The organism is Bacillus sp. FSL R5-0439, assembly GCF_038008805.1.
Lineage (GTDB): Bacteria > Bacillota > Bacilli > Bacillales > Bacillaceae > Bacillus > Bacillus safensis.
On sequence record NZ_JBBOZW010000001.1, the window covers coordinates 460,764 to 518,434 of the forward strand.

Annotated in this window: 54 protein-coding genes and 2 riboswitches (2 of these 56 cut by a window edge); of the genes, 40 read left to right on the forward strand and 14 right to left on the reverse strand. The window is 42.2% G+C overall.

Annotated elements, in window-relative coordinates; translation table 11 throughout:
- A protein-coding gene (locus NST59_RS02210; protein ID WP_126682212.1) for a copper resistance CopC/CopD family protein crosses the window boundary here: on the reverse strand, positions 1-1,478 show its 5' portion. Its footprint begins 157 nt before the window's first position; only the first 1,478 of its 1,635 coding nucleotides appear in the window; its start codon is at positions 1,476-1,478; its stop codon lies off the left edge, out of view.
- A gap of 507 nt (positions 1,479-1,985) precedes the next feature.
- Between NST59_RS02210 and NST59_RS02215 the strand changes: the two genes are divergently transcribed.
- The 5 genes from NST59_RS02215 (at position 1,986) to NST59_RS02235 (ending at position 7,537) form a co-directional block, all read left to right on the forward strand.
- The gene (locus NST59_RS02215) at positions 1,986-3,428 is read left to right on the forward strand and encodes a PTS mannitol transporter subunit IICB (RefSeq protein ID WP_039176553.1); all 1,443 of its coding nucleotides are present in this window, start codon (positions 1,986-1,988) and stop codon (positions 3,426-3,428) included.
- Positions 3,429-3,522: 94 nt separating this feature from the next.
- On the forward strand, positions 3,523-3,957 hold the full coding sequence (locus tag NST59_RS02220; protein WP_039176556.1) for a PTS sugar transporter subunit IIA: 435 nt from the start codon (positions 3,523-3,525) through the stop codon (positions 3,955-3,957).
- 1 nt (position 3,958) lies between these two features.
- Complete coding sequence (locus NST59_RS02225; RefSeq protein WP_144490733.1) at positions 3,959-5,080, forward strand: mannitol-1-phosphate 5-dehydrogenase; 1,122 nt, start codon at positions 3,959-3,961, stop codon at positions 5,078-5,080.
- Positions 5,081-5,180: 100 nt separating this feature from the next.
- Positions 5,181-6,929, forward strand: a complete 1,749-nt coding sequence (locus NST59_RS02230; protein WP_144490734.1) for a methyl-accepting chemotaxis protein — start codon at positions 5,181-5,183, stop codon at positions 6,927-6,929.
- 215 nt (positions 6,930-7,144) lie between these two features.
- Positions 7,145-7,537 carry a RidA family protein gene (locus tag NST59_RS02235; protein ID WP_039176565.1) on the forward strand — a complete coding sequence of 131 codons (393 nt, stop codon included), beginning with the start codon at positions 7,145-7,147 and terminating at the stop codon, positions 7,535-7,537.
- Between the two features lie 31 nt (positions 7,538-7,568).
- Here NST59_RS02235 and NST59_RS02240 read toward each other — a convergent pair whose 3' ends face one another.
- From NST59_RS02240 to NST59_RS02250, 3 genes are read right to left on the reverse strand one after another with little or no spacing between them, the layout of a single operon-like run.
- Complete coding sequence (locus NST59_RS02240) at positions 7,569-7,802, reverse strand: DUF2651 family protein (RefSeq protein WP_039176568.1); 234 nt, start codon at positions 7,800-7,802, stop codon at positions 7,569-7,571.
- A 25-nt stretch (positions 7,803-7,827) separates the two neighbouring features.
- Complete coding sequence (locus NST59_RS02245) at positions 7,828-8,121, reverse strand: DUF5316 family protein (RefSeq protein WP_058837338.1); 294 nt, start codon at positions 8,119-8,121, stop codon at positions 7,828-7,830.
- 25 nt (positions 8,122-8,146) lie between these two features.
- Positions 8,147-8,524 (reverse strand): VOC family protein, encoded by a 378-nt coding sequence (locus NST59_RS02250; RefSeq protein ID WP_041089114.1) that lies wholly within the window; start codon positions 8,522-8,524, stop codon positions 8,147-8,149.
- Between the two features lie 184 nt (positions 8,525-8,708).
- Here NST59_RS02250 and NST59_RS02255 point away from each other — a divergent pair, with 184 nt between their 5' ends.
- The 8 genes from NST59_RS02255 (at position 8,709) to NST59_RS02290 (ending at position 15,404) form a co-directional block, all read left to right on the forward strand.
- Positions 8,709-8,975, forward strand: a complete 267-nt coding sequence (locus tag NST59_RS02255) for an excalibur calcium-binding domain-containing protein (protein ID WP_081258476.1) — start codon at positions 8,709-8,711, stop codon at positions 8,973-8,975.
- Between the two features lie 127 nt (positions 8,976-9,102).
- The gene (locus NST59_RS02260; RefSeq protein WP_024425552.1) at positions 9,103-9,858 is read left to right on the forward strand and encodes a Cof-type HAD-IIB family hydrolase; all 756 of its coding nucleotides are present in this window, start codon (positions 9,103-9,105) and stop codon (positions 9,856-9,858) included.
- A gap of 181 nt (positions 9,859-10,039) precedes the next feature.
- On the forward strand, positions 10,040-10,798 hold the full coding sequence (locus NST59_RS02265; protein ID WP_341039920.1) for a LamB/YcsF family protein: 759 nt from the start codon (positions 10,040-10,042) through the stop codon (positions 10,796-10,798).
- A gap of 26 nt (positions 10,799-10,824) precedes the next feature.
- Entirely contained in the window at positions 10,825-12,042 is a 1,218-nt protein-coding gene (locus NST59_RS02270; RefSeq protein WP_341039922.1) for an NRAMP family divalent metal transporter, read from the forward strand.
- A gap of 5 nt (positions 12,043-12,047) precedes the next feature.
- Positions 12,048-12,839 carry a putative hydro-lyase gene (locus NST59_RS02275; RefSeq protein ID WP_216431094.1) on the forward strand — a complete coding sequence of 264 codons (792 nt, stop codon included), beginning with the start codon at positions 12,048-12,050 and terminating at the stop codon, positions 12,837-12,839.
- 18 nt (positions 12,840-12,857) lie between these two features.
- Entirely contained in the window at positions 12,858-13,604 is a 747-nt protein-coding gene (gene pxpB / locus NST59_RS02280) for a 5-oxoprolinase subunit PxpB (RefSeq protein WP_341039929.1), read from the forward strand.
- Entirely contained in the window at positions 13,601-14,647 is a 1,047-nt protein-coding gene (locus tag NST59_RS02285; RefSeq protein ID WP_341039931.1) for a 5-oxoprolinase subunit C family protein, read from the forward strand. Before pxpB ends, NST59_RS02285 begins: the two co-directional genes overlap by 4 nt.
- Entirely contained in the window at positions 14,631-15,404 is a 774-nt protein-coding gene (locus NST59_RS02290; RefSeq protein WP_216431091.1) for an IclR family transcriptional regulator, read from the forward strand. Before NST59_RS02285 ends, NST59_RS02290 begins: the two co-directional genes overlap by 17 nt.
- Before the next feature lie 34 nt (positions 15,405-15,438).
- On the opposite strand, the gene NST59_RS02295 is transcribed toward NST59_RS02290, so the two are convergent.
- The gene (locus NST59_RS02295; RefSeq protein ID WP_024720223.1) at positions 15,439-16,074 is read right to left on the reverse strand and encodes an FMN-dependent NADH-azoreductase; all 636 of its coding nucleotides are present in this window, start codon (positions 16,072-16,074) and stop codon (positions 15,439-15,441) included.
- 406 nt (positions 16,075-16,480) lie between these two features.
- On the opposite strand from NST59_RS02295, the gene NST59_RS02300 reads away from it, so the two are divergent.
- From NST59_RS02300 to NST59_RS02310, 3 genes are all read left to right on the forward strand, one after another.
- A complete protein-coding gene (locus tag NST59_RS02300) occupies positions 16,481-17,113 on the forward strand; it encodes a GDSL-type esterase/lipase family protein (protein WP_341039934.1) in 633 nt (210 codons plus the stop codon).
- Between the two features lie 89 nt (positions 17,114-17,202).
- Entirely contained in the window at positions 17,203-18,285 is a 1,083-nt protein-coding gene (locus tag NST59_RS02305; protein ID WP_144490741.1) for a C45 family autoproteolytic acyltransferase/hydolase, read from the forward strand.
- 129 nt (positions 18,286-18,414) lie between these two features.
- Positions 18,415-20,502 carry a BglG family transcription antiterminator gene (locus NST59_RS02310; RefSeq protein ID WP_144490742.1) on the forward strand — a complete coding sequence of 696 codons (2,088 nt, stop codon included), beginning with the start codon at positions 18,415-18,417 and terminating at the stop codon, positions 20,500-20,502.
- A gap of 20 nt (positions 20,503-20,522) precedes the next feature.
- On the opposite strand, the gene NST59_RS02315 is transcribed toward NST59_RS02310, so the two are convergent.
- The gene (locus tag NST59_RS02315) at positions 20,523-21,161 is read right to left on the reverse strand and encodes a class I SAM-dependent methyltransferase (protein ID WP_228280297.1); all 639 of its coding nucleotides are present in this window, start codon (positions 21,159-21,161) and stop codon (positions 20,523-20,525) included.
- 129 nt (positions 21,162-21,290) lie between these two features.
- Here NST59_RS02315 and NST59_RS02320 point away from each other — a divergent pair, with 129 nt between their 5' ends.
- The gene (locus NST59_RS02320; protein ID WP_024425561.1) at positions 21,291-22,160 is read left to right on the forward strand and encodes an SDR family oxidoreductase; all 870 of its coding nucleotides are present in this window, start codon (positions 21,291-21,293) and stop codon (positions 22,158-22,160) included.
- 293 nt (positions 22,161-22,453) lie between these two features.
- Positions 22,454-22,876 carry a pyridoxamine 5'-phosphate oxidase family protein gene (locus NST59_RS02325; RefSeq protein WP_039176603.1) on the forward strand — a complete coding sequence of 141 codons (423 nt, stop codon included), beginning with the start codon at positions 22,454-22,456 and terminating at the stop codon, positions 22,874-22,876.
- A 620-nt stretch (positions 22,877-23,496) separates the two neighbouring features.
- On the opposite strand, the gene NST59_RS02330 is transcribed toward NST59_RS02325, so the two are convergent.
- Entirely contained in the window at positions 23,497-23,679 is a 183-nt protein-coding gene (locus NST59_RS02330; protein WP_041089145.1) for a hypothetical protein, read from the reverse strand.
- A gap of 390 nt (positions 23,680-24,069) precedes the next feature.
- On the opposite strand from NST59_RS02330, the gene NST59_RS02335 reads away from it, so the two are divergent.
- Complete coding sequence (locus NST59_RS02335; RefSeq protein WP_341039939.1) at positions 24,070-26,319, forward strand: hypothetical protein; 2,250 nt, start codon at positions 24,070-24,072, stop codon at positions 26,317-26,319.
- 229 nt (positions 26,320-26,548) lie between these two features.
- Here NST59_RS02335 and NST59_RS02340 read toward each other — a convergent pair whose 3' ends face one another.
- A complete protein-coding gene (locus NST59_RS02340; protein ID WP_008347156.1) occupies positions 26,549-26,845 on the reverse strand; it encodes a DUF3817 domain-containing protein in 297 nt (98 codons plus the stop codon).
- Between the two features lie 129 nt (positions 26,846-26,974).
- Positions 26,975-27,649, reverse strand: coding sequence for a GntR family transcriptional regulator (locus NST59_RS02345; RefSeq protein WP_039182989.1), 675 nt, complete (start codon positions 27,647-27,649; stop codon positions 26,975-26,977).
- A gap of 154 nt (positions 27,650-27,803) precedes the next feature.
- Here NST59_RS02345 and NST59_RS02350 point away from each other — a divergent pair, with 154 nt between their 5' ends.
- From NST59_RS02350 to NST59_RS02420, 15 genes are all read left to right on the forward strand, one after another.
- A complete protein-coding gene (locus tag NST59_RS02350) occupies positions 27,804-28,631 on the forward strand; it encodes an AraC family ligand binding domain-containing protein (RefSeq protein WP_058837355.1) in 828 nt (275 codons plus the stop codon).
- Entirely contained in the window at positions 28,628-29,560 is a 933-nt protein-coding gene (locus NST59_RS02355; RefSeq protein WP_058837356.1) for a DMT family transporter, read from the forward strand. Before NST59_RS02350 ends, NST59_RS02355 begins: the two co-directional genes overlap by 4 nt.
- Positions 29,561-29,657: 97 nt before the next feature.
- The gene (locus NST59_RS02360) at positions 29,658-30,713 is read left to right on the forward strand and encodes a tartrate dehydrogenase (RefSeq protein ID WP_341039941.1); all 1,056 of its coding nucleotides are present in this window, start codon (positions 29,658-29,660) and stop codon (positions 30,711-30,713) included.
- 72 nt (positions 30,714-30,785) lie between these two features.
- Entirely contained in the window at positions 30,786-32,972 is a 2,187-nt protein-coding gene (locus NST59_RS02365) for a DNA topoisomerase III (RefSeq protein ID WP_144490744.1), read from the forward strand.
- A gap of 196 nt (positions 32,973-33,168) precedes the next feature.
- On the forward strand, positions 33,169-34,251 hold the full coding sequence (locus NST59_RS02370) for a glycosyl hydrolase family 8 (RefSeq protein WP_058837358.1): 1,083 nt from the start codon (positions 33,169-33,171) through the stop codon (positions 34,249-34,251).
- Complete coding sequence (locus NST59_RS02375; protein ID WP_126682227.1) at positions 34,232-35,083, forward strand: GGDEF domain-containing protein; 852 nt, start codon at positions 34,232-34,234, stop codon at positions 35,081-35,083. Before NST59_RS02370 ends, NST59_RS02375 begins: the two co-directional genes overlap by 20 nt.
- Positions 35,073-36,785 (forward strand): DUF2334 domain-containing protein, encoded by a 1,713-nt coding sequence (locus NST59_RS02380; protein ID WP_126682228.1) that lies wholly within the window; start codon positions 35,073-35,075, stop codon positions 36,783-36,785. The genes NST59_RS02375 and NST59_RS02380 overlap by 11 nt, the downstream gene beginning before the upstream one ends.
- 37 nt (positions 36,786-36,822) lie before the next feature.
- A complete protein-coding gene (locus NST59_RS02385) occupies positions 36,823-38,046 on the forward strand; it encodes a glycosyltransferase family 2 protein (RefSeq protein WP_376765047.1) in 1,224 nt (407 codons plus the stop codon).
- 4 nt (positions 38,047-38,050) lie between these two features.
- Positions 38,051-40,138, forward strand: coding sequence for a cellulose biosynthesis cyclic di-GMP-binding regulatory protein BcsB (locus NST59_RS02390; RefSeq protein WP_144490746.1), 2,088 nt, complete (start codon positions 38,051-38,053; stop codon positions 40,136-40,138).
- 69 nt (positions 40,139-40,207) lie between these two features.
- A riboswitch (cyclic di-AMP (ydaO/yuaA leader) is annotated at positions 40,208-40,352 on the forward strand.
- Between the two features lie 112 nt (positions 40,353-40,464).
- Entirely contained in the window at positions 40,465-42,291 is a 1,827-nt protein-coding gene (locus tag NST59_RS02395; RefSeq protein ID WP_039176669.1) for an APC family permease, read from the forward strand.
- A 67-nt stretch (positions 42,292-42,358) separates the two neighbouring features.
- Positions 42,359-44,080 (forward strand): pyruvate oxidase, encoded by a 1,722-nt coding sequence (locus tag NST59_RS02400; protein WP_059376054.1) that lies wholly within the window; start codon positions 42,359-42,361, stop codon positions 44,078-44,080.
- A gap of 216 nt (positions 44,081-44,296) precedes the next feature.
- Positions 44,297-46,003: a T7SS effector LXG polymorphic toxin gene (locus NST59_RS02405; protein WP_247544591.1), complete on the forward strand. Its 1,707-nt coding sequence runs from the start codon at positions 44,297-44,299 to the stop codon at positions 46,001-46,003.
- Positions 45,993-46,439 (forward strand): toxin-antitoxin system YwqK family antitoxin, encoded by a 447-nt coding sequence (locus NST59_RS02410; protein ID WP_144490930.1) that lies wholly within the window; start codon positions 45,993-45,995, stop codon positions 46,437-46,439. The genes NST59_RS02405 and NST59_RS02410 overlap by 11 nt, the downstream gene beginning before the upstream one ends.
- Before the next feature lie 13 nt (positions 46,440-46,452).
- Positions 46,453-47,154 (forward strand): endonuclease V, encoded by a 702-nt coding sequence (locus NST59_RS02415; RefSeq protein WP_144490931.1) that lies wholly within the window; start codon positions 46,453-46,455, stop codon positions 47,152-47,154.
- An 82-nt stretch (positions 47,155-47,236) separates the two neighbouring features.
- Positions 47,237-47,461 (forward strand): hypothetical protein, encoded by a 225-nt coding sequence (locus NST59_RS02420; protein ID WP_059376056.1) that lies wholly within the window; start codon positions 47,237-47,239, stop codon positions 47,459-47,461.
- Positions 47,462-47,501: 40 nt separating this feature from the next.
- Here the strand turns inward: NST59_RS02420 and NST59_RS02425 are convergent, their stop codons facing one another.
- From NST59_RS02425 to NST59_RS02440, 4 genes are all read right to left on the reverse strand, one after another.
- On the reverse strand, positions 47,502-47,765 hold the full coding sequence (locus NST59_RS02425) for a hypothetical protein (RefSeq protein ID WP_058837367.1): 264 nt from the start codon (positions 47,763-47,765) through the stop codon (positions 47,502-47,504).
- 98 nt (positions 47,766-47,863) lie between these two features.
- The gene (locus tag NST59_RS02430) at positions 47,864-48,433 is read right to left on the reverse strand and encodes a GNAT family N-acetyltransferase (RefSeq protein WP_039176679.1); all 570 of its coding nucleotides are present in this window, start codon (positions 48,431-48,433) and stop codon (positions 47,864-47,866) included.
- A gap of 71 nt (positions 48,434-48,504) precedes the next feature.
- On the reverse strand, positions 48,505-49,782 hold the full coding sequence (locus NST59_RS02435) for an Nramp family divalent metal transporter (RefSeq protein ID WP_144490932.1): 1,278 nt from the start codon (positions 49,780-49,782) through the stop codon (positions 48,505-48,507).
- A 223-nt stretch (positions 49,783-50,005) separates the two neighbouring features.
- Entirely contained in the window at positions 50,006-50,266 is a 261-nt protein-coding gene (locus NST59_RS02440) for a GlsB/YeaQ/YmgE family stress response membrane protein (RefSeq protein WP_039176683.1), read from the reverse strand.
- Positions 50,267-50,422: 156 nt separating this feature from the next.
- Between NST59_RS02440 and NST59_RS02445 the strand changes: the two genes are divergently transcribed.
- Positions 50,423-51,253, forward strand: coding sequence for an EcsC family protein (locus tag NST59_RS02445; protein ID WP_041089179.1), 831 nt, complete (start codon positions 50,423-50,425; stop codon positions 51,251-51,253).
- Positions 51,254-51,279: 26 nt separating this feature from the next.
- Here the strand turns inward: NST59_RS02445 and NST59_RS02450 are convergent, their stop codons facing one another.
- On the reverse strand, positions 51,280-52,377 hold the full coding sequence (locus tag NST59_RS02450; RefSeq protein WP_041116739.1) for a DctP family TRAP transporter solute-binding subunit: 1,098 nt from the start codon (positions 52,375-52,377) through the stop codon (positions 51,280-51,282).
- 67 nt (positions 52,378-52,444) lie between these two features.
- On the opposite strand from NST59_RS02450, the gene NST59_RS02455 reads away from it, so the two are divergent.
- The 5 genes from NST59_RS02455 to NST59_RS02475 all read left to right on the forward strand — a co-directional run.
- A complete protein-coding gene (locus NST59_RS02455; protein ID WP_395942430.1) occupies positions 52,445-54,064 on the forward strand; it encodes an ATP-binding protein in 1,620 nt (539 codons plus the stop codon).
- Positions 54,061-54,744: a response regulator gene (locus NST59_RS02460; RefSeq protein WP_008361849.1), complete on the forward strand. Its 684-nt coding sequence runs from the start codon at positions 54,061-54,063 to the stop codon at positions 54,742-54,744. Before NST59_RS02455 ends, NST59_RS02460 begins: the two co-directional genes overlap by 4 nt.
- Positions 54,745-54,868: 124 nt before the next feature.
- Positions 54,869-56,137, forward strand: coding sequence for a C4-dicarboxylate transporter DctP (gene dctP / locus NST59_RS02465; protein ID WP_039176689.1), 1,269 nt, complete (start codon positions 54,869-54,871; stop codon positions 56,135-56,137).
- A 198-nt stretch (positions 56,138-56,335) separates the two neighbouring features.
- On the forward strand, positions 56,336-57,358 hold the full coding sequence (locus tag NST59_RS02470) for an AI-2E family transporter (protein ID WP_039176691.1): 1,023 nt from the start codon (positions 56,336-56,338) through the stop codon (positions 57,356-57,358).
- Between the two features lie 63 nt (positions 57,359-57,421).
- Positions 57,422-57,555, forward strand: a riboswitch (cyclic di-AMP (ydaO/yuaA leader).
- Positions 57,556-57,631: 76 nt separating this feature from the next.
- Positions 57,632-57,671, forward strand: the 5' end (the start) of a protein-coding gene (locus NST59_RS02475; RefSeq protein ID WP_058837370.1) for a dicarboxylate/amino acid:cation symporter. Its footprint extends 1,202 nt past the window's final position; only the first 40 of its 1,242 coding nucleotides appear in the window; the start codon lies at positions 57,632-57,634; its stop codon lies beyond the right edge, outside the window.

The window sequence follows — 57,671 nt, forward strand, 5'->3', positions numbered from 1 at the left end:
TCACCGAATAAAGCCACCTTATGAATCTTGGCTGTCACAGATTGAATATCAGTCATCGTTTCACCATTCTTCTTTGTAAATGCCACTTCGAATGAGTTTTTCCCCGGGGCATTCGGGGTAATGCTCAAGGACACAATGTCACGATGCTCGACCTGATTTGCGCCAAAGAAAGGCTCAGGTGCAGGCGGAGGAGGGCTCGGAATATTAGTAAAGACAGCCGTTAATAACAAAATGGCGATCCCGATCATCCATTCAGCTCGTAACGAAACGCTGCGTTTCTGCTTTTTTTCCCATCTCAGCATCAAGTAATGCATAAGTCCAAGCAGGCCCATGATGATAAATAAACCAAGCTTGATTAAAAAGGTGCGTCCGTATGCTGATTGGAAAAGAGCATCAAACGATTGCAAAATAAAGATGGCATTCACAAATCCTGAAAACACAATAAGTCCAACAGAGAGCAGTGCCCAAGGATGAAATGCTGCTAGCGTATTCCGTATGAGCGGCTCATCTTCATTTGGCAGTTTCTTCATCAAAAGAAGGACAATGGCTGTTAAACCACCGACCCAAATCGAAGCAGAGACGAGATGGATGAAATCAAGTGATGTTGTGAGTATTTTATTGTCTGTTGCGGCTGGATGTCCGATTTGTGCTTTCAGCCAAAGCAGCACTGTGAAGAGAAGCAGTGGAAACAGCCAAACACGAAAAGAAGAGAAGTCCCCTTTTCTCATCGCCACAATTGTCCAGATGGTGAGAAGTACAAATGACGCCATAAGCATCATCCACAGACTACCGCCAGAAGTGGACGCAATCGTTTCTTGTAAAAGCGAAGGCTGAAATGCCCCAAAAAAGGACACGTCTGCCGCTGATTTTGTCTGAATCGGCAGCTGGAACACAAGTGCTCCGCCCATCATGATCAATGACAATGTCAAAAGCCGCTTCATTCGTTTCGCCAATACAGGTGAAATCGCTGCCCTGAACCAAAGCAGTCCAAACAAAATGGTGCCAAGGAATAAGCTGAATGACGTATAAAGAAAGGCTTTATCAATAGTTGAAGCCACATCAATGGATTCATCCGTCTGACCTTGCTCTAATTGGTCAAAACCGCCAGCCGCTTTTCCAATACTAAACGGAATCATGCCAGAGACAGAGTGTCCATCCGCTGATACCGCATTCCACTGAATGGTGTAAATCCCTTTAGGTAAATTCTTTTTTAAAGCCGCTTCCATGATCTTTTGATCTTTAATGACCGTATCTCCTTTATCCACACGATCACCTTTTGCATTTAGCACCTTAATGGCATGAAACCCGCTTTCAATACCTTCACTAAATGTGATCGAGACTGAAGGAGGCTGCTGATCCAGCTCTTCATTTGCCGCTGGGTTCGAGCTCACGACGTATGCGTGAGCAAATGCTTCCTTTGGAATGAAAAAAGCGAACATGACCATAAGAAGCAGAAGCCACTGACTATTTTTAAACAAGGTGAATAACCGCCTTTCTACCTATGAAAATGTCTCATGTATCAGAAAGAAAGCGGCAGTAAACTGTGAGTCACAGAAAAAACCGCTCCTTCTATTGTACCGCCCTCTCTAAAAGGTAAACGAAACAAATAGCAAGATGGTTCACTTTTTCTGTGTCATGTCTGCGCAGACATTTCTTAATTGAATAGGTTTGATCAATTATAAGCCTATTCGATTTAAGAAGAGGAAACAAGAAGTGACCATTTGAAAGTTGTGAAATTCCCATGAATTTTGCGTGAAAACAACGGCATATCAAGCTTTCCACCCATTATATGTTGAGATCTGACAGAGAATTCACATCATTTTTCAATTTTGTCACACACGATGTGACAAAGTGACATTTAGTTTCAATTGATGAGAAAGTGAAAGCGTTTTACGATAGGCATAAGGGCTTCACTGAATCTTGTTCTTATATCTTTTGACCTATAAAGCCCTAAATAAAGGGAGAGAAGAAAGGAGTTTTCATAGATGCAGGAAAAAAGCGGATTTCGCGTAAAAGTACAGCGCTTTGGAAGCTATTTAAGCGGTATGATCATGCCGAATATTGGAGCGTTTATCGCTTGGGGACTCATCACTGCATTGTTCATTCCAAGTGGTTATTTTCCAAATGAACAATTAAATACACTTGTTGGTCCAATGATCAACTACTTGCTGCCGCTCTTAATCGGTTACACAGGCGGGAAGCTCGTATATGACCATCGAGGCGGGGTACTCGGTGCAACCGCTACGATCGGGGTTATTGTCGGTTCGGACATCCCAATGTTTTTAGGTGCGATGATCATGGGACCGCTTGGCGGGTATCTCATTAAGAAAATCGACCAGCTGTTTAAAGACCGAATCAGATCAGGTTTTGAAATGCTGATTAATAATTTTAGTGCAGGTATTCTAGGTGCCATTTTAGTCGCCATTGCTTTCTACGCCATCGGCCCAGTGGTACTAGGTCTGAATAAAGCCCTTGCGGCAGGTGTAGATATCATTGTCAATGCACATTTACTTCCGCTGGCAAGTATCTTCATTGAACCAGCAAAAGTATTGTTCTTAAACAATGCAATTAACCAAGGAATTTTAGGTCCATTAGGGGTGGAGCAAGCGGCGAAGACAGGCCAGTCCGTTCTGTTCTTGCTTGAAACTAACCCAGGACCAGGTCTCGGTGTCCTTCTGGCCTACATGTTCTTTGGAAGAGGGACAGCAAAGCAGTCTGCACCGGGTGCGATTGTCATTCAATTCTTAGGGGGAATCCATGAGATTTACTTCCCATACATCTTAATGAAGCCAAAGCTCATTTTAGCGGTAATTGCTGGGGGAGCAAGCGGCGTTCTAACTTTTACACTGTTAAATGCAGGCTTAAAGGCTGTGCCGTCACCAGGAAGCATCATCGCTCTTATGCTCATGTCACCAAAAGGCGGCCACCTTGCCGTTCTAGCAGGTGTTGTCGTGGCAGCGGTCGTATCATTCCTTGTCGCTTCTGTCATTTTGAAAGCGTCTAAAGCAGTGGATGAAGACTTAACAGCAGCAACAGAAAAAATGCAAGACATGAAAGGCAAGAAAAGTGCAGCAGCAGCTGCTCTTACAGCACAAAAAGAAGGTGCTGAAGCAAGCGAGCAAGCAGCATCTCCAGATGAGATCAATCCAGATGACGTGAACAAAATCATCTTTGCCTGTGATGCAGGAATGGGATCAAGTGCGATGGGCGCATCCGTTTTAAAGAATAAAGTCAAAAAGGCAGAGCTTGATATTGATGTGACAAATACATCCATCAGCAACATTCCAGATGATGCCGATGTGGTCTTTACTCATAAAGATTTAACAGATAGAGCGAAGGCAAAACTGCCAGGAGCTGTGCATATTTCAGTTGATAATTTCTTAAACAGTCCGAAATACGATGAGCTGATTGAGAAATTGAAAAAATAACATGACGAAACGGGTTGAGTCCAATTTTTCTAATTGAACTCCCCGTTTTGGTTGTTTTCTGATTTTCTATTCTAAAAAAGGTGTGTGATCTTTCATGAAACAAGTACTTTCAAAAGACAATATTTTTCTAAACGAACAAGCGGGCTCTAAAGAAGAAGCCATTAAAAAAGCAGGCGAAGTCTTAGTGGCGAACGGTTATGTCACAAGTGATTATGTTGACAAAATGTTTGAAAGAGAAAATATTTCTTCTACATTTATGGGCAACGGAATTGCCATTCCTCATGGAACAGAGGATGCGAAAGCGGCTGTCCTTCATTCAGGGATTTCCATTATCCAAATTCCAGACGGCGTTGAATACGGCGAGGGGAATATTGCTAAAGTTGTATTTGGCATCGCTGGTAAAAACAATGAGCATCTCGATATTCTTTCTCAAATTGCGATTGTCTGTTCAGAAGAAGAAAACGTAGAGCGTATCCTTCATGCAAAGGATCAGGATGAACTGATCGCCATCTTTAACGAGGTGAACTAACATGAAGGCACTTCATTTTGGAGCAGGAAATATTGGCAGAGGGTTTATCGGATCTTTGTTAAAAGCATCAGGATTTGAGCTCGTTTTTACCGATGTAAATGAAGCGGTCATCAACGAGCTGAATGAAAAAGGAGAATACACGGTTGAACTCGCAGCACCAGGGCAGCAGCAAGAAGTAGTCGGTCCTGTGTCAGCCATCAATTCCGCAAAAGATCCAGCCGCTTTAATAGAGGCGATTGCAACAGCTGATCTCATTACAACAGCTGTTGGACCAGCCGTTTTGAACATCATTGCTTCGTCGATTGCTGAAGGTTTAAAACAGAAAAAGCCTGATCATATCATCAACATTGTGGCATGTGAAAATATGATTGGCGGCAGCTCTCATTTAAAGAAAGCCGTTTTCTCTCATTTAACAGCTGATGAACAAGAAGCGCTGTCACACACAGTTGGTTTTCCAAACGCTGCGGTTGATCGCATTGTCCCAATGCAGCACCATGAGGACATATTGAAAGTATCAGTCGAGCCATTTTTCGAGTGGGTGATTGATGAGACAGGTTTTATTGGAGACGTTCCTCAGATTGACGGAGCGACCTTTGTACAAGATTTGACGCCATTTATTGAGCGTAAGCTCTTTACTGTCAACACAGGACATGCACTAGCTGCTTATGTCGGGTACGAGAAAGGCGTGCAAACGATTAAAGAAGCTGTCGATACACAAGAGATTCGTCAAGTGGTCGAAGGTGCACTTCACGAAACAGGCAGTTATTTGATCGACACATATGGCTTTCAAAAAGAAGAACATGATGCGTATATTCAAAAAATCATCAAACGATTTGAAAATGCCTTTATCTCGGATGAAGTCACCCGTGTCGCACGCTCTCCACTTAGAAAGCTCGGAGCAGATGACCGTTTAATCGGTCCAGCGAAAAAGATCAAACAGCCACAGTATTTAGTTAAAGGCATCGTGGCAGCTTTGGCTTACGACTTTACTGAAGACGAAGAAGCTGTTCGTCTACAGGCATTACGAAAAGAAAAATGCATTGAAGGTGTGCTGGAAGAGGTATGTGGACTCTCGCCAACAGACGATCTTTATCAAGCCATTATTAAAGAAGCAACTCGATAATTTGAACATCCCTTTCCAATGTGCGAAAGGGATTTTTTTCTATGCCTTTTTTAATACTTTTCCCTGCTTGACGATATATAAAGTAAGGGGGAATTTGTTTATGAAAAAGAGAGCGTTTGCGTCAAGAAGTGTCTTTTTTCAATTAATGTCTGCCATTATCGTGATCACGATTTTAACGGGCGGACTTGTTGGAACAACGGGATATTTGTTAGCGAAACATGTATTAATTGATGCGGGGAAAGCAGATTTAAAGCACATCGTCAGCGGAGCGATGGCCACACTTGAACAGTTGAATGACCGTGTGGAGAAAAAAGAACTGACGCTTGAGCAGGCGCAAGAACAGGCCCGCCTTTACTTGAGCGGACCAAAAAATGACAACGGGAAGGGATACCAATCTCAAAAATCAGATTTTATCTATAAAAATAAAGGCTATCTGATCGCATATGGCACTGACTACTCAACCCAGGTCCATCCGGTCAACGACATCGGCGTCATTCCAGATAACACGACCAATCGTCAAAAAATGGTCGCCGGCGCCAATGCAAAAGATGAGGATGCACACTATGTGACCTATATGGATAAGGACGATGCAACCGGCGAAGAAAAGGAAAAGCTTGCCTATATGAGCCAGTTTACACAGTGGAATTGGAGTGTAGGCATCGCTGTCTTCCAGGACGAATTTTATAAAGAATTAGAGCAGATGAAGCTCTATATTATTCTCATTACAGCGGGTGTCGCCCTTCTGAGTTTAGGCGTCTTTTATTTAGCTGCCCGAGGAAAAGTCAGACTGCTCAAGCAAGTCACTGCTGCTTCAAAGGAAATTGCGGCGGGGAATATTGAACGCACGAGCTTAAAGGAAACAACGGATGAAATCGGACAGCTGGCAAAAGGCTTTAACCATATGTCAGGAGAGCTCAGAACACTGGTGAGCGGTTTACAGGAAACGAGCAGTCAGCTTGTTGAATCAGCGACAGATTTATCGGCGATATCTGAAGAAACCTCAGCCAGCAGTGAAGAAATTGGACGAGCCATCGGAGACATTTCGACTGGAACACTTCATCAAGCATCCGATCTTGAAGTAGCCAATCAACAAATGACCCAGTTTAATCAATCTATTGAGAATGTGAAAGAACAGAGTGATCAAATTAAACGGATTTCTGACCAATCAAGTCAATCATCACAGCAGGGTCAGCAAATCGTACAGCAATTAAAACAATCGAATGAACAATCGATTCAGGCGTCTCAAGGCATTAGAGCAGGAATCGAGCAGTTAAGTACAAAAGTACAGGATATTTCTCAAATCACAGATACGATTGAAAGCATTTCAAATGAGACCAATTTACTGGCACTGAATGCCAGCATTGAAGCAGCACGTGCAGGAGAGCACGGCAAAGGCTTCTCAGTTGTGGCGAGTGAAGTGCGGAATTTAGCTGAGCAGACAAAACAATCAGCTGTTCAAATTCAGCAAATGATCCAAGGCATTAAAGAAGAAACGACAACAACAGCTGGTATCATGTCTAACACAATGGATCGTTTTGCCGAGCTGGATGAAGCGGTGCATGCAACAGAACACGAATTCAATGCCATCTCTACATTGATTTCACAAACCATCGTTGAAACAAACGCGATGGCAAAAGAGCTGAATACACTGCTGGAGCAAAACGACCTTATCACAAAAGCCATGCACGGCGCAGCACATGTTTCTCAAGAAAATGCAGCGGCGATCGAAGAAATCACTGCATCCACAGACGAACAAGTGACAGCCATCTCTAATGTGGCAAAAGCAGCAGAAAGACTCAATGAACTTAGCATGCGATTGAATCAGGACATTGCGCGTTATCGTCTATAATTCATTTTGACTATGTGGTACTATGAAGTTAATCAAAACCTTGCTCACGCAAACAAAAGGAGTGTTTCAGTCATGAAAAAGAAGATATTGATGTTCTTACCTTGTGGCTATGGATACTCCACTGCTGTTTTCTTTGAAGGTAGATAGAAATTGGTGAAGTCTGTCTACAAAACGAAGAAACTAGCAGAAAAATAAACGTGAGTGAGGGACATAACATGGAAAAAATAACGAGAAAAAACCCAGAAAGTATGCCGAAACCTGTTGGTAACTACAGTCATATTACAAGGGTGCCAAAGGGTGCGGGATTATTTGTTACATCGGGTCAGGTAGGGACAGATATAGATGGGCAGATCCCATCAAGCTTAAACGACCAAGTAACGAATACGTTTGAAAATATCAAAAAAATCCTTGAATCAGAGGGATTGAATGAAGAACATGTGATCAAGGTCAATATATGGGCAACAGAAGAAATAGACTGGGATCATCTATATCCTCAGTGGGATACGATTTTCAAAACAGCTTACCCATCAATGACGGTTGCGTATGTATCAGCTTTAGGATGGCCTGAGCTAAAAATTGAAATTGAACTATGGTGTGCGGATATATGATTTAAAAAAAGAACAGCGATGCTGTTCTTTTTTACTTGAGCCGCTTTGTAATCCATCCAGCAAAGAATGTAAAGACGGTATAGACAATAACCCAAATGAGAAAAGATTCATTCCCGCCAATATAGGTGAACATGAAGATCATGCTCGCTAACAGCACAATCAAAGTAGGCATCCAAACATTCTTCAAAAGGAGCGTACCGAAAATACCAATCAGCACAGAGATAATGGGGAAGCCAAATACAATGAATAAAATAAAAACAGCCATACGACTAACTCCTTTTAACAAGTGTTTACATCAAAACATAAAAGACCGACGCAGCCATGTGCGGAAGTGCAAAAATGATCAAAAGAAAAGCCGTATCAAGGCGCCACAAGCGGTGTTCTTTTGTTTCAGAATGATAGGCTGCTCGTGTCTCTTCTCCACTTGTCCAAGCACCCATTAGCACCCCAGACATCACGACCCCAATAATAGAGATTCCGCCACTGATAAACCCAATCCATTCAAGGTGCTGCAACAGGATAGCGGCGCTGCAAATCACAATCATTGAGCAAACACCGACGAAAAAAACATGTTTTTTTCTCATTTTGGTTCACTCCCTTCAAAAACAATTAGGAGATCGCATCACATATTTCAATGAAATGACCATCAGGATCAGACACATAAGCGACTGTTTGACCCCATGGTTTTTTTGCAGGTTCCTTGATGATCGGAACCCCTTTATCTTTCATTGAAGCAATTGTTTGATCCACATCATCCACAACAAAGCCAATCTCAAACGTTTGAGACGCTTGATTTGCTTCTGGGACAGGCAATCCGAGTGCCTCTTTGACATCCTGGCGTGAATTAATCGATAACGTCACGTCTCCAGTGTCAAACTCAACATAAGATTCAACCCTCAATTTTATTGGGAAACCAAGAACATGTTGATAGAAATGAATACTTGCCTCAACATCGTTTACATATAGAATGGTATATTTCATTTTCATGTGAAAAACTCCTCTCTTCATATACGTGTCAAAAACGGAAAGGTTTCCCACTCATTGTACCATATAGGATATAAGGTGTATTTCATACCAAAAAAATCAAAATAATTAGCTCAATAGTCTTGAAAAACAAAAAGTGGTGACATATGATAAAAATGTAAAATTAGAAAAAATAGGGGGATTTTACATGTTGAAAAAAATCATGGTAGCTGTCTTGTCTTTAGGTCTTTTAATAAGCTTTACACAAGTCGACTCCTACACAGCAGATGCAAAGACAGTAAAGTACAAAAACTGCAAAGCGCTGAACAAAGTATATAAAGGCGGCGTAGCAAAAAGCAAAAACACGAAAAACAAAGGCGGAAAAACAAAGTACAAGCCTTATGTATCAAAAGCACTTTATCAAAAAAATATGCGGCTTGACCGCGATAAAGACGGCATTGCGTGTGAACGCTAAGCACCTGTGAAAAGACCTGTCACAAGGTCTTTTTTCTATGGGATCAAACTCGTCCCTTTGTGCCAGCTTCATCTTTATATTAAAATAAAGATAGTTTCAAAAATCGATACAAAGTGGGGTACTCAATTTGTCAACACAAGCTCATAAGAAAGACATCCGATTGATTGCCATTGATATGGATGGCACGCTGTTAAACAGTGAGCACATCATTCCAGAGGAAAATAAACAAGCGATTAAAGAAGCTGAAGCAAAAGGGGTCCATGTGGTCATTAGCACAGGGCGGACACTGATGACATGCCGAGAGCTGGTTGAGCCGCTCAAGTTATCTTCTTACCTTGTGACAGCAAACGGAAGTGAGATCTGGGATTCAAACTTCCAGCTGATCGAACGAGATCTGCTGCATCCTGATCACGTCCAAATGATGTGGGATTTAAAAAATAGGTACGAAACCGATTACTGGGCTTCGACTGTGGATAAGGTGTGGAGAGGTGAATTTCCAGAACGAATTCATGACCATGAATGGCTGAAATTTGGCTTTGATATTCATGATGATGACGTTCGTGAGGAAGTCCTCAATACATTGAAAACAAATAAGCATCTAGAAATCACAAACTCAAGTCCAACGAATATCGAAGTCAATGCAGCCGGCATTAACAAAGCGGCAGCTCTTGCAAAAGTAGCAGAACGCATTGGCTGTACGATGGATAACGTCATGTCACTTGGCGACAGTCTCAATGATATGGCGATGATTCAAGAGGCCGGATTAGGCATTGCCATGGGAAATGCGCAGGAAGTGGTGAAAGAGGCCGCTGATTGGATTACAGCTCCTAATACAGAACATGGCGTTGCAAAAGCTATCCAACATTGGGTGCTGTCTAAATAGAATGCATTTCATACAAGAAAAAGTGAGAGGACTTTGCCTCTCGCTTTTTTTGTTTTCTCTAGTTCTATTGTTATGTTTTCTGCCAATTTCATGTGCAGTCTATGCAAAGTTGGTATAATCAGTATAAATTCGAATATTCGGACTTTATATTCCGTATTTCGGAACAACAAGGAGGGTTTCTATGTATCAAGTGGATATCAACTGTGATTTGGGAGAAAGCTTTGGTCAATACACAATCGGTGCAGACGAACAAATCTTAGAATATGTCACCTCAGCCAACATTGCTTGCGGTTTTCATGCAGGAGATCCAACGGTTATGAGAAAGACAGTCAGAATGGCACTGGGTAAAGGGGTCAAAATTGGTGCACATCCTGGTTTGCAAGATTTGGCCGGCTTTGGCAGACGTCCAATGGCTATCTCCGCAGAGGAAGCCTATGATCTTGTCATCTATCAAATTGGTGCTCTATCAGCCTTTCTCAAGGCCGAGGGCGGCACAATGCAGCATGTCAAACCACACGGAGCCCTCTACAACATGGCGGCTAAAAATACTGAATTATCTGAATCAATTGCGAAGGCTGTGTATGATGTGGATCCAAACCTTGTGTTATTTGGTCTGTCAGGGAGTGAACTAGCATTAGCAGGTGAACGGATAGGTCTGCAAGTGGCACATGAAGTTTTTTCTGATCGGACGTATCAAACAGACGGGACGCTGACATCGCGCCGCGAACCACATGCACTCATTGAAGAGGATGAACGGGCCGTCCAGCAGGTTGTTCGTATGGCGCGAGAAGGCAAGGTTCGTACAGTTCAAGGGGAAGATATCGAGCTCAAAGCAGATACGATCTGCATTCACGGAGACGGCAGCCATGCGCTTCAATTTGCAAAAACCATTACAGCAAAGCTAAAAGAAGCCGGCATCCATCTCAAGGCCTTTCAATAAAAATCGTCATCAAAGGGGGAAACAGCATGAAAACAGAGAAAGTCAAACACATGAAGGCACCAAAGGGGAATCGGTCTATGCTGATGGGCGCTGCCTTTTTAATGGCGACGTCCGCAATTGGACCGGGATTTTTAACACAAACGACCGTCTTCACACAGCAGCTTGCGGCTAGCTTTGGATTTGTCATTTTGATCTCAATTTTATTAGATATTTTTGCACAAACAAATGTATGGCGCATCATTGCCGTGTCAGAAAAACGAGGTCAGGATATTGCAAATATGGTGCTCCCGGGTCTCGGGTATGTGCTCGCCTTTTTGATTGTTATTGGAGGACTTGCCTTTAACATCGGAAATATCGCTGGGGCTGGTCTTGGTTTTCAGGTGATCTTCGGTGTCGATCCGCGAATTGGCGCAGGGATCAGTGCTGTGATTGCCATTCTCATCTTTGTAATTAAAGAGGCTGGGAAAGCGATGGATCGTTTCACACAGGCAGCAGGCTTTGTCATGATTGGCCTGATGCTGTATGTGGCGATTTCAACAGCGCCGCCAGTTGGAGAAGCGGCGGTGAGAACATTTGTCCCAGAGAAGATTGATATTTTATCCATTGTGACACTTGTGGGCGGAACAGTAGGTGGCTATATCGTCTTTGCTGGCGGGCATCGCTTGCTGGATGCAGGTATTAAGGGGAAGGAAGCACTGCCGCAAGTGACGAAAAGCTCTATTTTCGGTGTCTTAATTACTTCTGTCATGCGTGTAGCACTCTTTCTTGCCACATTAGGAGTTGTTTCAAAAGGCTTGCAGATAGATCCATCCAACCCGCCTGCATCTGTTTTTCAATTAGCTTCAGGAAATATCGGATATAAAATGTTCGGGATTATTATGTGGGCTGCGGCGATTACATCCGTCATTGGAGCAGCATACACATCTGTTTCTTTCTTCAAAACCTTCTCACCAAAAATTGAGCAAAACCAGCGTGGCATTATCATTGGTTTTATTGCTCTTTCAACCCTTTGTTTTATCACGATCGGAAGACCTGTGAACATCTTGATATTAGTTGGAGCGATCAATGCATTGATTTTGCCGCTCGCCCTTGGCACATTGCTTGTTGCGGCTTATAAGAAAGACATTGTCGGAGATTATCGCCATCCTTTCTTTTTGACAGTGTCTGGTGCATTTGTTGTGGTCATCATGGCGATAATGGGCGGTTATACCATCATCAATGAAATCCCGAAACTATGGAGCTGATTCAGATGAATACTTACCAAACATATGAACCTTCACAAATTCGAGAATTGATTCGCGAAAAAAAGATCACAGGACCAACGGCTGGCTTTGCTGAGGGGTTTGCTCAAGCCAATTTAATGATTGTCAAAAAGGAACTTGCCTTTGATTTTCTTTTATTTTGTCAGCGGAATCCGGCTGCATGTCCCTTGCTTGATGTACTGGACCCAGGTGATCCAGTGCCAAGACGGTCGGCGCCTCAAGCGGATATTCGTAGGGACTTTCCTAAGTACCGTATTTACCGAAAAGGGATTCTTGAAGAAGAGGTTACAGATATCACTGCTTATTGGGAGGATGATATGGTTGCCTTTCTCATTGGATGCAGTTTTACGTTTGAGCACGCGCTTATGCTGAATGACATTCCTGTCCGCCATATTGAAGACGGTCATAACGTACCCATGTATCAAACGAATATAGCTTGTGAAAAAGCAGGAGTCTTTCATGGCCCAATGGTGGTCAGCATGAGACCCATTCCGGCGCATCAGGTCACAAGAAGTGTTCAAGTGACGTCTCGATTTCCATCAGTCCATGGCGGTCCAATTCATATAGGGGACCCAGCGGTGATTGGTATTTCCGATGTGAACCAGCCTGACTTTGGAGAACCATCTGTGATCAAAGAAGGAGAAGTCCCGGTGTTTTGGGCATGTGGTGTGACGCCGCAAGCCATTGTCATGCATACAAAACCCGACATTGCGATCACTCATGCACCCGGGCATATGTTCATCACAGATCGAAGAGATCAAAAGCTCGGTGTACTGTAGAAAGAGAGGTGTCCTCAAGTGGCTTTTTCAACGATAAAAGATTTCATCACCTACCACCCGCTGGGAGATGCAGCGATCGTCATCCAAGCTGGAGCTGACATACATGAGGAGATTCATGCACGTGTTGAGCAGCTGTTTGCATGTATTGAACAGCACCCATTTGAAGGTTATGTAGAAGCGGTTCAAGCCTTTACAAACGTGACTGTTTTTTACGAGCCTTATACCGTTCATCTATCGGCCCAGCTTCAAAAACATGATCTGTCTCCGTACGAATGGGTCAAAGGCTATATTGAACAACTTCTTGAAGACAAATGGCAGGAGGGAGTTCAGGTAAAGCGCCGCATTGTGGACATTCCAGTCTGTTACGGGGGAGCGCTGGGCCCTGATTTAGAAGAGGTTGCCCGTATCAATGGTTTAACGCCAGAGGAAGTCGTGCGTATTCACACTGCCGGTAAGTATCTTGTCTATATGATTGGGTTTGCCCCCGGGTTTCCGTTTTTAGGCGGACTTTCTGAAAAAATTGCAGCTCCGCGCAGACAAACACCAAGAATGTCGATTCCAAAAGGGTCTGTGGGTATTGCGGGAAAGCAGACAGGCGTTTATCCAATTTCCACACCAGGGGGTTGGCAGCTCATTGGACAAACCCCGCTGCCACTTTTTCGCCCAGACGAGGAAATTCCGAGTCTATTGAAAGCAGGGGATGAGGTCAGATTTGTCCAAATGTCTGACAAGGAATTTTTCAGCATGAAGGAGGCAGAGCGTTGAGTATTCATGTCATCAAACCAGGGATGTACACAACCATTCAAGATAAAGGGCGGCAAGGCTATCAAAAGTATGGCGTCTTAACGAGCGGCGGCATGGACCCGCTCTCACTTAGAATCGCCAACATTCTCACTGGCAACCAAGAAAACGAAGCCGTACTGGAAGTCACGTTGATGGGGCCGGGGCCTGTGCTCACATGTGAGAAGGATCAGCTCATTGCAGTCACTGGTGCTGATGTAGAGATTGATATTGACGGAGAGCGGGCACCTTTATGGAAGCCGCTCTTTGTCCGATCAGGAAGCACGATCACCTTTGGTCTTTGTAAGAGAGGCTGCCGCGTTTATCTTGCTGTGGCAGGTGGATTTGATGTGGAGCCACTCATGCAGAGCAAAAGCACTTATGTAAGAGCAGGGATCGGTGGACTGAAAGGACGACCGCTTGAAAAAGGCGACGTTCTGCCCATTGGAGAGCCGTCTATCGTAGCGGATCATTTGTTTGATAGGCTAAAAAATAAAGTGAATCAGTCGGGATACGGCGCTCCAGATTGGACAGTGAGTCACGCTTATTTTTTGCCGCTGCGGAAATCGCCAGTGATTCGTGTGCTGGCAGGCAGGCATTTTTCTCATTTTCAAGAAACATCTCAAACCGCATTTTTTGAGCAGCCTTATCAGGTCACACCCCAATCAGATCGTATGGGCTGCCGGCTGAAGGGGGAGCCGGTTCATTTAAAAGAAAAGCTGGAATTGATCTCAGAAGCTGTCGCCTTTGGATCTATTCAAATCCCACCCGATGGCCAGCCGATTATTCTGCTGGCAGATCGGCAAACGACAGGCGGATACCCGCGTATTGGAGAAGTAGCGACTGTAGATTTGCCGCTTATTGCACAGGCGATGCCTGGAGCAAAGCTGTATTTTGAACAAATAGATCATCGGGATGCAGAGCAGGCGTTATTTAAGCAAGAAGCAGAACTGAGGGAGCTTACCGCAAGAATCAAGCTGGAAGCATTCTCGTTTAGAAAAGGTGAAGAAGATGCAAAACACAAATAAAACGGTTGTGAAATCAATGGAGATTTTGCGGCTGTTTATTGCTCACGATCAATTAACATTAAATGAAATGATCGAGCTATCTGGTATGCCGAAAACATCTGTCCATCGCATGGCGACCTCTTTAGCCGATATGGGGCTGTTAGAAAAGCAAGAAACAGGTGCTTATCGATTAGGCTTAATGTTCCTTGAATACGGTCAGCTTGTGGCGGACCGCCTTGATATTCGGAGGATTGCGAGACCATTTATGGAAAGCTTACGGGATGAAGTGGGAGAAGCTGTACAGCTCATTGTTCGCGAGGGTGACGAAGCCATTTACGTGGAAAAGATAGAAGGTACGCAGCCTGTTCGTCTCTACACCGCCGTCGGTAGACGTTCCCCCCTATATGCGGGTGCCTGTGCGAGAAGTATTCTTTCCTTTTTGCCAGAGAGTGAAAGACTTGCCTATATTGACTCAATTGAGCTGGGGAAGATCGGAATTGGGACTATTACAGATAAAGAGGTTCTAAGAAACATGCTCGAAGAATCAAATGTGCGGGGATATACGCTAAGCTATTCTGAGCTTGAAAACTATACAGCAGCGATTGGAGCTCCTATTTTCAATCATCTGGGGGAAGTGGCAGCAGGTATTAGCATTGCAGGATTTGAAGCGGGCTATCAAAAAGAACGCCTGCCTTACTTAATTCAACAGGTGAAAAAAGCCGCCAGTGATATTTCGAGAGAATTAGGCTTTTCGTCCGAACAAATAAAAAGCCAATGACCGTCAAGATCATTGGCTTTTTTGCGTGCAGTTATTAGAAAGTTTTTCCTAAAGCTTTTGCACGTTCGATTGCATCTGCTTTAATTTGCTCTGCTTTCGCAGGCTCAGCATTGTGACCTTCAACGATAAGACCTTCGAAAGAAGGAATTCCGAAGAAGTTCGCAATTGTACCAAGGTAACGGTGACCTGCTTCAAGTTCAGCAGCAGGACCTTCAGTGTAGTATCCACCACGTGCTTGGATGTGAAGAGCTTTTTTGTCTGTTAATAAACCAACAGGACCTTGCTCAGTGTATTTGAATGTTTTACCAGCTACAGCAACAGAGTCGATGTATGCTTTAAGAACTGGTGGGAATGAGAAGTTCCAAAGTGGTGAAACAAATACATATTTGTCAGCAGAAACGAATTGATCACTTAATTCGTTTAGGCGAGCAACTTTTGCTTGCTCTTCAGCTGAAAGTGTATCGAAGCCAGCACCAGATTGAAGTTTGCCCCAGCCAGCAAATACATCTGCATCAATGTGAGGAATGTTTTCTTTGTACAAATCGATATGTACAACCTCGTCACTTGGGTTTGCTTCCTTATAAGATTCGATAAATGCCTTAGCAGTAGCCATACTGTAAGAAACTGTTTCATCATGCGGATGTGCAGTGATGTATAAAACTTTTGCCATGTTCATTCAATCCTTTCTGTTTCGGTTATTTTTTTAGCGTATCCCAAAGGTACGCTGAATATGTGGCATCTTTAATCATATTGGAATGCTATGAAAAAGATGTAACAAGCACAGTTACATAAAAACTGATATTTTCATTGTAATCACATTGTAGTTTGAAGTCAAGATATAAAGTCTCGAAATCAAGATAAAAAGTTTGTAAATTTTTCTGGAACGCATAAACACGCAGATTTCAGCGCAAAAAACCTACTCTTATTGAACAAAAAATCGTTCAATACCGCAAGTAAAGAGTTTGTAAAGGCGCTCCAGCTCAAAAAAAGATGGATGCCCCTAAGTCATCTGCTACAAGCATCTGTTCTCCAAATTCGTATATATAAGAGAAGGCAGGAGAGAGTGAGGGATAAGAGTGGGACGATCCTATGTTGCGATTGGAGATTCCTTAACAGTTGGGGTGGGGGCACGTTTATTTGGCGGAGGATTTACTCAGCGGTTTCGATGGCTGCTTGAAAAAAAGACGCATGCACCGGTCGAGCTGTCTGTATTTGCAAAGTCAGGGTTAACGACCGATCAGATTTTACAGCTCTTCAAACGGTCTGAGGTGAGACGTGCCATTGCAGCTGCTGACATCATCACCATCACAGGCTGTGGGAATGACCTTGTTCAAGCTGTTCAGCAGTATGAAGAAGGTGAAGATGAAAAGAAACTGCTGCAAGCGGTCATGCATTGCCAGGCGAATTTTAGCAAGATGATTCACGAAATTGCTCAGATCAAAAGAGGGCAGCATGAGCCCTATTGCGTATATCTCATGAATTTATATAATCCTTTTCCACAAATACCAATAGCCGGGCGTTGGCTTCAGCAATATAATCAACAACTTCGTTTGCTTGCTGCGAATCCGCATGTAGAAGTTGTGGATGTGTATCGCGCGTTTGAAGGACATGAAAGAGCTTACTTATCGATTGATCAATTTCACCCGAATCCTAAGGGGTATGATGCAATGGCAGAAGCATTGTATCAACAATATTGTAAACAGCTGTAATCCGGTGGGATTGCAGTTTTTTTCATCCTTTTCAATAAATGACGGTTTCGATATGATAAAAGAAACGAAGGCGAAAGAGGTGTGCAGGCATGGAGGAGATCAATGCGTTTTTTCAAAAAACGACAGGAACGGCTTATGAAGTAGGAAAACAGCAGGCTCTCTGGCTGAAGGAGAACCCGCTGCTGCAGACACAATATATTCGAACAGAACCGGTAACACAACAGGCTGTGAAGGAAACGAAGCAGCTGATCCGTCCTTTTCTTCCTCAATTAGATGAAGAGATTGCTGGGTTTTGTGATGAAATGCAATTAGATGAGCGTTATTTGCCCTTTTTCTATTCATCGCATCTTCAGCCAGGCTGTTCCCATTGTGTGAGGCAGGGGAATATGGCAGCCGGTCAACAAACGGTCATGCTTCGTAACTATGATTTCTCCCCGATTTTTGATGATATGCGTCTTGTGACGACACATGTAAAAGAATCGGCATGTCATACAGGTTCGTCGCTGCTGTTGTTTGGCAGATCTGATGGAATGAATGAGCATGGTCTTGCTGTGACTTTCTCCGCTTGCGGTCCGCCGGTTGGCAATGAACCCGGTTTAAAGCCTCCAGCAGTCGCCGGTTTGCAGGTGTATCATGTGATTCGCTCTGTTCTGGAATCCTGCCAAACGGTCGAGGAAGCCATTCGCTCAATCCAGGAAATGCCCGTTGCCTCAAATGTTCATATCATGCTTGCGGATCGAAAAGGAGAGGCGGCTGTGATTGAAATCATCGATGGTCAAAAAAGGGTGAGAAGACCGGAGACAGGTTATATTGCCGCAACGAATCATCCGGTAGCTGATCAAACAGTAAAAGGGATGACCAAACATCATTCTATTGTCAGATACGATATGTTAATGGAGGCTTTAAAAGAACAACGATCAAATGATTCTCTTGTGAAGCTGTTTCAGACAGAATATCCTGATGGTCTAACTGTGCACAATTATGAAGAGCTGTTTGGAACGATGCGAACCGTCATGTTCCGTCCGGAAGAAGGCACAATCGATTATTGCTTTGGCTCTCCAGTGTACAATCCGACTTATTCTTTAAAAGCTGGGGGTTCACTGCCTTTCCATGAACAAAAGGTTCAATTTCATCAAAAGGATTATGGACCGTCATTTTGGAGGAGTGTCTAATGATCCCTTGTTTATATTTTGTCACAGTCGCTGTGCCAAATTCAGATCAACTTAAGATTGCATCGCTCGTTGAAAGCGTTTTATATTAAGGTGTGACAATAGACCTATTTATACAGAAGGAGGCATTTCATGTACATAACGGCACGAGAACAGAAAGTCATTAAATACATCATTCAGCAAAATCGTTATGTCACCATTCGTGAGATAGCCGATTCTGTTCAGGTGAGTACAAGAACGATCCATAGAGAACTAAAATCTATTAAACCAATTTTGAAAGATTATCATCTTTCATTAGATAAACAGCCGGGAAAAGGCTTAAAGGCAGTTGGCGAACAGGAGGATAAACAGCGGCTTCTTGCTCATATGTCAAGTGAGGATCAAATTGAATACAGCTCGGACGAACGAAAGCTCTTAATCCTATGTGCGCTGCTTGAAGCGAAGGAACCGGTGAAATTGTACACCCTCGCAGCTGACTTGCAGGTAACAAATGCGACGATTAGCTATGATTTAGATGAACTGACGGAGTGGATTGCTCCATACGGTTTGCAGCTTATCCGCAAGCGCGGGTACGGCATTGAATTAAAAGGGCCGGAGGAAGCAAAACGGAAAATTGTCGGCAATCTCATTGTCGACCGGCTCGACATTCAATTGTTTTTAGAAACGATTGAAATGAATATCAAACATCGAACGAAAGCGACGGAAAAGGTGTTTGGCGTTGTCAGCAGAGGACAGCTGCTTAAGGTAGAAAGACTGCTCTTTCATTTGAAGGATCGGCTGTCACTCTCCTTATCTGATAGTGCCTATATTGCACTTGTTGTTCACTTGACCTATGCCATCGAACGTATTCAGCTTGGGGAAACCATTCGAATGGAAGAGGAAGAGCTGCTGGAATTAAAGCGGACGAAGGAGTTTGAATCATCACTCCGAATGGCAAGAGCGCTTGAACGCATGTTTAATGTGGAGATCCCTGAAGCGGAGGTCGGATATATGACCATCCACCTTCGCAGTGCAAATCGCAGCTTTGGGGCAGAATACCGTATTGATGAAATCGAGCTGGATATCGCGCTGAGAACGAAAAAGCTCATTGATTTTATTTCAAATAAAACCGGCTATCATCTCAATGAAAATGATTCATTGTATGAGGGACTCGTGTCTCATCTCGAACCTGCCATGAACCGTCTAAAGGAAAAGATGAGAATCTATAATCCGCTCACACAACAAATTAAAAAAGACTACTTTTTGCTGTTTATGGCGATTGAAGAAGGAGTCGATCGCTTCTTTCCTGAGATTGAATTTCCAGAGGATGAAATCGCCTTTATTGTGCTTCACTTTGGTTCAGTGCTTGAAATCAAAAAAGAAGAAATAAAAATTCATGCGCTGGTTGTTTGCTCAAGCGGAATCGGTTCCTCAAAAATGCTCGCCTCCCGGTTGAAAAAAGAATTGCCGGAGATCGCCAAATTCGATCTATCCTCTTTGATGGAGCTAAAGGAAATCGATGCATCGAGCTATGACATGATTGTTTCGACCGTTCCGATACCATATGAGCATATCGATTACATTATGGTCAGCCCCCTCCTAAACGAGGATGATGCCATGCGTGTGAAGGCTCATATTAAACGGAAGATTCCTTATATCATCGAGAAAAAAAGAACAAAAGAATCTCCCAAAGAATTAGTGCAAGAAACCGTTAATATGATGACGGTTGCAGAGCAGGTGACGAATTATATGTTTGTGATTCGCAGCATCCTGTCCCGTTTTACCATTGAAAAAAGAAAGACGATGCCGAAGCATGATGAAACCATCAGTCAGCTGCTTCGTCAGCTTGAAGAGGAAGGGCTTATCATACATGCAGATGATGTGGCGAGCGGCCTTTTGGAACGTGAACAGCAAGGCGGCTTAGGCATACCTGGTACTGAATTTGCTCTTTATCATTTAAAGCATGCATTCATCAAGGAACCAATCTTTCATATTTATGATCTTGATCAAGCATACGAGGTTAAAAGCATGGATGGCGGGCAGCAGCAGATGTCACGAATGCTCATGATGCTGGCGCCGCAAGAGCTTGGCAAGGAAGGGTCAGAAATGTTTAGTCTGATCAGTTCATCCATCATTGAAAGTGAAGAAAGCATGGCGCTTTATGGACAAGGGACAAAGGAAGACATTGAACAGAAATTACATCAGCTTTTCTATCAATTTGTCAAAGAGGCAAAGTGGTAAGTAAGAAAAAGGCCGAGAGCTTAGTCGCTTCTCGGCTTTTTTGCTGTGACACAGACAGCAAGGGTAGGACGAATTTCTTCATACTCAATAGAAAATGGGTCAAACCCTGCAAACTGCATGTCATTTAATATGCTTTCACCCATCTCTTTTGTCCGGTTGGCGTCAGCTCCTTTTTCTCTTGGCTGCATGACAATAACGAGTGTTCCGCCTGGTTTCAAGGTGTGGTAAAGATTGAGTAAGCCCGTCTTTGGATCATCCCAAATTGTAAAATTGTTAACAGACAGCACTTTGTCATACTGCTCTCCGGGAAGGCGTGTTTTCTCGATTTTTCCGACATACAATCGGACCTGTTTGTCTTTTGCTCGTTTGCTGACGCGGGACTGTGCTTGCTCCTGCATGGTTGAAGAAGCATCCAGCCCATCAATGTGAAGATCTTGATAATGCTTGAGCATATGTTTGATGCTGTAGCCGGGTCCATAGCCAATCTCCAAAATGTTTTCACCATCTGTCAGATCTAAGTGGCGGATGGCCCACTGATTCAATGATTTATTTTCATTTGCCATAATGAATCCAGCGATGCTTCCGAGCCAGCCTTTTGGTCTGCTAAAAGTTTTTGAAATGGTAGACAGCATGTGAGAACGCTCCTTTTTGATGATCATGTAACCGATTTTTCTCCTATTCAAACATGTTGATTTTCGGGAACACATCTGTACAGCTTCATGATGTTTGAGTGGAAAAATGAGGTGGTAATGAAAGGATACATCAACAAATCAAGGAGGAGCTTACACATGGATTTACGTGAATATTTAACAAATGGCATTCCGCGCCAAACGCAGGATCAGCAGCCAGGCAGTGAAAGAGAAATGAATCCAGCGCCGATCTTTGAGGATGAATCATATCAAGGTTCTGGCAAGCTAAAAGGAAAAGTGGCACTGATTACAGGCGGAGATAGTGGAATCGGACGGGCAGTATCTGTTGCCTATGCAAAAGAAGGAGCACATGTCGCCATTGTGTATTTAAATGAACATGAGGATGCAGAAGATACGCAAAAACGTGTAGAACAGGAAGGCGTCAAATGCTTAACGATTGCAGGAGATGTCGGTGACGAAGCCTTTTGCGAGAAAGCAGTAGAAAAAACAGTTGAAGCCTTTGGACAATTAGATATTTTAGTAAATAATGCGGCTGAACAGCATCCGCAAGAACGTATTCAAGATATTTCAAGTGAACAGCTTCACCAAACCTTTAGAACCAACTTCTATTCCTATTTCTATTTTACGAAAAAGGCACTGGATTATTTAAAACCGGGAAGCTCCATTATTAACACAACATCAATTAACCCATATCGAGGTAACCCAGTGCTGATTGATTATACGGCGACAAAAGGAGCAATTAACGGCTTTACGCGTTCTATGGCACAATCACTTGTGAAAGATGGGATTCGGGTAAACGGTGTAGCGCCAGGTCCAATTTGGACACCGCTCATTCCATCTACATTTGATGAAGACAGTGTGGAAAGCTTCGGGGCAGAAACCCCGATGGGAAGACCAGGACAGCCTGTAGAGCATGTCGGCTGCTTTGTGCTGCTGGCTTCTGACGAATCGTCTTATATGACAGGACAGACACTTCACGTCAATGGCGGTTCCTTTATGAATACATGATCTACGCGGCACCGCCCAGCTTTGATTGGGCGGTGTTTTTAGTATTTCTTGCGATTCTTTTGCACAGATGTGACAGACCATACGATAATGCCCACAACAACTGCCGCAATGACAAGTGAACTCAAATGGAACATCGTTTCATGATGCATGTTCAACTTCTCCCTTCATTGAACCTGTTTTCTATAGCATCAGCCAGAAGGTCTCTTTTTATGAAAAACACATTTCTTTGTTTAATGAATGGGCCGTCGTGGAAACCTAAGAATACGGATGAAATTTTGAAGGAGTGAAATGATATGTCTCAAGAAGAATTAAAACAGAAGGTATTAAACCTATTAGATGAACAAAAGGTCGGAACATTGGCGACTGTTGAACAGGATAAGCCGCATACTCGCTACATGACGTTTTTCCATGAAGATCTGACGTTATATACACCAACGAGTAAAGAAACACATAAAGCAGATGAAATTGAAAAAAATCCAAATGTTCATATTCTCATTGGATATTCAGGCGAAGGATTTGGTGATACTTATGCAGAAATTGCAGGTACCGCAACATTAACCGATGATCCGGAACTGATCGACCGCCTTTGGTCTGATGAGATGGAGAAATGGTTTAAAGGAAAAGATGACCCGAATCTAGTGATTCTGAAAATTGATCCAACCTCCATTCGTTATATGAATGAAGGAAGCCGTACACCAGCAGAATTATCACTTTAACACTTGCGTAATCAGGGGGAATGTGTTATAGTTTGATATTAAGTGTTGAAATAAGCAAATAAATAAAGAAAGTAAACTTTCTTTTTTCTATGACACAATGAGAAGCAATAGAGCTTCTACTTGATAAGAACGAGACGCTGTCAAAGCGAACAAACTTATTCTTTTCCTTCTGCACCCGCCCCCCTATATAAGCGGAAGAATGGAAAAAAGACGTTTTGATTTACAATTCACACTGGCACGGCTTCGGAGCCGTAAGGACGAATGAGAGGTAGGGCTTTCGTTGTCTTGTTATCCAGAACTTCCATGGCGTTTACTTTCAAACGTAGGTTCACTCGGAACACATATGACACACTGATATGATCGAATCTTAATTCATACACTCCGTAACGGAGATTAAACATTGATTATTTATTTGCATGAAAAGAGTAAGCAACAGGCTGCCATCTATTTGGCAGCCTTTTTCATTTGGTCAAACAAGAGGACCCCAAAACCAACGAGCCCAAGAAAAGGGAAGATGAAGATACAAACCAATCGCATAGCGTCCGCTCCAAAAGGGTTCGATACTAGCAGCAGACCGATGAATGCACAGATGATCAGAGTGAATAAAGCGGGCTTCATGATCATTTTCTTTGCCCTTTCTTCTGATACCGCCAAATCCGTTCAATAAAAAAGAACATCACTGCAAACAAAATAGAAAACATGAACATATCCAGCAGTGTCACGCCTCTATTTGGGTGCACAAGACCAAACCAAACGAATTGCAGAACAAAAGAGATCGCAAAATATAGAATTAATTTTTTCATCTTTTTCCTCTTTTCACTTATTTTTTTGACCCTTAAGCCACATCAGCCAAATGATGAAGGAACCTATCACACATGAGAGCAAAGTGCTAGGCGGCAAGGTGTGCCAGCTAGTCAGCCCCTTTACAAAACACATATAAAAAAAGAAAATGGAAATGGATACGAGTACCCATTGCTTGAACCAGCGAGGGACACGCAGCCACGCCGCTAGAATGATTGATGATAGCTTATCCAATGAGAGAACTCCTTTTTTGAATCTGATTGGATTTTATCGTAAACAACAAAGTTTGTAAAATATGGATTTCAGAGGCTTTGATGGTATTCTTCTAGCGTGAAACATTTTCGCTGTACTGACGTATAAGTTAAAGGAACCTCATGAAAGGAAGCGATCAAGTGAAAAGAATACCAGTCATCTTCCTCAGATATATTGTCTTCTTTATTCCAGCAATCATTCTCAGTGTCTTGGTGTGGAATCATTATCAAGATGATTTGTCAGATGGGAAAGTAACAGAGAATAACGTCAAAGGAATGTTCACATTTGATGAAGGCAAACGAGTGGTGAGTGCTGTATCAAAAGACCAGCAGCTCCATTTTGCAATGGTTGATCCTCAATCAGGAAAAAGAATGAGTGAATGGACCACAGAAAGTGATTCGTTTAATGAAATGCTGCCATCCATTCAAGGAAACAATCTCTTGCTGGCTTTAAAAAATAAAGACGGGCAGCTGTTGATTGAGAAATTAACACCAAGCGGAGAAAAGAAAGAGCTCGTTCAAAATAACCTGCAGATTCCCTCATTTTTAAAAACGAATACATACCAATGGAATGGACGACTTGTATTTACAGGAGAAATGGACGGTGCCGCTGCAGTCATCGGTGAGCTAAAGAACGGTCAGTTTCATATGCATAATCTGAACGAGCTAAAGCTGCCAGCAAGACCCGTCTCCATGGATGTTGTCATGAATTCCTTTAGAGGACAGACGCCAATTCCTATATTTGAAGTAACTTTGAAAAATGACCAGAAGGCGTATGTCAGCGGAATCTCAAACGAGAAGCATCAGCTTGGGGTTTATGTCTCCAAAAACGCTGAACCGTTCAGCCTTGTGGAAGATACAGTTGAGCAGAGGCTGCAAAAAACGATCGGATCATCACAAAACTTTGCTGTCGCCGTGGAATCGGAATATCCAAAAAGGGCAAGGAAAGTGAATGCAGAAGGAAGACTTGGAGAAGTCGTTCCAACACCAAAACCAATTTACCAAACGTATGTGTACCAGCTTAATGAGGAAGAAGTGTTGATTGCAGGCTCTACAGCAAAGGACGAAGCAAAAGGCAAACTGACTGGTTATATTTATAACCATCGCACGAATAAGGCGACGTCTGCCAGCAAGCTTTTGCAGTCGCTTTCATATGAATCTTTACAAAGAGAAGGGCTCTCTTTCAATAAAAATGTGAAGAGCGATTGGCTCTATTATTCATTTGACAATCAATTAACGGGTGCATTTGAGACGAAAAGCAAAGAGCTAAAGGAATTTCCTTTGCAAAAGGTCATCTCAATTGAAAACGCCAGTCCAGCCCACCAAACGTCTGTTGATACCTTTATGCAATATGTAATGAAGGGCGGACCGCTCATTCTCAACTGGGCGATATGGATCTTGATCCCACTGTTATTATTTGTGCTAGCGATCTTCCTGCCGCCGATTTTGAGACTGGTGAGAAGAAACAAGATAAAGGACAGTGTCACATTACAAGCCTATATTGTGTCCGTGAAAGAAACGGGCACCTATATCAACGAACAGCCAGTTGTCAGCATGCGGCTTCAATTTGAATATGAGGGGCAAAGTATAGAAAAGACGGTTAAAACGGTTGTATCCTACACCCAGATACCACAGCCAGGCCAGCCTATTGCCATTCACTATGATCCGAAGAAGCAAAAGGCAATGCTTTTAAAAGAGGGTGACGTCTCGCAGCCAAGTGAGCCAAAGTTCATCAAAGGCGCTGTTTTAAGAAATATAGAATCATATGGAACCGTAGGACGGGGCACCGTCTTATCACTCACATTTGAATTAGATCAGAAAACGTATATCATTCCGATGATTCAAGCCGCTGGTTTTGAATTTAGAACAGGAGAAAAAGCCGATCTCGTCGACATCAATGGCCAGCTGAAAATGGCTGCCTATGGCTATGAAGTTCGGAATCGATCGGGGAAAGATATAACGTTAACTGGAACCATCCAGCGTGTGAAGCAATATCCAATTGCCATCCATGAACAAAAGCCTATTCAGCTGGATGTGACAGTGTCAAACGGAGATCAGTCCATTACCAAAACGGTCAGCCAGTTTATCCCTGATCATATGCAGGTCGCAGTGGGCACTCAAATCACGATCCAGACAAAGAAAGAAGAGCTGGATAGAGAAATGAGCCTTATGCAAGAGAAACAAGGAAGTGCAAAAGTGACCAATGTCGAATTTGCTGGCGTCATCGGCAATCTGCCGTTAGCAATCATTCAAGTTGAGAGAAATGGCATGATGTATGAAGTGAAACAGCCAATCGATCCAATCACCAGTGTCTTGCCTGGTGATGAATTATGGGTGGCATATCACGATATGACGCGTCAAGCAGCCATTGTGAAATATGCATCAATATAAAAAAGCGTTCCTTTTAGGAACGCTTCAGCGTGTAGACAAACCCTCGCATTCGTTGTCAGGTCTGCGCTTCGGTGCTCACGAATGTCAAATTTGCTCCGCAAAGGTAGCCGTCCTTCCTAGACTGCAAAGGTTTTCTATCACGCTGAAAAGAAGACAAAGGGCTAAAATCAAAATCATTTTAGCCCTTTGTCAACAATCTGAAGCGTTCCTTTTAGGAACGCTTTTTCTATTAAGCTTTTGTATCATATTGGCGGAGCACCTTATCGTAGGCGAAATTGCCGAAAGGAATGAATGCCGCAAAAAAACCGGCGATGGACCATTTCAAATGCCAGCGAACTTTAAATGTCACATATGCCAAAATGAGCATATAGATGACAAACAATGCGCCGTGAAGAGAGCCTACAATGGTGACTGCCATCGGAATATCCGCAAAATATTTTAGAGGCATGGCAATTAAAAGAAGGGTTAAAAGAGACATACCCTCAATAAAACCCGCCTGTCGCAGACGGCTAATACTTGTATGCATATACAAATCCTCCTGTATAAAAGCTAGTTTCTCATCTTCTAATATAAACGAAAGATCGTCTGGACATGCTGAAATCTACGAAAAATTCAAAATATGTTCATGGATTGCTTAAAAAATGGGAAAAGTCCTTTACTGTTTGTTTGTTTCAGAGAGTACTTGCTTTAAGTGCATCACATCATGTAATAAATGCTCAGTCATTGCTTGAACCGCTTCTGTGGAGCGGCGCTTTTTTATTTCAGAATAGATCGCTGCATGCTCTCTTTGAATGGTTTCAGCACGAGCCCCGCCGCTAAAATGGAAAATGCGGCAATAGTGAATGAGTGCATTCACGTGATTCAATTGTTTGGATAAACGGTCATTGTGACTCGCCAAAATGATTTTTTGATGAAAGGATTCATGTAACTGGACGATCTCTTTAGATGGCAGCTCCTGCTTGATCGCTTCGTCCGCCTCCGTGAGAACCTGCTCAATTTCATCCATTTCTCTTTGCGTGGCTTCCTTACAGGCAAGCTCAACAGCAAGTGTTTCTAAGGCCACCCGAATTTGATAGAGCTCCTCGACATCTTTTTCTGTTAACGTATAGACTGAATAGCCTGATCGATGATCCGCGATTAAAAGCTCGTCTTTTTCTAACAGCCTCATCGCCTCTCTTACAGGTGAACGGCTTACGCCAAATTGCTTGGCAAGCTGTGTTTCATTGATGCGCTCTCCTGGCTGAAACTGGCCATCAAAAATCATTTGCTTCAGCTGTTCATAAAATTGCATGTGATACGGTGTTGGTCTTTCCATCTCGAATGAATTCATCCCATCATTCCCTCTTTTGTACATCATCTTTTGTCTCATGTTATCCAAGTTTTTCCCTCTAGGCAAGCCTGCATCGAAAAGTCAATATCGTACAATCCAAGAGAAAAAGGGTGTGCTACACTAATGATGAGTTCAGTGAAAAGAGGGGATCGACATGAGAACATTAGAGGAACGAACAGTCCATTTTGACCAGGACTTGCAAATAGAGGCGTATCGCTTTCATGCCATCATCAAAAAGTTCCCAAAACATTTTCATACATACTATGTGATTGGATTTATTGAAGGCGGTCAAAGACGTATGTTCTGCCAAAATCAAGAATACATCATTGGAAAAGGAGATATCCTTCTTTTCAATCCGTACGATAATCACGGATGTGAACAATTTGATCACAAGCCGCTAGATTATCGCAGCTTAAATATTGAACCAGAGTTGCTGGAGAAGATCTTTCAGCACAAGCCGCATTTTAAAGCCCCTGTGGTTTCACAAAGTGAACTAGCAAAGCAATTATATGATCTTCATCAAATGATCACAGAAGAAGCTCCTGCTTTGAATAAACAGGAAGCCTTTTACTTTTTGATGAAGCAGTTGATCGAAACCTATTCTGATATACCAGAGGAAAAAGCATCAGCAGCCAATGCCAATGCCAATGAACAAAAAGTCCAAGACGTACAGCAATATATTGAAACACATCTCACGGAAAATATATCGTTAGATGACTTAGGTGAGCTCGTGTCCATGAACAAATATTCATTGCTGCGTGCTTTTACAAAGTTCAGAGGAATTACGCCGTATCGTTATTTACAGACAATCAGGGTGAACTATGCGAAGGAGCTTCTCGCCCAAGGAATGAAGCCAATAGATGTAGCTGCTGCCGCTGGATTTTCTGATCAAAGTCATTTGACTCATTTCTTTTCGGAATTTATTGGGCTTACGCCAGGGCAGTATCAGCAAATTTTTGAAAAGCAGGTAACAGCAAAATGAAAAATAAACAGCTTCTTGGTCATCTAGCAGCCATGTTCACCATTTTTTTATGGGGATCTACCTTTATATCAACCAAAATATTATTAACGGCTTTTTCTCCAACAGAGATTTTATTTTTTCGTTTTTTCCTTGGGTACCTTACCCTGATGATCATTTATCCAGTCACCATGAAGGTACAGCGTAGAAAGCATGAAGGGATGTTTGCGCTCGCAGGGTTATGCGGTGTGGTCTTATACTATTTTTTGGAAAATGTTGCACTTACCTATACGTTCGCTTCGAATGCAGGTGTCATCAGCTCCGTTGTCCCATTTTTCTCTTTTCTATTGTCTTATTTTTTATTAAAAGATGAGCCGCTGCACAGCCGCTTTTTCATAGGCTTTTTCATCGCGATGATAGGAATTGTACTGATTAGCTTTAATGGGATGACGACGTTCCAATTGAATCCGCTCGGTGATGCTTTAGCATTTATGGCTACCATCGTCTGGGCATTTTATTCCATTTTATCGAAAATGATCAATCAATATGGCTACCATATTATTCAGGTGACAAGACGTGTCTTCTTTTACGGGCTGCTATGGATGATTCCGCTGATCTGGCATTTTAAGATTCGTTTAGACTGGGAGCGGTTCACGAATCCATCGTTTGCCTTCCACTTGCTGTTTTTAGGCGTCTTTGCATCAGCTATTTGTTTTCTGACATGGAGCTTTTCCGTGAAGACGATCGGTGTGGTGAAATCAAGTGTGTATATTTATGGAGTGCCCATTATCACGATGATCATTTCAATGATCGTTCTTCACGAGAGTCTGACCTTCATGTCGGCACTAGGAACGGTACTGACCTTAGGAGGTTTGCTGCTTTCAGATAAAAAAGGTGCGGGAAGAAAGAAACAGAAGTCCCCGATACTGGTGCAGGATAAAAAGGCGCTTTGATCAAAAAGCGTCTTTTGTCCATTGTAAGAACAGGCACTCTTTAGTAAACTCAAATTAAACGGTCGACGGTCGACCGATGACAAAGGGGGAAAAATCAATGAAGCATGTTTCAATTGCAGCGATACCAGGAGACGGAGTTGGAAAGGAAGTTGTGCCTGAAGCCATCCGAGTTTTGAAAGCGATATCAGAGGTGCATGGCGGTCTGTCTTTCACCTTTCAGGATTTTCCGTGGAGCTGTGAATATTATTTAGAGCATGGCGAAATGATGCCAAAGGATGGATTGGAACAACTAAAAGCCTTTGACAGCATTTTCTTAGGGGCCGTCGGAGATGCCAATTTAGTGCCGGATCATGTATCACTTTGGGGATTGCTCATTAAAATTAGACGTGAATTTGAGCAGGTGATCAACGTTAGACCTGCAAAACAGCTGAGCGGAATTCGCTCACCGCTTGCTCAGCCAAAGGATTTCGATCTTCTTGTTGTAAGAGAAAACGGTGAAGGTGAATATAGTGAAATTGGGGGCCGTATCTATCAAGGAGAAGATCAGCTTGCCATTCAAAATGCTGTTTTCTCCAGAAAAGGGACAGAGCGAGCCATGCGTTTTGCCTTTCAATTAGCAAAAAAGAGAAGAAAGCATATGACAAGTGCAACCAAATCGAATGGAATCGTTCATACAATGCCATTTTGGGATGAAGTGTTTCAAGACGTAGCAAAGGATTATCCAGAGGTGACAGCAGACTCACAGCACATTGATGCACTCTCAGCCTTCTTTGTGACAAGACCTGAGAAATTTGATGTGATTGTCGCCAGTAATTTATTTGGTGATATTTTAACTGATCTTGGAGCTGCCATTATGGGAAGTATTGGCGTGGCGCCTGCCGCCAACATCAATGTGAATGGCAAATATCCGTCTATGTTTGAGCCTGTACACGGATCAGCCCCAGACATTGCAGGAAAAGGGATTGCCAACCCAATCGGTCAAATTTGGACGGCTAAACTCATGCTTGATCATTTCGGAGAAGAAGAACTGGGCACACACCTCCTCGAAATCATCGAGTCAGTCACAGCAGACGGCTTTTTAACAGCAGACATCGGCGGAGCCTATCAAACACAAGAAATCACCAACGAAATCATCAAGCGCTTGAAGAAATAATCCGTCATTAGAACCGCATCTCCACGTCTGCTATAATAAAAGGATGGATAGAAGAAAGAGATGTGAAATCTAGTGTCAAAAACAGTTGTATTAGCAGAGAAACCTTCAGTAGGACGTGACTTAGCACGTGTACTGAAGTGTCATAAAAAAGGAAATGGTTTTTTAGAAGGAGATCAATACATTGTGACGTGGGCTCTTGGCCATTTGGTCACACTGGCTGATCCAGAAGGCTACGGAAAAGAATTTCAATCCTGGCGTTTAGAGGATTTGCCGATCATTCCAGAGCCGCTCAAGCTTGTCGTCATGAAAAAGACAGGCAAACAATTTCAAGCAGTGAAAGCGCAGCTTGCAAGAAAAGATGTAAAAGACATTGTCATCGCAACAGATGCTGGACGTGAAGGGGAGCTAGTCGCAAGATGGATTCTTGAAAAAGCGCATGTGAAAAAGCCACTGAAACGACTATGGATCTCATCTGTTACGGACAAAGCCATCCAAGAAGGCTTCAAACGATTAAAAGATGGCAGAGAATATGATAATCTGTATCGCTCGGCTGTTGCACGTGCAGAGGCAGACTGGATTGTAGGGATCAACGCAACAAGAGCGCTGACGACCAAGTTCAATGCACAGCTTTCCTGCGGACGGGTACAAACACCAACGATTGCCATGATCAATAAACGAGAAGAAGACATTCAGCAATTTCAGCCGAAGCCGTTCTATGGAATGACTGCACAAGTAGATGGGCTTACGTTGACATGGCAGGATGCCAAAACAAAGCAAAACCGCACATTCCAAGAGAATGTCATAAAAGAGCGTTTGGCAGGCTGCAAAGGAAAACCAGCAGTGATCGATGCATTGAAAAAAACAGCGAAAAAAGCTTTTGCTCCAGGGCTGTATGACCTGACTGAATTGCAGCGTGATGCACATAAACGCTACGGCTTCTCAGCAAAAGAAACCTTGTCTACGCTTCAGCGATTGTATGAGCAGCATAAGCTTGTGACATATCCGCGTACAGATTCAAGATTTATTTCAGCGGATATCGTTCCTACATTAAAAGATCGTTTAAAAGGAATGAACGTCAGACCGTACGCACAGCATGTGAACCGCATTTTACAATCAGGCGTGAAAGCGCACAAAGGATTCGTCAACGATGCAAAAGTGTCAGATCACCATGCGATCATTCCAACCGAGGAAGAGCTGTATCCTGGTGCACTAAGTGATAAAGAGCGTAAATTATATGATCTTATTGCCAAACGATTCCTTGCTGTACTGATGAATCCTTTTGAATACGAGGAAACAACGGTGATTGCCAAGATAGGCAGTGAAACGTTCACGGCAAAAGGAAAAACCGTACAATCAGCCGGCTGGAAAGCCGTGTATGATGATTCCTATGAAGACGAGGAATCAGCCGAAGCAGATCAGCATCTGCCGCTGCTCTCAGAAGGGCAGTCACTTGAAGTACGCCAGCTGAAAGAAACAAATGGAGAAACGAAACCTCCTGCCCGTTTTAATGAAGCAACTCTGCTATCTGCTATGGAGAACCCAGCGGCATTTATGCAAAATCAGGAAAAGGACTTAGTGAAAACCCTCGGTGAAACAGGCGGACTAGGAACAGTGGCCACAAGAGCCGATATCATTGAAAAACTGTTCAACAGCTTCTTAATCGAGAAAAAGGGCAAAGACATTTTCATCACATCGAAAGGGAAACAGCTGCTTTCCTTAGTGCCTGAAGACTTAAAGTCACCTGCGTTAACAGCGGAATGGGAACAAAAGCTTTCTAAAATCGCAAAAGGACAGCTGAAGGCTTCTCAATTCATGAGTGAAATGAAGTCCTATGCAAAACAAGCCGTATCTGAAATCAAACAAACGAATCAAACCTTTAAGCATGACAATGTCACTGGCACCCATTGTCCTGACTGCGGAAAACTTATGCTGAAAGTGAACGGAAAACATGGCACAATGCTCGTGTGCCAAGACCGAGAATGCGGCCACCGTAAAAATGTAGCGAAGAAAACAAACGCACGCTGCCCGAACTGTCATAAAAAGCTCGAGCTGCGCGGAGAAGGTGATGGCAAAATCTTTGCTTGTGTGTGCGGCCATAGAGAAAAACTGTCTGTTTTCGAAAAACGCAAATCACAATCCAATCAAAAGAAAGCCAGTAAGCACGATGTGTCAAAATATATGAAGAAACAAAAGAAAGTGGAAGAACCAATCAATAACGCACTGGCTGAGCAATTAAAGAAATTAAAATTAGATCAATAGTAGTATATAAACCCATGCTGAAATGCATGGGTTTTTCTGTGCAATCAAGTATATCGGCATATGGTTTTTCTGAAAATGGGAATATGTATGCAAAAAGACTCGTAATTTGGTATAAAATATTTATTTAAATTTTAACAAAAACACTCTATAATAAATCGTTGGATGCTAAGAGAACGGGAGTTGAAAGGGGACACGAATGGTTACAGCCATACATCGCACGGCTATTGTTTTACTCATTGTTTTTTTATTAGGCGGATGTACCTGGGAACAGCAGAAGGAATCAGCTGATCCAGTATCTCCACAGCCTGTATTGCCTGGAGAATATTTTATCACTCATCACCTCATGACAGATCAAGGCATGATTCGCACTTCATTAGCAGAGCAGCACATCTACTTATCTGAGTCGCTTGGACTTTGGATGGATTATCTTGTTCGAAAAAAAGATCAAAATTCTTTTGACCAACAATTTGGTGTCCTGCAAGATGAATTTTTACTAGATGATCACCTTCTCAGCTGGCAAATCGAATCTGATCAAAAAAGTAAAGCCAATGCTCTAGTTGATGACTTACGGGTAGTGGCGGCACTTCAAAAGGCAGATCGTTTATGGAAGAATGCAGCGTATCAAACCACAGCAAAAGAAATCGCACAAGCGTTAAAAGACAAGAATATGTATAGAGGCATCTTGTCCGATTATTATGATGCGTCAACAAACCGAACTTCACACACAATCACACTCTCATATTTAGACCCAAAAGCAATCAAAGAATTGGAATCCCTCAAAATATTCACGAAACAAATGACGAGTAACCAATTGACCATTCTAAAACAAGCACCGAGAAAAAAAGGATTCTTTCCTAAATCCTATGATATAAAGAAAAAAGCCTATTCATTTGATCGAGAAATCAATATGATTGATCAACTCTATACGGCTCTACATGCCGATCGTGCAAAGGTGAGTACGTCTGCGATCATGAAATGGCTGAAAACGACTTTTAAAAAAGAAGGAAAGCTGTACGGTAGATATAAACTGAGCACATTGCAGCCATCGGTGACGTATGAATCGCCTTCTGTATATGCACTGGTCATCTTGTATGCTCTTAAACGAAACGAACCGGAATTCGCAAAAGAGGTTTATGACCGCATGAAAGAATTACAAATTCAAGATCCTCTCAAGGATTATTATGGAGGATACATGAACGAAAAAGACACACACTCATTTGACAACTTATTGCCTCTCATTGCAGAAAGGGAGCTTTTTAATGAATCGGTTATTCAGTAATACGTATCGTTTATATTATTCTCTGCTCCTCACGTTTGCAGGTCTTATTTTGTTTATGAGCTACCTTGGCTTGCATGATGCAGAGAGCTTTTTGATGATCACACTGACTTTTGTCGTGTTAGGATGCGGGATTTTATTTGGCATCTTACCAGCATTAATTTTTACCTTGCTGATGTTGTTCTTTATAGGAAGTGCTATGTTCTTTACAGAGCTTGGCCACACAAATCCTTTCTTTTCCAATCGAACATTGCAGGATGTGGTGGTTTGGGGCGTAGCCCTTCTCTTTTTCGCGATTTCAGCAGGAAGCTTGCATGAGCGGATCAAGACGATGCGTCACACCATTGAACAACAAAAGCAGGCGATGAAACAATTTGTGGCGATTGACTCGACAACTGGATTTGACAATGCAGATCGGATGAAGCTGGAATTATCCGAGGAAATGAAACGGGCAGAACGTTACAAACAGCCATTCGTTTTTATCCTTCTTCATATCCATTATGCAGCGGAATTCAAATCGTTATATGGAGAAAAAGAAATGCAGCACCTATTTCAGCAATTAAGTATCAAGATTCGCGAAAGTGTCAGAGAAACGGATAAGAAATTTCGATTATCCGAAGAACGAATAGGCTTGCTGCTTACTCACACACCAGAAGAGAATGTCTCTGTCGTCCTTGAGAAGCTAAAAGATAAATTGCAAAAGCATGTGCTGTTAAACGGTCGTGAAGTCACCCTGACTTTTCATGTCTGTCATTTAACAAGCAGTTCGGATTATCGTACGCCAGAGCAATTTTTACAAGAACTAGAAAAAGAGATGATGATGAATGAACTTTAATTCTTTGATGAAATGCTGTTTGCTGCTTGCTCTTTTTTTGATTCTTTCTTTTAAATACATGGCTTCAGCCGACGCACTTGCCAAGCCAGATACCCTGATCGTTTATTCGACAGAATCGGGGGAAGCGACACCAGCAGTGCATATGCTGGATCTACTCGCCGGACATTTTTCAACAAAGACGACGATTGTATCTGATGAACATTTGGCTGAAAAGAAGATCAGTGAATTTCAGCAAGTCATCTACCTAGGAGAAATAAAGAGAACCTTACCGAAACAGACCATTCGTATGATGAATGAAGCACAGAAGGTAATAGCCATTGGATACAATGCGGAACAGCTTCGCCCATTCTCCAATCTTACTTTTCACAAACAAGATCACACGAGTCAAATCAAATATACAGATGATCAAACTTACCGTCAGCTAGAGAAAAGTATCAGTGCGTTAACGGTTCAAGGGGCCGACTTGCAAAGTGAATTTTTATTGAAGAAGCATGAAGCTGACCTTCCATTTGTGATTCAAACAAAGGAAGGGGCCGACTATATTGGTATCTTAAATGTCGTGCAGCAGAACGAGCTGCTTGCAGAAGTGCTGGAAAAACGCCTGTCTTCTTCTCATCAGCTGACCACAAAGTACTTAAGGTTTGGGAACATCAGTCCTGTCTCTGACGAGAAGAAGCTGCTTGAGCTTGGACAATACGTATCCACTCGGCATATTCCGTTTCTGATAGCGGTAACTCCTGTATGGGTGGATCGAACAACAGGTGATGAAGTGACACTGAGTGACCGCCCGCAGCTCGTAAAAGTGTTAAAACAATTGCAAAGCAATGGAGCCAGCATCATTCTTCATGGATTTAGCCGTACGTACCGAACGGAGGATTCTGGTCAGGACTTTGAGTTCTGGGATGCAAAGAATGATCAGTCCATTACGTCAAATGACCCAAAAAAAGCCGAGAAGAAGCAAAGTGAAAGCCATTTTTCGAATGAAAAAGATTTCCATGCTTATACGAGATCGAATCAGCAGCAAGAAATCATCTATACAGAAGAAAAAATCACAAAGGGCATTGAGCTTCTTGCGCAGCAAGGTCTATATCCACTGGCATTCGAGGTGCCGCATGATGCCATATCCCAACAAGGCTACGATGTGATATCAAGGCATATGTCCAGTCTGTTTGGACAGGTACAGTTGTCGGATCATACGTGGAAAACAGCCGGTGCTCCGCCGCTGGTGACGAAGCCCGTTATGCTTCATGGCATGACCTTATATCCTCAGCAATCAGTAGAGCCGGCGTCTGACCAAGAAGGTTCAAATATTTTAACAGAGCAAAAGATTCAATCCATCCAGCATCTTCAATCAGCCGCAATCGGACTGTCCTATGATGTGGAATCAGGAATAGATGGACTGCAAAATCTGATGACGCAGATGGATGCAATTCCTTCTAGTGAATGGCTGGATTTAAAGAAAACAAAACAGACGGTCCAAACATCACATGTGCAGATCAAAACATCAGGGAATGGACATATTCAAGTAGAACAATCCAATAGAGCAGAAACCAAAACAGTCAAACGAAGCGGCATGGAAAATATGCTGCGAATTCTCACAGTCGTGGTGATGCTGTTTATTGCGGCATTTGCTTTTTACACATTGTATTTAAGACTGACAATGAAAAAACGAATTTTTAAGGAGAGAAAACTAGGTGGCTGATGTCTTATTTTATCTTTCATTAATACTGATTTGGATCATGCTCCTATACCACATGTTTCTCATGCAGGGCGGCTTTCAGCACTACCTGACCTACGAAAAAGTGCTGCCTGAATGGACGAAACAAGGGAAAGAGCTGCCGACCGTCAGCATTCTGATTCCTGCTCATAATGAAGAAGTTGTCATCCGGCAAACGCTAAAAGCAATGGTCCAGCTATCCTACCCTAAACATCTCCTTGAAATCATTGTGATTAATGACAATTCCTCCGATGGCACTGGGGACATCGTGCGGTCATTCAGTGAGCAATATGATCATATCCATATGATTGAAACAAAGCCGCCATTTGCCGGAAAGGGAAAATCCACTGCACTGAATGAAGGCTTAAAGGCTTCAACAGGAGAAGTCATCTGCGTATACGATGCAGATAACATGCCTGAACAAAAGGCCGTCTATCACTTGGTTCTTGGTTTATTGAACGACCCTAAGGCAGGTGCTGTTGTCGGGAAATTCAGGGTCATTAATGCAGCCAAAAATCTCCTGACCAAATTTATTAATATTGAGACCATCTGCTTCCAATGGATGGCGCAGGGCGGAAGATGGAAGTGGTTTAGCATTGCGACAATACCAGGCACCAACTTCGCCATCCGCCGCCATATTTTAGAAGAACTTGGTGGCTGGGATGTTCATGCGCTGGCTGAGGACACCGAATTAACGATTCGTGTCTATAACCTTGGCTATGTCATTCGATTTTTCCCGGCAGCGATCACTTGGGAACAAGAGCCTGAGACGTGGAAAGTCTGGTGGCGGCAAAGAACGCGCTGGGCACGAGGCAATCAATATGTTGTACTCAAATTTTTAAAGCAGTTTATGAAGCTGAAACGAAAACGAATGATTTTCGATTTGTTTTATTTCTTCTTTACGTATTTCTTATTTTTCTTCGGTGTCCTGCTCTCAAATGGGATCTTTATCGTGAACCTATTTGTTGACCTTCACTTATCTGTAGGAGCTGTTGCCCTGATCCTGTGGGGATTGGCCTTCTTTCTCTTTCTAACAGAAGTGATGATTACATTAAGCATTGAGAAAACAGAGCTCACCAAACAAAATATACTCATTGTGGCGCTCATGTACTTCACTTATTCTCAAGTATGGATTGCGCTAGTCGTGTACTCTTTATTTGTAGAGACAAAGAGCCGTTTATTCAAACAAGAAGTAAAATGGTACAAAACCGAGCGTTACGATCAACAACAAAAGAAAAGCGGGTGACAAATTGAAATCGGTAAAATGGATGATTTTTACATTGGTGATATCCCTTGCCATTCAGCCTTTTTTCATGGCGGGGCAAGCACTGGCGCAATCAAATCGAGTACAAGTGAAAGATGACTGGATTCGCTCATCAAAAGGAAGTCAAACAGAAACGCAAGCATTATCAGAAGATGTAGTGACCTTGTATGGACAAGAAGACCGCACTGAATTTTCCTATCAAATAGAGAAAGAAAAAGTAGAGTCTAGCACCCTTACATTGAATATAGAGGCATCACCATTACTCATTTCGCCATCATCGTTCACAGTCATGATTGATGGAGAGATTGAAAAGACCATTCCCGTATCAGGGAAAAACCAAAAGAAATCGATTCAAATCAAATTGAACAAATCGCAATTGAAAAAAGGTTCTCATCGGATTCAGCTCGCATTTTATGGCGTGTTAAAAGAAGGTGTGTGTATCAACCAAGAGACACCTGCCAATTGGCTGAAAGTATATCCTGAAAGTGAGCTGGATTTCAAAGGAACTCAAACGACAGACGTGACGTTAGACAGCTTCCCTTCACCTTTCATTCAAACAGGTGATCAGAAAGAACAAACAGATATTGTGATTCCAAATTCACCGGAAGCAGCTGAATTAGAAGCGGCTGTGAAAGTATACCGTACGTTGAAAAACAAAGACCGCCAAGCAGACCTCAAAATCGTCCAAGAAAAGGACCTCAAGCAAATCGCGCATCCAACGATTGCTGTTGGAGCGAAAGGAAATTGGGAGGGACGAGTGAAATCGATCGAGCAAGCTGCGAAAATGAAAACAGCAAGCAACCAGCTTACGTTAGCAGTGAGAACACTGACTGGGAAGAAAAAAGAACAGCCCATTTTATTTGTCACTGCTGAACAGCCAAAGACAATTGCTGAAAAAATCAATGTCCTGACTCAACCAGAACTGACCGATCAGCTCACTGGGACAGATTTGCTGCTTCAAAAGGTGACTGCTAAAGCATCAAAACCATCTCATCAAATTCGTTTAAAAGATTTTGGTGGTGATGATGTAACGGTTGGAACCAAAAAGACGGCATCGGATCATTACTATTATCCGAAAGCATTGATCGCTAATCAAAAATCTGGTGCAAAGTTAAATCTATCATTTAAAAAAACTGATACAGCGAACAAAGCGGAACGCTTAACAGTCATGATTAATAATGAACCACACGATGTACCGTTAACAAAACTAGGAAACAAAGATGAGAATGGATTCTATCATGTGTCAATTCCAGTAGATTCACAAGTGCTCCAAAAGAACGAATATATTAATTTGCAATTTGTCACTACAGGCTTTAAAAACGTGGAGTCCTGCAGACATACGGATGAAGAAAGCTGGATTTACATTGATAAGAATAGCTCTCTTCAAATACCAGAAGGGACAGCTAGTGATACACCGGATTTAGCTGCATGGCCGCTTCCTTTCACATCAAAAACACAGCAAGGAAAAACATTGATCATCATGCCAAATCAAATCAAGCAAGAAACGATCAATCAAATGGCGATGCTGACAGAATCATTTAGTCAGCCGGAAGCTGCTCAATATCAATTGATCAAAGCATCAAATGTGACAAATGATCAATTGAAAAATCACTCTCTTATTTTCATCGGTGGCATTCAAACGTTCTCTCTTTTAAAAGAAAAGGCAGACGATCTCATCGTTCCTGTGACAAAGGATCAGTATGATGTATCCTCCTTTGGCATGATCAACGAAACGACTGCTCGTATTGTATGGACGCAGCCATCTGTATGGAACAAAGAGCAAACAATGACCGTCTTTTCAGGAATGAATGCAGCTGACGCTGATCTTTCACATGAAGTGCTTCATTTCCTGCAAACAAATACGGAAACGGCAACAGTTGCCATCGAGAGCAAAAACAAAGACATGTTCTCTAATCATCAAACGGTCAGCAGCACAACAAATGATCTCAAAAAAGGTGAAAAGCAAGGCGTCGGTGATTCTTGGATTTATTTTGCATGTATCGCTGTGCTGATTATTTTTGTGGTCGGAATGATTATTTATTTTGTGCGAAAAAACCGCAAAAAGACTGATTGATAAACGATCAAAAGACCTTGAAAAAATGTCTTTACTTTGGTGTCAAACGGGAGTATGATCTCTTTTATAAAAGACCAATCGCTGAATCATTTCGATGAGCGGGGGAACCATTAGTGGTGCAGGACACCACGTGGGGTGAATCCTTTTTAGGTAGGGCAAAGTCTCATGCGCCCGAATCCGTCAGCTAACCTCGTAAGCGTTAAAGAGAGCAAAGACCAACCTGTGATCTAAACAATAGACGCAGGGGCATTCTATTGCCTCTGTGTCTTTTTGGCGATCCATCTTTTGTAACTTAAATCGTTTGACACTAAAGGAGCGGGCATCACATGTACAGTTTGATGAAGCGTATTTTAATTGGGAAACCATTAAAATCACAGGCAGCAGGAGAACAAAAACTATCAAAAATCAAAGCGTTGGCATTATTGTCATCAGACGCATTGTCATCCGTTGCATACGGTACAGAACAAATCTTGATTGTTCTTTCAGTCGTTAGTGCAGCAGCATTTTGGTACTCACTCCCGATTGCAGGTTGTGTATTAATTCTTTTAATGGCGTTAATTCTATCTTACCGCCAGATTATTTATGCTTATCCAGAAGGCGGGGGGGCCTATGTCGTCTCTAGCCGAAACTTAGGTGAAAAGCCAGGACTGATCGCTGGCGGATCATTGCTTGTAGATTATATTTTGACTGTAGCAGTGAGCATATCAGCGGGTACCGATGCCATCACATCAGCTTTTCCGGCACTATATCCATATCATGTGCTGATTTCAATTGTATTGGTCATCTTGATTATGGTGCTCAACCTTCGTGGATTGACAGAATCAGCATCTATTTTGGCTTATCCCGTATACTTGTTTGTCATATCACTCCTTATATTAATTGGAGTCGGGGGCTTTAAATTATTAACAGGAGGCGTTCCTCCAGCACCTGAGCATACTGCAATAGGTACACACGTACCTGGCATTACATTATTTCTTTTATTAAAAGCATTTTCGTCTGGCTGTTCTGCACTGACTGGAGTAGAAGCCATTTCAAATACCATTCCATCCTTTAAAAAACCAGCTGCACAAAATGCAGCGAGAACATTATTGATGATGGGTGGCTTACTAGCTGTATTATTTGTTGGCGTGACATTGCTTGCGTTTGGTTTTGGCATCTCACCAAAGCCAGAAGAAACAGTTGTATCACAAATTGCATCAGATACATTTGGACGTACATTTTTCTATTATGTCATTCAGGCTGTCACAGCTTTAATCTTGATATTAGCGGCAAACACCGGCTTCTCCGCCTTTCCTTTATTGGCGGTCAACTTAGCAAAGGATAAATATATGCCGCGCATGTTTACAGTAAGAGGGGATCGTCTCGGTTACTCTAATGGCATTATCTTTTTAGGTGTAGCTTCCATGCTGCTCATTTGGTTGTTTGATGGGAAAACGGAACACCTTATCCCGCTATATGCTGTCGGTGTATTTATTCCATTTACCTTGTCACAGACAGGTATGTGTGTGAAATGGATTCGTGAAAAACCGCAGGGCTGGAAAACGAAAATGCCTATTAATATAGTCGGAGCACTGATTTCCTTCACGGTTCTCATGATTCTTATTTTGACCAAGTTTCATCTTGTATGGCCAGTATTTGTTTTCATGCCAATTGTGCTATTCATCTTTCATTCCATTAAAAAGCATTACTTGTCTGTCGGAGAACAACTGCGTTTAATGAATGAAGCAGAGCCTGTTGAGATTAAAGGGAATGTGGTCATTGTGCCAATTGCCGGTGTAACACGTGTCGTTGAGCAATCTGTTCAATATGCAAAATCCTTATCAGAGCAAGTCATAGCAGTTCATGTATCCTTTGATAAAGAAAAAGATAAGAAAATTGAAGCAGATTGGGAAAAACTGAACAGCGGTGTGCGGCTTGTGATGCTGCATTCGTCTTATCGAAGTCTTATTCATCCGCTCGATAAATTTCTTGAAACGGTTGAGGCAAAAGCAAATGCGCATCAATATAAAGTGATGGTGCTCGTACCTCAATTTATCCCGAAAAAAAGATGGCACACGATCTTGCATAACCAATCTGCCTTTTTATTAAGATTCCGTCTGTTATGGAAGCGGGATATTGTGGTCGCCACCCTTCCATATCATTTTAAAAAGTAGCAGCAAGTTGAAACGTTTGATCAAAAGGGTGCGGTGGTATGGAGTAAGAAAAAAGGAGTTTTCTCACATGCCGCAAAGAACCGCAGGAAAAGAAGTAACAGCGCTACTGGAAGAGTGGGGCGTAAAACATATCTATGGAATGCCCGGCGACAGCATAAACGAATTAATTGAAGAGCTTAGGCACGAATCCAGCCAAATACAATTTATACAAACGAGACATGAAGAAGTGGCGGCACTTTCAGCGGCGGCTGATGCCAAACTAACAGGTAAGCTCGGTGTCTGTTTATCCATCGCTGGACCGGGTGCTGTCCACTTATTAAATGGACTATACGATGCAAAAGCAGATGGCGCACCCGTTTTAGCAATTGCAGGGCAGGTTGCGTCAACGGAAGTAGGGAGAGATGCCTTTCAAGAAATCAAATTAGAGCGGATGTTTGACGATGTTGCTGTCTTTAATCAGCAGGTACAAACAGCAGAAGCTCTGCCTGATTTATTGAATCAAGCCATTAAAGCAGCTTATACTCACAAAGGTGTGGCAGTTCTCACCGTATCGGATGACTTATTTTCTCAAAAAATTAAGCGTAAGCCTGTTTATACATCTCCTCTTTATGTTGAGGGAGAAGTACGGCCAAAGAAAGATCAACTGCTAAAGGCAGCACAGCTAATTAACAATGCGAAGAAGCCAGTCATCTTAGCAGGTAAAGGATTACGAAATGCAAAAGAAGAGCTTCTTTCATTTGCAGAAAAGGCTGCTGCGCCTATTGTCATCACACTTCCTGCAAAAGGTGTTGTGCCAGACAGGCACCCATATTTTTTAGGAAACCTAGGTCAAATCGGAACGAAGCCAGCATATGAAGCGATGGAAGAGTGTGATCTCTTAATTATGCTTGGAACTTCCTTTCCATATAGAGACTACTTACCAGAGAACACACCTGCCATTCAACTGGATATTAAGCCAGATCAAATCGGTAAAAGATATCCGGTAGACGTAGGAATCGTGAGTGACAGCAAGAGTGGTTTGCATGAACTGACCTCCTACATTGAATATAAAGAGCAGCGTGGTTTCCTTGAAGCTTGTACTGAGCATATGATGAAATGGCGAGAAGAAATGGATAAGGAAAAATCCGTTGCTACATCACCGCTTAAACCTCAGCAAGTCATTGCTAGATTAGAAGAAGCAGTAGAAGACGACGCCATTCTTTCTGTTGATGTAGGGAATGTGACCGTATGGATGGCACGCCATTTTGAAATGAAACAGCAGGATTTCATCATCTCCAGCTGGCTTGCCACAATGGGCTGTGGTTTGCCTGGTGCTATCTCTGCTAAGTTAAATGAACCGAATCGCCAAGCGATTGCTGTCTGTGGCGATGGTGGCTTCACAATGGTTATGCAAGACTTTGTGACAGCGGTCAAATATAAACTGCCAATCGTTGTGGTGATTTTAAACAACAACAATCTTGGAATGATTGAATATGAACAACAAGTAAAAGGAAACATCAATTATGGTATAGAGCTAGAAGATATTGATTTTGCTAAGTTTGCAGAAGCATGTGGCGGCAAAGGAATCTCCGTGTCATCACATGAAGAACTAGCTCCAGCCTTTGATACAGCTCTTCAATCAGATAAACCTGTCATTATTGATGTTGCTGTCACCAATGAACCGCCGTTACCTGGAAAAATTACGTACACACAAGCAGCCGGTTTTAGTAAGTACTTACTGAAAAAATTCTTTGAAAAAGGCGAGCTGGATATCCCTCCACTCAAGAAAAGTTTAAAACGCTTTTTCTAAACAAAATGTAGTCGGTCCTCTCAAAAGAGGACTGACTTTTTTGTGATGAAAGGAAAAACATTTCAATTATCACTTGTTTTATTTCCTAATTATTTTTGTAACTTAAAGCCTATTTTTCCAATTCGCTGAGAAAGGTAAAATAGACTTTATGATCAATAATGGAGGGAGTGACTTCTTCTGGGGAAGATACTTGATGCAAAAGCACTAACAAGTGCCATGGACACAAGAGCAAAACACTATCAGGAACTCCGTGAACAAATGGTAGATTTAAAAAAGGCATTACAAGGTGTTGCCAATCTTGGTGACGACTTCACTGGGAAAGGTGCCGATAACATTAAAAGCTTTTATAAAGAGCTCTCCGGAAATGTAGACATGTTTATCAGCTTCATTGATAAGCAAAAAGCCTTTCATGACGGTGTTTCTGGGACACTTGATGATACGAGCTTTGGCGGCGATACCTTTGTAGAAGAACACTTTTTAGACAACGCAGTACATATGGGCATCAAGAATGCCAAAAGCATTGTAAAGGATCAAAAAAAGGCACTCAAAACGATTTTTCAAGACATTGATGATCTCATTTCTCTAGAAGTATTTGATAGTCAAACCTTTGATGAAAAAATAGAAGATGCGGAAGATGAACGAAAAAAGACAGTCAAAGATTTAAGAGAGCTTGATCAAAATTTAAAAGATGAATATGCTTTGTCAGAGACAGAGCAGCAAGCTACAATGGCATTGTACGCTGAAATGATGAATGCGACAAATGATGGAAAAGCGATTTCGCCTATGAATTTTGATAAGAAAGCGTATCAAAATAGCGAAATCTACAAGGCAAAAAGCGATATTGAAAAGCAAACTTCTGAATATCTGAAAATCAAAAAAGAACAAGAAGAAGCCCGCGAGATTGCAAAAGAACAAGAAGCCCTCGCCAACCGTCCTTGGTATGAAAAAGCGCTCGATTACGGTGGAAATATCGTCAATGAACTGACCGGCGTGAACGATGCAAAACGTGCCGCAACAGGCGTTGATCCAATCACGGGCGAGGAACTCACCGCAGGCCAGCGAGTCGCCGCAGGCGGCATGGCAGCAGCAGGCTACATCCCAATCGTCGGCTGGGCAGGCCGCATTTTCAAAGGCGGAAAGGCTGTCTATAAAACCACCCAAGCCACATCAGCCGCAGTAAGAGCAGTCGACATTTACAAGACATCACAAAAATCCTTTGACGCCCTGAAAACATCTCAAAAAGGTTTATATGGCCTCACCGCCACCAACGGCTTCAGCGAAGCAATCACAGGCCGCGATATGTTTGGAAATAAGATCTCGAAAGAACAGCAGGAAGCAAGTATGAATGCGGCGCTAGGAATGCTTTTGCCGTTTGGGGCGAAAGGGTTTCATGGGAAGATGGGGGTTAAAGAGAACACGAAAAGTCGAATTGATTATTTGAGAAATAAATATGGAAAGATCGATTCAAAAGAATTAAATGAAAGAATTAATTTACGCGGAGAAACGGTGAAAGAACTAAATAAATTAAAAGAAACTGGCATTAGCAAGAAGAAAATGGGTCCTGCCTTTGCTGGAGTTTATGATAAGCAGACTGGAAAATATTCGTATGCAATAAATGATTATGATGGAAAGTTACCAGATTTCCATCCCTTAATAAATGCCAAATATGATAGAATGCCAAAAGAGGTTATAGATTCATACACATATACAAAAGGTGCGGGGTCACATGCAGAAGTGATCGCCTTGAATAAGGCCTTAAAGGCTAATCCAGGTGCTAGTTTGGATAATTTTATTTTGAATGTTGTTAGGACAGGTCAGAGTAGAGTGAAACCGGCTGGAATGATGTTTCCAAGGTGTCCTCATTGTGCTTATCTTACAGATGGATCTAAAATTATCACGGAGGTTCCTAAAAATGTTAAATGATATATTGCAAAAAGATTTTATTTTAGAGAATGGCACTGAGTTTGAAGAATGTTTAGAATATGGAGGCCCTTACGAACTAGCAATAGTGGAAATTACCGAGGATGGTAAAGAAGAGCTGTTTACGGGATTAGCATATGATATATATGAAAATGGGAATATTGAGAGTTATTTCTATGTTGAACAAGGAGTTAAACAAGGAAAGTATGTTGAATTCTATTCAAATGGAAATGTTAAGAAAATAGGTCATATGAGTAAAAATGCAGCCGACGGCTATCAAGTTGAGTTTTTTGAAAATGGAAATAAAAAGTATGAATCTGAATGTGTTGCTGGTCGAGAGATGACTTATATAAAGTATGATGAAAGTGAAAATATTGTAGAGAAAAAGGCAGAACCTAATGAATCCGATTTGAAATATGCCGAAAAATTCAACAGCTAATCGTGTGGATCTTATGCATAATGATGAAATAAATGATTTATTAGAAAAATTTAAAAGTGAACAAAAAGCGCTCTTGCCTAAAGTGCAATTGAAAAATAATTTTCAACTTGAGAACATAAGGTTTATTGCAGGTGTAGATGTAGCTTATTTTGATATGCATGGAAAAACGAGCGGTGTTTGTTGTATCGTCGTCTATGATTTGATAGAAAAAAAAATCATAGAAAAAGTGCATAGCCATGGAGAAATAAGGATTCCTTATATAGCAGGTTTTCTTGCTTTTCGTGAAATGCCATTAATTAAAGATGCAGTAAAAAAACTGACGAAACAAGTAGACGTCTATATGTTTGATGGAAATGGTTATTTACATTATAGACACATGGGCATTGCTACACAGGCGTCTTTCTTCTTAAATAAACCTACCATTGGAGTCGCAAAAAGTTATTTGAAAATTAATGGTATAGATTTTACCATGCCCCAAAATAAAACAAATGCATACACAGATATTATTATAAATAACGAAATATATGGAAGAGCGCTCAGAACCAGAGTGAATGTTAAGCCTATTTTTATTTCATGTGGGAATTGGATTGATTTAGATACAACTACAAAAATTATTATGAAACTTGTTGATAAAAACAGTAGATTACCAATACCCGTAAGGTTTGCAGATATTGAGACACATGCTATTCGAAAAGAGTTATTAACAAAAGAATAGGGGAAGTGTAACATAGCACATTTTTTAGCTGTATTGAAAAGGGCTAACGACATTCAATCAAACAATAAAAGGAGTTATAACCATGCTATGGATTTTCGCACAAAACCAGCAAAGTTTCGTTCATGTCCACGAAGTCTCAGTAACCGGCAAAAAGATTGAAGGAATGATCGCAGGAGGCGATACTTGGGTAAAGACTCTCGGCAAGTATGACTCAAATGATCGAGCGTCAGAGATCCTACAAGACATTGTGAAAACAATTGAAGCCAATCAAGATGCCACCGTGACTTACAGAATGCCAAATCAATAAAAAAGAAACCACCTTTCCATTGCAAAAAGGTGGTTTTTGTTTATGATGGTGTTTTTGTAAAGGCTAAAAATAAAGGGATGCTTGTGCCGACAAGGGTTGTGGCAAATAGGAACATACCACAAATGAATAGAAAATGGCTGGCTGAAAAGACAAGTGCCAGAATGAGAAAAACGATGCTGAGTCCTGCCATGCTATATGATGGGACAAAGCGGCGTTTGTAGGTGGCTTTCTTTGTTAAGAATGAGAAGAAAATACCAAATAATAAAGGGACGATCCATAAGTAAAATAAAATAATAAGAGACATACTTCATACCTCGATTTTTCCTTCTATTTTATCAGATGCTGATCGCAACGGATACCACAAAGCTTCACTTTGTAAAATAATTCATGCAATCGACACAATTAAGTGGGTTGATTCATAGAATGCGTTTTTTCTTTCATATATTCAGGCTGCAAGAGCGCGTATACACAATGGTCCGTAAAGCGGTCGCCCAGCCATTCACATTGTCTCAAAATGCCTTCAAGCGAAAAGGATAACCGCTCTGCGATGCGTCTACTCTTCTGGTTATCGACAGCAGCCCTGATTTCAATGCGGTGCAGTCCACATTCTTCAAATAAATATTGAATGACTGCTTTGCATGCTTTTGTCATGATGCCTTTTCCTTGATAGCCTTCTCCGAGCCAATAGCCAATTGAAACAGTCCTGTTGATCCAATGAATTTGGTGGGTGCCAATGATCCCGACAAGCTCTCCATGTGACCAGATGCCCGCTTGAAAACCGTTGTTCTGCAAGGCTTGCTGCATTGCGCCTTGAATGAACGCCATGCTGTCTTCCTCTGTCTGTGTTGAATCCACCCAAAGCATCCATTCACGTAAATGCTCTCTTGACCGCTGGATGAGCAAATATAGACTTCTTGCGTCTCTTGGCTCAAGCAACCGCATGGATATCTCTTGATCTTGATAAAAAAACATGTGCCCACATCCTCTCAGGGGAATTTTACCATAACCATATGAAAAGAAAAAGACAGCATCACGACTGTCTTTTACATAAACGTATCTACAATTAAAAAGAGATTGAGTGCGACAACAAGAGCTGCTATCACCCAAGATATTCCTGTCACCCAGCGGGCATTCGTCAATTCGCCCATAATTCGTTTTTTACTTGTAAATAAAATGAGCGGAATTAAAGCAAAGGCAATACCAAATGATAAGACCACCTGACTCATCACAAGTGCTGATGTCGGATTCACCCCAGATGCAATGATCACAATAGGGGGAATCATGGTAATCAGCCGGCGGACATACAGTGGAATGCGGTATTGAATAAAACCCTGCATAATGATATCGCCTGACAATGTACCGACAGAAGAGCTGGATAGTCCGGCTACAAGCAGGCCTACACCAAATAAGATAGCTGATACAGGACCTGCAAGTGTGTTAAAATGCTGGAACGCAACATCCAGATCTTCAACAAAGAGACCATTTTTATAAAATAGAGCGGCTGCCACAATCAACATACTGGCATTGATGGCTCCAGCAACTAACATCGCAATGAGGATATCGAAAAACTCAAAGCGAAAAATCTGTTTTTTCTCCTTTTCTGTTCTGCCGACGACTCTTCTTTGGGTTAATGCTGAATGTAAATAGATCGCGTGCGGCATCACAGTGGCACCTAAAATTCCAGCTGCAAGCAGTACACTATCTGTGCCATCAAATTTTGGAATGAAAAGCCCGCCAGCGACACTTGCCATATCAGGCTTGGCGACAAAGGTTTGCACAGCGAAAGCGATCACGACAACGAACAGCATGCCGGTAATGCCAGCTTCTAATGCGCGATATCCCCGTCTTTGCAATTCTAAAATCGCAAATGATCCAATGGCTGCAATAATAGATGCTTCAAGCAAAGGAATCCGAAAGAGCAAGTATAAACCAAGTGCCGCTCCAATAAACTCAGCTAAATCTGTGGCAATAATGACGAGTTCGCCCTGAATCCATAAACCGATGGATACAGGTTTTGGAAACTCTTCACGTGCGATTTCAGGTAAGTTTTTACCTGTCGCTATTCCAAGCTTTGCGGACAAGGATTGGATGAGCAAAGCCATGAGATTTGATATGAGAATGACCCATAAGAGGAGGTATCCATATTTGGAGCCAGCGGCAATGTTGGTGGCAAAATTCCCTGGATCAATATATGCAATGGCAGCGATAAAAGCAGGGCCTAGAAAAGGAAGAAGCCTTCTAAATCCTTTGACCTTTCCTTCAAGTGCACGCTCAGCTGCCGCTGACATGTGTGCTTGTGCCTCGATGTATTTGTTTGTCATATGTCATCACCTAAATTCTACAAAGTTTTGCTTGGGCACAAAAAGTTTCCTTCATGCAATTTTTAATCATCATATGCCCATCTTCATGAAAAGTCAACTATCTGAACTAATAGGTTTGTTTATCATATGTAAGTGAAAAAAATAGATACCTTGTCAACGCGCCAACATAAAAAACACCGCCCCTTAGACGGTGTCCCTACTGCTTCCTCTGCTATTCGTTTTTTTAAGATACCCTTGATCCAACGCTGCGGAAGATCAGGCTTAAAATAATGACAAAGATTGCTGCTCCTAAGATCGCTGGAATGATCGCAAAGCCTGCCAGACTAGGACCCCACGTTCCAAGTAATCCATGACCAATCCAAGCGCCTACAAGTCCGGCAATCATTGAACCGATCCATCCTCCCGGTACACTGCCTCCAGCGAGTGCACTCCCAATGAGCCCGATGACAATCGCCACAACCAATGAAATTAGAAATCCTAACATGTTGATCACTCCTCTTTTGTTTGTTTATTAAGCAATAACCGTTTTGAAAAAGATTAAAACCTTTCGGAACCGCTTCAATGTTCTATACGTATGATGGACAAGGATTGTGTATAATAACAGACAAATACTTCAGCGGCATCTAAGGAGGCATATGACATGGAGGAAAGAGAATGGCTAAAGGCACAATTAAAGGAGATTGAAAAGTGGGAGAAAGACCAGCAAAAGGTATGGTTTTGGGAGAAACTCAGCCGTCTTCCATTTCAAATGCTGGACAAGCTGACGCCTGCTTTTATTCAGAAAAAAATCGGTGTACTGCTAGACGAAATGGGCCATTACATTCAATCCGGCGGTGCCTATTTGACATCGGAAAAAGGCATCATTCATCAATTTCAAAAGAAGTGTGCCGATGAATCCATTCAGCGCATAGAAGATATTGGAAAGGCTCCGATCGAAATGATGGATGCCATTAGTGAGCATATGGGGAAAAACAGAACAAATCTCGCGACGGTACAAGGGGCGACAACTGGTGTTGGCGGAATGTTTACACTAGCCGCTGATATTCCTGCGGTACTCGGTCTCTCTCTGAAAACATTACAGGATATTGCCGTCACCTATGGCTATGATCCTAAAAACAAAGAGGAGCGGGTCTTCATCATTAAATGCTTGCAGTTGAACTCTGCGGATGTCGTTGGAAAGAAATCGATTCTAAAAGAGCTGAAAAGCTATCATGCATCTGAAGGGAAGCATGAGAACATGATTTCCCAAATCCAAGGGTGGCGTGAGGTTGTCTATAATTATCGAGATTCGTTTGGCTGGAAGAAACTGTTTCAGCTTGTGCCCATCGCTGGGATTTTGTTTGGTGCCGTTTCGAACCGCTCACAATTAAAAGGAATTGCCGAAACAGGCATGATGCAATACCGAAAGCGAAGAATTTTAACAAGATTAGAAGAGCTCACCGAGCAAGAACAGAGTGAGTCCGGCGCATAAAAAAATCCCTTATCAAAGGGATTTTTTTATTTGCTCTCATCCTCTTCCTGAAAAGCATGAATAGGTGAGTGTTCATAACGTGCACGAAGTTCGCGGATCTGTTTGATGAGGGTGGAGCCAATCGTTTTTTCGGCTTCGTCATACAAAGGATCAAGGGCTTTCATCCATTTTTGTCTTTCAGCTGGCGTCAATTCATGAATGGCAATCGGCGATTCGCGTTTAATGTCCTCCAACTGATCTTTGTTCATCTGTTCTGCATGCTTTTCATTCCAAGCTGTTGTTTCTTCCATGGCTTCAAGTAAAATTCGTTTCGTTTCGGGTGTCTGGCGGTCAAAGAAGGATTGATCTGTTAAGACCACATAGCCTAAATACCCGTGATTGCTGATCGTCATATAGTCTTGTATATGATAGAATTTTTTTGAATAAATATTTGAAATGGTATTTTCTTCACCGTCTACTTTTTTGGTTTCTAATAGCTGAAATGTTGAATTAAATGATTCCTGATAGGGCTTTGCACCAAGAAGTTTAAATTGTTTCTCAATCATGTCGCTTTGCATTATGCGGAGAGACTGGTTTTTTAAATCAGCCGGCTGTTTGATGGGTCCTTTATTTGAGGTAATTTGCTTAAAGCCATTTGTCCAATAAGCCATTCCCTTTAATCCATCTTTTTGCAGCGTGCCAAACAACCTTTGTCCAATTGCACCGTGCAGGCCTTCTTGAACCGCGCTGTAATTTGAAAAAGCAAAGGGAAGATCAAGTGCCAGCCACTCAGGGGACAGCATGCCGAGCTTCGAGGTAGACGGAGCGATAAATTGAACTTGATTCTCTTTGAGTGCATTAATTTCTTCAATATCAGAATAAAGGCTCCCGTTGGAGAAAATTTGAATGCTGATCTTTCCATCCGATTTTTCGTGCACAAGCTCAGCAAATTTCTTTGCAGCAAGTCCTTTAGGTGTATTGTCTGCCACGACATGACTGAATTTGAACACAAGCTGGTCCTTCAGTCCGGTTTGTTCATCATCAAAGGTTGTCGCTGATTTTGGCATCATATGATAAAAGCCAAAGTATAAAGCGGTTACAAAACCGATCATGAGTAATAGCGTATAAGCGAGTAAATTCTTCATGCGTCAGATCCCCCTTATGTCAAGCATACTTGACAGAGGAAGAATTCGTAAAGATACAGGTGAAAAAATGATGAGAAATCGATTGAAATTGCAACAATTATCTATTAGATGGAAGCTTACCATCCTCACATATTTCGTTGTCATTTTCGCCCTTTTAATCGGAGGCATTGTCCTTGTCGGGGGAATTCAGCAAACAGAGGAACGGGAGCTTCGAAAGAGACTCATGAACACGGCGAGAACTGTGGCTGAGATGAATGAGGTGAAGCAGGCGTTAGCTGATCAGACAAAGGAACGTGATCGATTACAGCATGCAATCGAAGAAATTCGGATTATTCAAGACGCTGACTACATTGTCGTGATGGATATGGATCATGTGAGATTAACGCATCCAGTAAAAACAAGGATTGGCCAGCGCTCAGAAGGAACAGATGAAGAGCCGGCTTTTGCAGAGCATATTTATTTCTCAGAAGCAGAGGGAGAGCTTGGAACAGCGATCAGAGCTTTTTATCCGGTGAAGGATGATCAATTTAATCAAACAGGGGTTGTGCTTGTAGGAAGAACCCTGCCAAGTATGGCAGATATATTAGGAGAAATGAAGCGGGATATCCTCATGATTCTCCTGCTGACGCTCAGCTTTGGGCTTGTAGGTTCATTTTTGCTCGCCCGCCATATTAAACAGCAAATGTTTAAGCTGGAGCCGCATGAGATTGTTAGAATGCTGGAGGAACGCACTGCAACCTTTCACTCTATTAATGAAGGGGTCATCGCCATTGATAATCAGCACATGATCACCATTTTTAATGAGAAGGCGAAGCAGATTTTTGGCGTGACAGGTGATGTCGTGGGCCAGAATATTTGGGGTGTGCTCTCTGATACACGACTTCCTGAGATCATCGATCGCGCAGAACCCGTCTACAATGAAGAAATTCATATGAGCGGAAAGCGGATCATGAGCAGCCGGATTCCGATTGTGATGAAAAAGAAGATCATCGGAGCGGTCGCCATTTTTCAGGACCGGACGGAAGCGGCAAAATTGGCAGAGGAGCTCACAGGGGTTAAAAACTTTGTGGACGGTTTGCGGGTGCAAAACCATGAGCATATGAATAAGCTTCATACGATTGCCGGGCTGATTCAGCTTGGTAAAGCCGATCAGGCGCTCGATCTAGCCTTTCAAACGACAGAAGAGCAGGAACATGTGACGGACTTTCTTCATCGCGTCATTCAGCATGATGCTGTCGCAGGATTATTGATGAGTAAAATCAGAAGGGGCAAGGAGCTTGGCATCAAGGTCGAAGTAGATGAACATAGCAGTCTCCGTCATTTCCCTGAGCGGCTTGATCAGCATGATATGACAAAGCTGCTCGGAAATCTCATTGAGAACGCCTTTGCTTCGTATGATACTGTAGAAAGAGACACAAAAGTCATTTCCATTAGCATCGATCAAACGGAGGATGTCCTCGTGATTTTAATTGAAGACAATGGCTCCGGAATCGAAGAGGAACTAATTCCTTATATTTTCGATAAAGGCTTCACACACGGCAAAGAGGGCGGAACAGGCTATGGCCTGTATATTGTAAAAACGATTATTGACAAAGGGATGGGAAATGTAGAAGTCACATCAAGCATCGGCAGTGGTACCACCTTCTCAATCGAATTCCCAATGACCATAGAGGAGAGAGACAGATGACTCAGATTAAGGTGCTGTTAATTGAAGATGACCCAATGGTGCAAGAAGTGAATAAAGAGTTCATTATGAGTGTTCCTGGCTTTCAAGTAGCAGCTGTCGCTGGAAATGGGGAGCAGGGCATCCAGCTGATTAAAGAGATTCGTCCAGATCTCGTGGTACTTGATGTGTATATGCCAAAAAAGGATGGCGTCAAAACGCTGCAAGACATCAGAAAACAGAAGATGCAGGTGGATGTGATTGTGATTTCAGCAGCGAAGGACAAAGAGACCATCGGCATCATGCTTCAAAATGGTGCGCGGGATTATATTATTAAACCATTCAAATTTGAACGAATGAAAGAATCACTTGAAAGCTATAAGGCGTTTAAATCGAAAATTCGAACCGCGGCAGAATTTTCTCAGGAGATGCTCGATGATATCATACGAAAGCCTGCCGTTAAGCAGGAAGATACTTGGCTCCCTAAAGGGCTGAATGTGCATACAATGAACGAAATTAAAGCGTATATGGGCTTACAGGAAGGCGCGCAATCTGCGGAGGAAGTTGCCAATGCACTTGGCATTGCCCGTGTCACGGCACGTCGGTATTTAGACTTCCTCGTAAAAGAAGGCGAGCTGAAATTAGATATGCAATATGGCGGGGTAGGACGGCCCGTGAATAAATATATCGTACATTCTGACTAAGAGACCAAAAAGACCAAAATGTACGATATGTCCATAAGCTTCACAGTCTTTGATGAAATCGCTATCATTTACCTACAGATAATAGTTAAGCGTTTACATCAAAGGGTGAGGGAGTTGATTTTTTATGAAAAGGCTTTTGAAGAACCTGACATTTCAGGTGATTGCAGCTGTCATCATCGGGATCATTGTCGGGATGGTGTGGCCAAACGTCGGAAAAGAAATGAAGCCGCTTGGTGATACCTTTATCAATGCCGTTAAAATGGTCATTGCACCAATTATTTTCTTAACCATTGTTCTTGGTATTGCCAAGATGGGGGATATGAAAAAGGTTGGAAAAGTTGGGGGAAAAGCATTTATTTATTTTGAAGTCGTCACGACACTTGCTCTGGTCATCGGTCTTTTTGTTGTGAATATCATGAAGCCAGGTGCAGGTCTTGACTATAGCAAGCTTGAAAAAGGGGATGTCTCACAATATACCCAAAATGGCGGACAGGGCATCGACTGGATGGAATTTGTCACACACATCGTTCCATCTAACATGGTAGATGCTTTCGCAAAGGGTGATATTTTACAGGTCTTATTCTTCTCTATTTTATTCGGTGTTGCGCTCGCTGCACTTGGCGAGAAGGGGAAAGGCATCATCGAATGGCTTGATAAGCTTTCACTCGTTTTCTTTAAAATCATTGGATATATCATGCGTGCAGCGCCGCTCGGTGCATTTGGGGCAATGGCCTATACGATCGGACACTTTGGGCTAGCATCGATTAAACCGCTCGCGAGTCTGATGCTCTCCGTTTATATGACGATGTTCATATTCATCTTTGTTGTGCTGAACATCATTTGTAGAATGTATGGTTTTAGTCTGTTCAGTTATCTGCGATTCATCAAGGATGAAATTTTGATTGTTCTTGGCACAAGCTCTTCAGAATCTGTGCTGCCAAGAATGATGGATAAAATGGAACGCTACGGTTGCTCTAAGTCTGTTGTTGGTCTTGTTATTCCAACAGGCTATTCCTTTAATCTAGACGGAACTTCAATCTATTTATCGATGGCCGTCGTCTTCTTGGCGCAAGTGTTTGGTGTAGACCTGTCCATCGGTCAGCAGATCACGATTATCCTTGTTCTGATGCTGACATCAAAGGGAGCTGCTGGGGTGACAGGAAGCGGATTTATCGTGCTTGCATCTACACTTGCAGCACTTCAGGTCATTCCGTTAGAGGGGCTTGCACTGCTACTTGGGGTTGACCGCTTCATGAGCGAAGGAAGAGCCATCACAAACCTCATTGGTAATGGAATCGCAACAATTGTTGTCGCGAAGAGTGAAGGTGAATTTGACGAATCGAAGAGCAAAACAGCACTTCAGGAAATGCGGAATATGAAGCAGGCTGTTTAGTATAAAAACAACCAAAAACCGAAACCTTATGTTCTACATAGGTTCGGTTTTTTCTTGTGTAAAAAATAAAATCAATAAAATGACTACGAATCGTAAGACCTCGTTGACCTTTTATTATATAATTTACAGAAAGATCCGATATAATGTATATCAGATACGATGAAAAATAGACTTTAGTCCTGGCAGGTGTGTAACGTAATGGCGGCATTTTTAAAATTGTTCGAAAAACCCGGTGTTAAGCGGTTTTTAGTATTTGTAGTATTAGCTACAGCATTATATCTATTAAGAGGAATGATGAATTTAATTCTTCTGACCTTCATTTTCACCTTTTTGATGAATCGGTTAGAAGAGGTCATTAGAGGCTTTTTAAATCGCTTCCTGAAAATAGGACAGAAATCGGTCATTACTATTTTGTATATTCTTCTGGCTGGTGGTTTGACATTTGGCGGTTTCGTTTTTGTACCAATCATCGCCAAACAGGTGGAGCAGCTATTCCATTTAGGAAAGAAAATCGCAGATCATCCACAAGATTTACCCTTCTTTGACGTCATCACGAACGTATTTGGTGATTTCAAAATATCAGCTTTCTTTGAGAAAGGGTTTAATTTCCTCTATACATACTTAACAGATTTCAGCACGTTCAGTATCCAGGTCATTATGTCCTTAATATTAAGCATGTTCTTCCTGTTCGAAAAGGAACGCCTCATTCAATTTATGAACAAGTTCAAAACGAGTAAAATCTCCGTGTTCTATCATGAAATTGCCTTCTTTGGACGTAAATTTTCCCGAACGTTTGGAAAAGTACTCGAAGCACAGTTTATTATTGCAACCGTTAATTGTGTGCTAACGACAATTGCGCTGGGCATTATGGGTTTCCCGCAGTTATTTGGCTTAGCGGTCATGGTCTTTTTGCTAGGCTTAATCCCAGTAGCGGGTGTGGTTATCTCTCTTATTCCACTCAGCATCATTGCGTATACACTTGGAGGCGGAATGTATGTCCTCTATATTGTGCTGGTGATCGTGATTATCCATGCCATTGAAGCTTATTTCTTAAATCCGAAGCTCATGTCAGCTAAAACAGAACTCCCTATTTTCTTCACGTTTATTGTGCTGATCTTCTCTGAACACTATATTGGCATTTGGGGACTTATTATCGGTATCCCAATCTTTGTGTTTATTTTAGATATTCTTGAGGTCACAAATAGGGAAGAAAGTAATTAAAAAGTTCATATGAACCTGTTTACAATTTTCTAAAAATAAGGTATAAATGGTATGAAAATATCATATTACCACACGCTTAATCCTTCTAAAGGAATGGGGGACCCATGTTTTTGGGGTGAATTTTTCTTATCTGAGAAAAAAGGACATCTCTTCGTCCTAACCCGTCAGCTAACCTCATCAGCGTGAAGAGAGTAGACAGTGGTACACGTATGGACACGCAGGCCCACGAGAAGACTCTCTCGTGGGCTTTTTGACGAGGAAGGGGAGATTTTATTGAAGCTAGCGACGAAAATTATTATTGCCTTGTTTGTAG

Coding starts and splice junctions, on each gene's coding strand:
- NST59_RS02215 (WP_039176553.1), top strand. CDS start 1,986: ATGCAGGAAAAAAGCGGATTTCGCGTAAAAGTACAGCGCTTTGGAAGC.
- NST59_RS02220 (WP_039176556.1), top strand. CDS start 3,523: ATGAAACAAGTACTTTCAAAAGACAATATTTTTCTAAACGAACAAGCG.
- NST59_RS02225 (WP_144490733.1), top strand. CDS start 3,959: ATGAAGGCACTTCATTTTGGAGCAGGAAATATTGGCAGAGGGTTTATC.
- NST59_RS02230 (WP_144490734.1), top strand. CDS start 5,181: ATGAAAAAGAGAGCGTTTGCGTCAAGAAGTGTCTTTTTTCAATTAATG.
- NST59_RS02235 (WP_039176565.1), top strand. CDS start 7,145: ATGGAAAAAATAACGAGAAAAAACCCAGAAAGTATGCCGAAACCTGTT.
- NST59_RS02240 (WP_039176568.1), bottom strand. CDS start 7,802: ATGGCTGTTTTTATTTTATTCATTGTATTTGGCTTCCCCATTATCTCT.
- NST59_RS02245 (WP_058837338.1), bottom strand. CDS start 8,121: ATGAGAAAAAAACATGTTTTTTTCGTCGGTGTTTGCTCAATGATTGTG.
- NST59_RS02250 (WP_041089114.1), bottom strand. CDS start 8,524: ATGAAAATGAAATATACCATTCTATATGTAAACGATGTTGAGGCAAGT.
- NST59_RS02255 (WP_081258476.1), top strand. CDS start 8,709: ATGTTGAAAAAAATCATGGTAGCTGTCTTGTCTTTAGGTCTTTTAATA.
- NST59_RS02265 (WP_341039920.1), top strand. CDS start 10,040: ATGTATCAAGTGGATATCAACTGTGATTTGGGAGAAAGCTTTGGTCAA.
- NST59_RS02270 (WP_341039922.1), top strand. CDS start 10,825: ATGAAAACAGAGAAAGTCAAACACATGAAGGCACCAAAGGGGAATCGG.
- NST59_RS02275 (WP_216431094.1), top strand. CDS start 12,048: ATGAATACTTACCAAACATATGAACCTTCACAAATTCGAGAATTGATT.
- NST59_RS02290 (WP_216431091.1), top strand. CDS start 14,631: ATGCAAAACACAAATAAAACGGTTGTGAAATCAATGGAGATTTTGCGG.
- NST59_RS02295 (WP_024720223.1), bottom strand. CDS start 16,074: ATGGCAAAAGTTTTATACATCACTGCACATCCGCATGATGAAACAGTT.
- NST59_RS02305 (WP_144490741.1), top strand. CDS start 17,203: ATGGAGGAGATCAATGCGTTTTTTCAAAAAACGACAGGAACGGCTTAT.
- NST59_RS02310 (WP_144490742.1), top strand. CDS start 18,415: ATGTACATAACGGCACGAGAACAGAAAGTCATTAAATACATCATTCAG.
- NST59_RS02315 (WP_228280297.1), bottom strand. CDS start 21,161: ATGATCATCAAAAAGGAGCGTTCTCACATGCTGTCTACCATTTCAAAA.
- NST59_RS02320 (WP_024425561.1), top strand. CDS start 21,291: ATGGATTTACGTGAATATTTAACAAATGGCATTCCGCGCCAAACGCAG.
- NST59_RS02325 (WP_039176603.1), top strand. CDS start 22,454: ATGTCTCAAGAAGAATTAAAACAGAAGGTATTAAACCTATTAGATGAA.
- NST59_RS02330 (WP_041089145.1), bottom strand. CDS start 23,679: ATGAAAAAATTAATTCTATATTTTGCGATCTCTTTTGTTCTGCAATTC.
- NST59_RS02340 (WP_008347156.1), bottom strand. CDS start 26,845: ATGCATACAAGTATTAGCCGTCTGCGACAGGCGGGTTTTATTGAGGGT.
- NST59_RS02345 (WP_039182989.1), bottom strand. CDS start 27,649: ATGAATTCATTCGAGATGGAAAGACCAACACCGTATCACATGCAATTT.
- NST59_RS02350 (WP_058837355.1), top strand. CDS start 27,804: ATGAGAACATTAGAGGAACGAACAGTCCATTTTGACCAGGACTTGCAA.
- NST59_RS02355 (WP_058837356.1), top strand. CDS start 28,628: ATGAAAAATAAACAGCTTCTTGGTCATCTAGCAGCCATGTTCACCATT.
- NST59_RS02360 (WP_341039941.1), top strand. CDS start 29,658: ATGAAGCATGTTTCAATTGCAGCGATACCAGGAGACGGAGTTGGAAAG.
- NST59_RS02370 (WP_058837358.1), top strand. CDS start 33,169: ATGGTTACAGCCATACATCGCACGGCTATTGTTTTACTCATTGTTTTT.
- NST59_RS02375 (WP_126682227.1), top strand. CDS start 34,232: ATGAATCGGTTATTCAGTAATACGTATCGTTTATATTATTCTCTGCTC.
- NST59_RS02380 (WP_126682228.1), top strand. CDS start 35,073: ATGAACTTTAATTCTTTGATGAAATGCTGTTTGCTGCTTGCTCTTTTT.
- NST59_RS02385 (WP_376765047.1), top strand. CDS start 36,823: ATGCTCCTATACCACATGTTTCTCATGCAGGGCGGCTTTCAGCACTAC.
- NST59_RS02395 (WP_039176669.1), top strand. CDS start 40,465: ATGTACAGTTTGATGAAGCGTATTTTAATTGGGAAACCATTAAAATCA.
- NST59_RS02400 (WP_059376054.1), top strand. CDS start 42,359: ATGCCGCAAAGAACCGCAGGAAAAGAAGTAACAGCGCTACTGGAAGAG.
- NST59_RS02405 (WP_247544591.1), top strand. CDS start 44,297: ATGGACACAAGAGCAAAACACTATCAGGAACTCCGTGAACAAATGGTA.
- NST59_RS02410 (WP_144490930.1), top strand. CDS start 45,993: ATGTTAAATGATATATTGCAAAAAGATTTTATTTTAGAGAATGGCACT.
- NST59_RS02415 (WP_144490931.1), top strand. CDS start 46,453: ATGCATAATGATGAAATAAATGATTTATTAGAAAAATTTAAAAGTGAA.
- NST59_RS02420 (WP_059376056.1), top strand. CDS start 47,237: ATGCTATGGATTTTCGCACAAAACCAGCAAAGTTTCGTTCATGTCCAC.
- NST59_RS02425 (WP_058837367.1), bottom strand. CDS start 47,765: ATGTCTCTTATTATTTTATTTTACTTATGGATCGTCCCTTTATTATTT.
- NST59_RS02430 (WP_039176679.1), bottom strand. CDS start 48,433: ATGTTTTTTTATCAAGATCAAGAGATATCCATGCGGTTGCTTGAGCCA.
- NST59_RS02435 (WP_144490932.1), bottom strand. CDS start 49,782: ATGACAAACAAATACATCGAGGCACAAGCACACATGTCAGCGGCAGCT.
- NST59_RS02440 (WP_039176683.1), bottom strand. CDS start 50,266: ATGTTAGGATTTCTAATTTCATTGGTTGTGGCGATTGTCATCGGGCTC.
- NST59_RS02445 (WP_041089179.1), top strand. CDS start 50,423: ATGGAGGAAAGAGAATGGCTAAAGGCACAATTAAAGGAGATTGAAAAG.
- NST59_RS02450 (WP_041116739.1), bottom strand. CDS start 52,377: ATGAAGAATTTACTCGCTTATACGCTATTACTCATGATCGGTTTTGTA.
- NST59_RS02455 (WP_395942430.1), top strand. CDS start 52,445: ATGATGAGAAATCGATTGAAATTGCAACAATTATCTATTAGATGGAAG.
- NST59_RS02460 (WP_008361849.1), top strand. CDS start 54,061: ATGACTCAGATTAAGGTGCTGTTAATTGAAGATGACCCAATGGTGCAA.
- dctP (WP_039176689.1), top strand. CDS start 54,869: ATGAAAAGGCTTTTGAAGAACCTGACATTTCAGGTGATTGCAGCTGTC.
- NST59_RS02470 (WP_039176691.1), top strand. CDS start 56,336: ATGGCGGCATTTTTAAAATTGTTCGAAAAACCCGGTGTTAAGCGGTTT.